The following is a 55463-nucleotide window of genomic DNA, read 5'->3' on the forward strand; positions in this document are numbered from 1 at the left end:
AAACGCCCGGTTACATTCCGAACCCGGAAGCTAAGCCTCACAGCGCCGATGGTACTGCAGGGGGGACCCTGTGGGAGAGTAGGACGCCGCCGAACTCCTTTTACAGCTCCGGCCCTTGGGCACTGCCCAGGGGCCGGAGCTTTTTTGCGTTGAGGTAGGGTCAGGGAGCATCGTTGGCTCGTTTCGCACAGGAGGCCCCCGGGTGGAGGTCCAGGAGACCCGTGTCCAGACGGACCGGGTCCTCACCATCCCCAACATCCTCAGCATGGCCCGGCTCGTCGGCGTCCCCGTCTTCCTGTGGTTGATCCTCAGGCCCGAGTTCGGGGGCCCCAAGAGCGACGGCTGGGCTCTCCTCGTGCTGGCTTTCAGCGGGGTCAGTGACTATCTGGACGGCAAGCTCGCCCGGCGCTGGAATCAGATCAGCAGCCTCGGCCGGCTTCTCGACCCCGCCGCCGACCGGCTGTACGTACTTTCCACGCTGGTCGGTCTCACCTGGCGGGAGATCCTCCCGATCTGGCTGACCGCCCTCCTGCTCGCGCGAGAGCTGATGCTCCTGGTGATGGTGGGAATCCTCCGGCGTCATGGCTATCCGCCGCCGCAGGTGAACTTCCTCGGGAAAGCCGCCACGTTCAACTTGATGTACGCCTTCCCGCTCCTGCTCCTCAGCGACGGGCACACCTGGATCGCGTCGCTTGCCGCTGTCTTCGGATGGGCGTTCGCCGGATGGGGTACAACCCTCTACTGGTGGGCAGGAGTGCTCTACGTGGTGCAAGTCCGCCGATTGGTTCGCGCGGACACCATGGCCGATTGAGCTCGGCGATTGTCCCGGACGTACGCCTCGATGGCCCGTGGTGGAAAAGTGCGGGACAATCTGGACGGGTGAAGTCGGCTAGACCGTCGTCTCTTGGAGGAGGACGCTTCCGACATGAAGGCCGTCGTGATGGCCGGGGGCGAAGGCACCCGCCTGCGCCCCATGACCTCTAGCATGCCCAAGCCGCTCCTGCCCGTGGCCAACCGCCCGATCATGGAGCATGTGCTACGGCTGCTCAAAAGGCACGGGCTCACCGAGACCGTGGTCACCGTCCAGTTCCTGGCATCGCTCGTCAAGAACTACTTCGGTGACGGCGAAGAGCTCGGAATGGAGCTCACCTATGCCAATGAGGAGAAGCCACTCGGTACCGCCGGAAGCGTCAAGAACGCCGAAGAGGCGTTGAAGGACGATGCCTTCCTCGTCATCTCCGGCGATGCCCTGACCGACTTCGATCTCACGGAGCTGATCAATTTCCACAAGGAGAAGGGCGCGCTGGTCACGGTCTGTCTGACCCGGGTGCCCAATCCGCTGGAGTTCGGCATCACCATCGTCGACGAGGAAGGCAAGGTCGAGCGCTTCCTGGAGAAGCCGACCTGGGGGCAGGTCTTCTCCGACACGGTCAACACGGGCATCTATGTCATGGAGCCCGAGGTGTTCAACTACGTCGAACCCGACGTACCGGTCGACTGGTCCGGTGATGTCTTCCCGCAGCTGATGAAGGAAGGCAAGCCGATCTACGGCTATGTCGCCGAGGGCTACTGGGAGGACGTCGGCACCCACGAGAGCTATGTGAAGGCTCAGGCCGATGTGCTTGAGGGCAAGGTCAACGTCGACATCGACGGCTTCGAGATCTCGCCGGGTGTGTGGGTGGCGGAGGGCGCCGAGGTGCATCCCGACGCCGAACTGCGCGGGCCGCTGTACATCGGCGACTATGCGAAGGTCGAGGCCGGCGCCGAGATCCGCGAGCACACGGTCGTCGGCTCGAACGTCGTCGTCAAGAGCGGCGCCTTCCTGCACAAGGCCGTCGTGCACGACAACGTGTACGTGGGACAGCACAGCAATCTGCGGGGCTGCGTCGTAGGAAAGAACACCGACATCATGCGGGCCGCGCGCATCGAGGACGGCGCGGTCATCGGTGACGAGTGTCTGATCGGTGAGGAATCGATCGTTCAGGGCAACGTCCGCGTCTATCCCTTCAAGACCATCGAGGCCGGCGCCTTCGTCAACACCTCCGTCATCTGGGAGTCCAGAGGACAGGCCCATCTGTTCGGGGCCCGTGGCGTGTCCGGCATCCTGAACGTGGAGATCACACCGGAACTGGCCGTCCGGCTGGCCGGCGCCTACGCCACGACCCTCAAGAAGGGCGCCACGGTCACCACGGCCCGCGACCACTCCCGAGGTGCCCGTGCGCTCAAGCGGGCGGTCATCTCCGCGCTGCAGGCCAGCGCCATCGACGTACGCGACCTGGAGAACGTGCCGCTGCCGGTGGCCCGGCAGCAGACCGCGCGGGGCAGTGCCGGCGGCATCATGATCCGCACTTCGCCGGGTGTGCCGGACTCCGTCGACATCATGTTCTTCGACGGCAACGGCGCCGACCTGTCGCAGGGCAGCCAGCGCAAGCTGGACCGGGTGTTCGCGCGGCAGGAGTACCGGCGGGCGTTCCCCGGTGAGATCGGTGACCTGTACTTCCCGGCCAGCGTCTTCGACTCGTACACCGGGTCGCTGCTGCGCAATGTCGACACGACAGGGATCGCCGAGTCGGGTCTGAAGGTCGTCGTCGACGCCTCGAACGGCAGTGCCGGGCTGGTGCTTCCCAGCCTGCTCGGCAAGCTGGGTGTGGACTCCCTGACCATCAACCCCGGTCTCGACGAGTCCCGTCCCACGGAGACGGCCGAGATGCGGCGCAACGGTCTGGTGCGGCTGGGCGAGATAGTGGCGTCCTCCGGTGCCGCGTTCGGTGTCCGGTTCGACCCCGTGGGCGAGCGGCTGTCGCTCGTGGACGAGAAGGGCCGGATCATCGAGGACGACCGTGCGCTCCTGGTGATGCTGGACCTCGTGGCCGCGGAGCGGCGCAGCGGCCGGGTGGCGCTGCCGGTGACCACGACGCGGATCGCGGAGCAGGTGGCCGCCTACCACGGCACCCAGGTCGAGTGGACGACCACCTCGCCCGACGACCTGACACGGGTCGGCGGCGAGGAGGGCACCATCTTCGGAGGTGACGGCAAGGGCGGGTTCATCGTCCCCGAGTTCAGCAGTGTCTACGACGGTACGGCGGCCTTCGTACGGCTGATCGGGCTGGTGGCGCGCACGCAGCTCACGCTGAGCCAGATCGACGCCCGGATCCCGCGGGCGCACGTCCTCAAGCGGGACCTGGCCACTCCGTGGGCCGTCAAGGGTCTGGTCATGCGGCGGGTGGTCGAGGCCGCCGGAGATCGCTTTGTCGACACGACCGACGGTGTGCGGGTCGTGGAGACGGACGGACGCTGGGTGATGGTGCTGCCCGACCCGGCCGAGGCCGTCACCCATCTGTGGGCCGAGGGGCCCGACGACGCCTCGGCGCAGGCCCTGCTCGACGAGTGGTCTGCCGTCGTGGACAGCGCCGGGCGATAGGGCCGGAGGGCGGGGGAGCCCAGGCCGCCGGACGGCACGAACCACGCACGCGCGCGTGCCGGACAAGTGTCCCCAAGGGGGCCTGTCCGGCACGCCGGTGGGGCCATTCGGAGGTACCGGTCGCGACGTGCGACTATGTGCGGCATGCCGCAGCAACCCCCCGTTCGGAGCAGCCCGGCGCGTCCGCAGCGCCCGGACGCCTCCATGTCGTTGATCACCAACGTCATGGACCACAGCCTGGACGACGGGTACGCCGAGGCCGCCGCCCGGAAGAAGTCCCAGGGCGAGGGCGGACTGCCCAGGACCCTCAGGGCGAAGCTGGGCCTCGCGGCCGGGCTGGTCCTCGCGGCGCTGGTCGTGACCGTGGGGGCGGCTCAGACGCGGGCGGCGGCGCCCGTGGTGGCGAAGGAGCACCAGGAGCTGATCGACCGCATCGACAGTGAGACCGCGGCCGCGGACAGGCTGGAGGGCAGCGTCGACAAGCTCCGGGACGAGGTCGGCGCACGCCAGCGGGCGGCGCTGAAGTCGAGCGGCGGGGGCGCGGAGGCGGGCCTGGTGGACGTTCTGTCGGGCGCCACCGCGGTCCACGGGCCGGGCGTCAAGCTCGTCGTGAACGACGCCAAGGAGGCCAGCTCCGGCGGTGACGGCACCAACCCACGGGAGACCTCGGGGTTCTCCGACACCGGCCGGGTGCGCGACCGGGACATGCAGCGCGTGGTCAACGGGCTGTGGGCGTCCGGCGCGGAGGCCGTCTCCATCAATGGGCAGCGGCTGACCGCCCTGTCCGCGATCAGGGCCGCGGGGGACGCGATACTGGTCGACAACAGGCCGCTGGTGCCGCCGTACACGGTGCTGGCGGTGGGAGGCGGGGACAGGTTGAGCAACGGGTTCCAGAACAGCGCCGACGGCCTGTATCTGCATGCCCTGGAGCAGAGCTTCGGTATCCGCGCCACCATCTCCACCGAGCGTGACGTACGGTTGCCCGCCGCACCCAGTGTGATCGTACGCACAGCACAGCCGAGCACCGAGAAGACTGAGAAGGGCACATCGTGATCGCCGTACTGGGCCTCGTCGTGGGAGTCGTGGCCGGCCTGTTGGTCCGGCCCGAGGTTCCGGCGGTCGTCGAGCCTTATCTGCCGATCGCCGTCGTGGCGGCACTGGACGCCGTGTTCGGCGGTCTGCGGGCCATGCTCGACGGCATCTTCGATGACAAGGTCTTCGTGGTGTCGTTCCTGTCGAACGTGGTCGTTGCCGCGCTGATCGTGTTCCTCGGCGACAAGTTGGGCGTGGGTGCCCAGCTGTCCACCGGTGTCGTGGTCGTCCTGGGGATCCGGATCTTCTCCAACGCCGCGGCGATCCGGCGGCACGTGTTCCGGGCGTGACACCGATGAGCGAACAGAACGAGCAGAACCAGCAGCCCGACAAGCCTAATAAGTCGGACAAGCAAGACAAGCCGGAGCGGGCGGAGAACAGGCTGCGCAAGGAGCTGCCCGAGGAGGCGCCCGCGCGGGCACCGGAGCCCGAGTCGGAGCCGGCGCCCGCGCAGCGGACGGACCAGCCGCTGACCGGTCGGCAGCGGCTGGTCAAGGGGCTGTGGCCGCCGCGGGTCACCCGGGCCCAACTCATCGTGGCGGTACTGCTGTTCGGTCTCGGCTTCGGCCTGGCGGTGCAGGTGGCGTCCAACAGCGACAGCGGCAGCGCGCTGCGCGGGGCACGTCAGGAAGATCTTGTTCGCATCCTCGATGAACTGGATTCGCGTACTCAGCGTCTTGAGGACGAGAAGCAGGGACTCGAAAAGCAGCGTCAGGAACTGCAGAGCAGCTCCGACCAGGCAGCGGAGGCCCGCAAGCAGACCGCCGAGAAGGAGAGGCAACTCGGCATTCTGGCGGGCACCGTGGCGGCGCAGGGTCCCGGCATCACGATGACGGTCGAGGACACGAAGGGGACGGTCAAGGCGGACATGCTGCTCGACGCGATCCAGGAGCTGCGCGCGGCCGGTGCGGAGGCGATCCAGGTGAACGGGGTCCGGGTGGTCGCGAACACCTACTTCACGGACTCGGGCAACGGAGTCGGCGTCGACGGGAACAAGATCAACGCCCCCTATCGTTTCAAGGTCATCGGCAAGCCGCAGGACCTGGAGCCGGCGCTGAACATCCCGGGAGGCGTGGTGCAGACACTTGAGAAGGAGCAGGCCACGGTGACGGTCCAGCAGTCGGGCAAGATCGTCGTGGACGCCTTGCGGCAGGCGAAGCGGCCTGACTACGCTCGGTCGTCCTCCCAGTGAACCGGCGGTGCATGGGGGACTTCCGGCAGGGGCATGAGGTTGCGGGGGGTCGGCGCACCGAAGAGGTGGTGCGTGATGGAAACTGTCTGGTGGATACGGACGTTGTGAGAATGTCCGGCTCGGCCGGTGTAGGCAATCAGGGTTCGTCCTGCCCCACGGGCGGGTCTGTTTCGGTCAAGGGGAATCGCCCGTGAAGTTGTTTGCGAAGTTGTTCGGCAAGAGCGCACGAGAGGGCAGCAGCGGCAGCAACGCGACCGCTCGGCATCGCGCACAGCCTGACGCGGAGGGCCAGCGCCCGCTGTTCCGGGACCAGGTCGCTGGTCCGGGCGGTGACATTTCCGGAGGTCAGGGCGGGGCGTCGGTTGACCCTGCCCAGTCCGGCGGCATAGGTTTCGGGCAACCGTCAACCTCAGGTGCGGGCGGAGGGGTCGCCCCCGGTCCGTACGCGTCCCATGCCCCGGCGGGGCAGCCGCAGCAGGAGGATCCGTCCATGTCGGCCCTGGTGTGTACGAGGTGCGGTAACCGCAATGCGGAGAACGCGCGCTTCTGTTCCAACTGTGGTGCGCCGCTGCGCCCGGGAGTGGCGCCGGAGCGTGCCTCCGAGACGACGTCCACGATCTCGATCTCCGGTCTGGAGGCCTACGACTCCGAGGTCACCGGCCAGACGCAGATGCCGATGCTGTCGCCGGAGGCGCAGGCCGCGGTGGACGCGCTGCCGCTGGGCTCGGCGCTGCTGGTGGTGCGCCGGGGACCGAACTCGGGCAGCCGCTTCCTGCTGGACAGCGACCTGACCACGGCGGGCCGTCATCCGCAGAGCGACATCTTCCTGGACGACGTCACGGTCTCGCGTCGGCACGTGGAGTTCCGGCGTTCGCCGGACGGCTCGTTCACCGTGGCCGACGTGGGCAGTCTGAACGGCACGTACGTCAACCGCGAGCGGATCGACCAGGTCGCGCTGTCGAACGGTGACGAGGTGCAGATCGGCAAGTACCGGCTGGTGTTCTACGCGAGCCGGCAGGGCATCTGACCCGCCCCCGGACCGGCGTCCGGGGGGACACCAGGGAAGGTCCATGCTTCAAACACCGAGCGGCGGTGCCGGAAGCGGTACCGCCGCCAGGGACAGTGGGCTGATGAGCATCGGCACGGTGCTGAACGTGCTGCGCGACGAGTTTCCCGAAGTCACCATCTCCAAGATCCGTTTTCTGGAGGCAGAGGGGCTCATCGAGCCGCAGCGGACCCCTTCGGGGTATCGCAAGTTCAGCGCCGGGGATGTCGAGCGGCTGGCTCATGTGCTGAGGATGCAGCGGGACCACTATCTGCCGCTCAAGGTGATCCGCGAGCGGCTGGACGCCATGGAGCGGGGCGAGCCCGTCCAGCTCCCCCTCGTGGGGCGTCAGCGCACCGCGGAGGACGTCCCGGAGCCGCCCGGGGCGCCCACGGTGGCCCGGGTGGGCAGGGCCGAGCTGCTGGCGGCCGCGGACATCGACGAGGGCGAGCTGAAGGAGTGGGAGTCGTACGGGCTCATCGCTCCCCTGGAGGACGGGGTGTACGACGCCGAAGCCGTCACCGTGGCCTCGCTCGTCGCCGAACTGGGCCGGTTCGGGATCGAGCCGCGCCACCTGCGGGTGATGAAGGCCGCCGCCGACCGCGAGGCCGGACTCGTCGACCAGGTGGTCGCCCCGCTCAGGCGCCACCGCAACCCGCAGACCAGGGCACACGCCGAGGCCCGTACGAAGGAGCTGGCGGCGCTCACCGTGAAGCTGCACGCGGCCCTCGTGCAGACCGCTCTCGGCGTGCGGCTGCCCTGAACCCCGGCGGCTCCCCGGCGGCCGGATCGGGCAGCTGTTCCCGGCCCGACTACCCAAACATCCCGGGCACGGCCTAGGGTTGCTGTGTGAACGAGCTCGATGTCGTAGGTGTCCGGGTCGAAATGCCCTCCAACCAACCGATCGTGCTCCTGCGCGAAGTGGGAGGCGACCGCTACCTCCCCATCTGGATCGGGCCGGGGGAGGCGACGGCGATCGCCTTCGCCCAGCAGGGCATGGCCCCCGCCAGGCCACTGACCCACGACCTGTTCAAGGACGTGCTGGAGGCCGTCGGCCAGGAGCTGACCGAAGTACGCATCACCGATCTGCGGGAAGGCGTCTTCTACGCGGAGCTGGTCTTCGCCAGCGGTGTCGAGGTCAGCGCCCGCCCCTCCGATGCCATAGCGCTGGCCCTGCGCACCGGAACGCCGATCTACGGCAGTGACACGGTGCTGGACGACGCCGGCATCGCCATTCCGGACGAGCAGGAGGACGAGGTGGAGAAGTTCCGCGAGTTCCTCGACCAGATCTCGCCCGAGGACTTCGGCACCAGCAGCCAGTGATCATGAGCGGTCGATGAGCGCCGCCCCGGTGAGACGGGCATGTGCCACCGGCCATGGAGAGCGTCCTACGGCTTCCCCCGAACGCATTCGGCTAGCCTTTCCCCGCGGCGGGACACGGGAAACCACTCCTAGGGTGATTATCACTCGGCGTGCCGAGTGTGGCGATCGTTGACGCACCCCTGGTGACTGCCTACCGTCGTGAGGGCAGGTCAAGGACGGAGGTCGGCGTGAGAACCAGCGGCGACGGTACGGCTGGGGGTGCTCCCGTGCGCGGTTTCGGGGAGAGCGGTCCGTACCCGGTTCACGGCAGCGCGGTGGATCACGCTCCGCAACGGCCGACGGCGGTGCCGAACGGCGGAGGGGCGGCGTCCATGACATCCGAGGAGATCGGCTATCGCGGGCCCACGGCCTGCGCGGCCGCCGGCATCACCTACCGGCAGCTCGACTACTGGGCCCGCACCGGCCTGGTCGAGCCGAGTGTGCGGCCCGCCTACGGGTCGGGCACCCAGCGGCTGTACAGCTTCCGGGACGTGGTCGTCCTGAAGATCGTGAAGCGGTTCCTGGACACCGGGGTCTCGCTGCAGAACATCCGCGCGGCCGTGCAGCACCTGCGAGAACGCGGTTTCCGTGACCTGGAGCGGATGACCCTGATGAGCGATGGCGCCACGGTCTACGAGTGCACCTCGCCGGACGAGGTGCACGCCCTGCTCCAGGGCGGCCAGGGGATCTTCGGGATCGCCGTCGGCGTGGTGTGGCGGGATGTGGAAAGCGCGCTCTCCCAGCTGCACGGCGAGCGCATCGACACGGGTGAGACCCTCGTCGGGCACAACCCGGCGGACGAGCTGGCGCGGCGCCGCAACCGGGCGGTCTGACGCCGCTCCCTGCCGGGCCGGGCATTGTCAGTGCCGTGGTGCAGCATCGGAGATGTGAGAAACGCGCCCACGATCCTGCATCTCGACATGGATGCCTTCTACGCCTCGGTGGAGCAGGCATCCAAGCCGAGCCTGCGCGGGAAGGCGGTCGTCGTGGGCGGCCTCGGACCACGCGGGGTGGTGGCCACCGCGTCGTACGAGGCTCGGGCCTTCGGGGTCCACTCGGCGATGCCCATGGCCCAGGCCCGCCGGCTGGCACCCAACGCCGCCTATCTGGTGCCGCGCTTCACCCTGTACCGGGCGATCAGCGAGCAGGTGATGGCGCTGCTGCGGGAGCTGTCACCGCTGGTGGAGCCGCTCAGTCTGGACGAGGCGTTCGTGGACCTGGAGGCCGGGGGGACGGCCTGGGACGAGGCGTCGGCGCGGCTGGCCGGGAGCAGACTCCGCGCCGACATCCGGGCGGTCACCGGGCTCACCGGGTCGGTCGGGCTCGCCGCCTCCAAGATGCTCGCCAAGATCGCCTCCGAGCAGGCCAAGCCGGACGGCCTGGTGGTCATCGAGCCGGGGTCGGAGCGGGCCCTGCTGGAGCCCATGCCGGTGCGGACCCTGCCCGGGGTCGGCCCGGCCACCGGCGACCACCTGCGCAGAGCCGGGATCACCACGGTCGGGGAACTGGCGGAGGCGGGCGAGGACGAACTGGTCCGGCTGCTCGGCAAGGCGCACGGGCACGCGCTGTACGCCATGGCCCTGGCCCATGACGAGCGGCCGGTGGTCGCCGAGCGCGAGGCGAAGTCGGTATCGGTGGAGGACACGTACGACGTGGACATCCATGACCGGCTGCGGATCGGCCTGGAGGTGCAGCGGCTCGCCGACCGGTGTGTGGGGCGGCTGCGCGAGGCAGGGCTGTCGGGGCGGACCATCGTGCTGAAGGTGCGGCGGTACGACTTCTCGACGCTGACCAGATCGGAGACGCTCAGGGGACCGACGGACGATCCGGCGGTCGTGCGGGAGGCGGCCGCGCGGTTGCTGGACTCGGTGGACACCACGGGCGGGGTACGGCTGCTCGGCGTGGGCGTTTCCGGGCTCGCCGACTACACCCAGGAGGACCTGTTCGCTCAGGCCATGCCGGTGCCTTTGGCGGAGGAGCCGGAGAAGGGTGCGGTTGAAGTCGTTGTGGAGCAGCCGGAGCCCGTCGAACGGCACTGGCGCGCGGGGCAGGACGTGCGGCATGCCGAGTACGGGCCCGGGTGGGTGCAGGGGAGTGGGCTGGGGCGGGTCACCGTGCGGTTTGAGACGCCGCAGTCCCCTCCGGGGCGGGTGCGGACGTTTCTGGTCGGGGATCCCGCCCTGGAGTCCGCGGATCCGTTGCCGTTGGTTGCTCCTTCCCACCCGCCCGCCCGTCTCGGTCAGCCGAGCAGTGGCGAGGATCAGAGGCCTCAGGTCTCCTCCGACCCCGCCAGCTTGCCGAAGTCGTGGTCCGGTACGGACGGAGGCGGGGTCACGTCCAGGCCGTAGTGGTGGTAGAGCTGGAGTTCCTGTTCGGGGGAGAGGTGGCGGCCCACGCCGAAGTCGGGGGCGTCCTTGATCAGGGCGCGGTCGAAGGGGACGTGGAGGGAGCCTTCGACCAGTTCGCTGGGCTCCAGGGGGACGAAGGCGTCCCGCGAGAACAGGCCGGTGCGTATGGCCGCCCACTCGGGCACGCCGGTCGCGTCGTCGAGGTAGACCTCGTCGATGGTGCCGATCTTGGTCCCATTGCGGTCGAACGCCTTGCGGCCGATCAGGTTGCGCGGATCGATCTCGGTCTGCACGGTCCCTCTCCCTCCTCTTGGTCGCAACACATCCGTAAGCACTACAAAAGAGCACATTCAGGGAGGCGGCCACTCGAAGGCTCGGGCGTTGACCTCGCTGGTAGGCTGACAGCGGCTGCTGACCCCGTGCGGGAGAGTCCTCCGACCACCTCGGAGGCGCCGAAGGAGCAAATCCTCCCCGGAATCTCTCAGGCTCACGTACCGCATGGACGAGGTCACTCTGGAAAGCAGGGCGGGTGTCGACGGCTCCCGCCCTCACCGACGGTGAAAGCCGGGGCCCTCGGGTACCCGGTGAAGCTCTCAGGTTGAGATGACAGAGGGGGAGGCCGTCGGGGTATCCGTACCGGGGTGCCCCTCGAAGGTCGCGTCAGACCAGGAGGCCTCCGCAATGACCGCCCATCGCATTCCGCTCTCGGAGCTCGAAGCGGGCATCCCGTTCGAGCAGCGTCACATCGGGCCGGACCAGGAGGCGCGGGCCAAGATGCTCGCGCACGTCGGTTACGGCTCCCTCGACGAGCTGACCGCCGCCGCGGTCCCGGATGTGATCAAGAACGCCGACGCCCTCGACCTGCCGGGCGCCCGCACCGAGGCCGAGGTGCTCGCCGAGCTGCGCTCGCTCGCCGACCGCAACCAGGTCCTCGACTCCATGATCGGCCTGGGCTACTACGGCACCTTCACCCCGCCGGTCATCCTGCGCAACGTCATGGAGAACCCGGCCTGGTACACCGCGTACACGCCCTACCAGCCGGAGATCTCCCAGGGGCGGCTGGAAGCCCTGCTGAACTTCCAGACCGTGGTCGCCGAGCTCACCGGCCTGCCCACCTCCGGTGCCTCCCTGCTCGACGAGGGAACGGCCGCCGCCGAGGCGATGGCCCTGTCGCGGCGCATGGGCAAGAACAAGAAGGGGCTGTTCCTGGTCGACGCGGACGTGCTGCCGCAGACCATCGCCGTCATCGAGACGCGTGCGGAGCCGACCGGTGTCGAGGTCGTCGTCGCCGACCTCAGCGAGGGCATTCCGGCCGCGGTGGCCGAGCGCGAGATCAACGGCGTGCTGATCCAGTACCCGGGCGCCTCCGGCGCCGTACGCGACATCAAGCCGGTCATCGACCAGGCGCACGAGCTGGGCGCCCTGGTCACCGTGGCCGCCGATCTGCTCGCACTGACCCTGCTGACCCCGCCGGGCGAGCTGGGCGCGGACATCGCCGTCGGCACCACCCAGCGCTTCGGTGTGCCGATGGGCTTCGGCGGTCCGCACGCGGGCTACATGGCGGTGCACGAGAAGTTCGCGCGCAGCCTGCCCGGCCGCCTCGTGGGCGTCTCCGTCGACGCCGACGGCAACAAGGCCTACCGGCTCGCGCTGCAGACCCGTGAGCAGCACATCCGCCGGGAGAAGGCCACCAGCAACATCTGCACCGCGCAGGTGCTGCTCGCCGTCATGGCCGGCATGTACGCCGTCTACCACGGGCCGGAGGGCCTGCGGACCATCGCCCGGCGCACGCACCGGTACGCCACGATCCTCGCCGCGGGTCTGAAGGCCGGCGGCGTCGAGATCGTGCACGGCGCCTTCTTCGACACCCTCACCGCGCGGGTGCCCGGCAAGGCCGCCGAGGTGGTCGCCGCCGCCCGGAAGAACGGGGTCAACCTCCACCTGGCCGACGCCGACCACGTCTCGATCGCCTGCGACGAGACCACCAAGCGGGCCCAGCTGGCCGCCGTGTGGTCCGCCTTCGGCGTCGAGGGCGACATCGAGGCGCTGGAGGCGACCGCCGAGGACACCCTGCCCGAGGCGCTCCTGCGCACCGACGCCTACCTCACCCACCCGGTCTTCCACCAGTACCGCTCCGAGACCGCGATGCTGCGCTACCTGCGCAAGCTGGCCGACCGCGACTACGCGCTCGACCGCGGCATGATCCCGCTGGGCTCCTGCACCATGAAGCTCAACGCGACCACGGAGATGGAGCCGGTCACCTGGCCCGAGTTCGGGCAGCTGCACCCCTTCGCCCCGGCCGAGCAGGCCGAGGGCTACCTCACGCTCATCCGTGAGCTTGAGGAACGTCTCGCCGAGGTCACCGGCTACGACAAGGTCTCCCTGCAGCCGAACGCCGGTTCGCAGGGCGAGCTGGCCGGTCTGCTGGCCGTACGCGGCTACCACCGCGCCAACGGCGACGAGCAGCGGACCGTGTGTCTGATCCCGTCCTCCGCGCACGGCACCAACGCCGCCAGCGCCGTGATGGCCGGCATGAAGGTCGTCGTCGTGAAGACCGCCGAGGACGGCGAGATCGACGTCGAGGACCTGCGGGCCAAGATCGGGCAGTACCGCGACGAGCTGGCGGTGCTGATGATCACCTACCCGTCGACGCACGGCGTGTTCGAGGAGCACGTCGCCGACATCTGCGCCCAGGTGCACGAGGCCGGCGGCCAGGTGTACGTCGACGGCGCCAACCTCAACGCGCTGGTCGGCCTCGCGAAGCCGGGCCACTTCGGCGGTGACGTCTCCCACCTGAACCTGCACAAGACGTTCTGCATCCCGCACGGCGGCGGTGGCCCCGGCGTCGGCCCGGTCGCGGTCCGCTCGCACCTGGCGCCGTACCTGCCGAACCACCCGCTGCAGCCGGCGGCCGGCCCCGAGACCGGCGTCGGCCCCATCTCGGCCGCGCCCTGGGGCTCCGCGGGGATCCTGCCGATCTCGTGGGCGTACGTGCGCCTCATGGGCGGCGAGGGCCTCAAGCGGGCCACGCAGGTGGCCGTGCTGTCGGCGAACTACATCGCCAAGCGCCTGGAGCCGCACTACCCGGTGCTCTACACCGGCCCCGGCAACCTGGTCGCGCACGAGTGCATCATCGACCTGCGCCCGCTGACCAAGGCGACCGGCGTGAGCGTGGACGACGTGGCCAAGCGCCTGATCGACTACGGCTTCCACGCACCGACCATGTCCTTCCCGGTGGCCGGCACGCTGATGATCGAGCCGACCGAGTCGGAGGACCTCACCGAGCTGGACCGGTTCTGCGACGCGATGATCGCCATCCGCGCGGAGATCGAGAAGGTCGGCTCCGGCGAGTGGCCGGCGGAGGACAACCCGCTGCGGGGCGCCCCGCACACGGCCGCCGCGCTCGGCGGTGAGTGGACGCACGCCTACAGCCGCGAGGAGGCCGTCTTCCCGGCCGGTGTCTCGGTCGCCGACAAGTACTGGCCGCCGGTGCGCCGTATCGACCAGGCCTTCGGCGACCGCAACCTGGTCTGCTCCTGCCCGCCGCTGGACGCTTACGAGGACTGAGCGAGCGGTGGTTCCCAGGGCCCCGTCCGGTTTCCGGGCGGGGCCTCGCCGTGTCAGGCCCTGGCGAGGGACACCTCGGTCGCCTTGATGAGAGCGACCACGTCGGAGCCCACGAAGAGGCCCAGGTCGGTGGCGGCGTCCTTGGTGATGGCCGCGGTCAGTTCGCCGCCGGGGACGGAGATCCTCACGGAGGCCATCGCGGCGCCGGCGGTGAGCCCGATGACCGCCCCGGGGAGCTGGTTGCGGATCGACAGGCCCTCGACGCGGTGCGTGGCGAGGGAGACCTCGGTCGACTTCACCAGGGCCCGCACGGGTGAGCCGGGGGCGAGGGCGAGGTCCTCGGCGGACTCCTTGGTGATGGCCGCGGTGAGGTCCTGCCCGCCGTCGAGGCGGAGCTTGACGGTGGCCATGGCCTCGCCCGGCTGGATCGCGGTGACCGTGCCGGGGAGTTGGTTGCGGATGCTGAGGGTCATGGGCACTCACGGTAGAGCGCCCGCCTGATCAAGCCGGGTATGCGTGTGTCTGCGTCGCTTTGACCGTCGCCCAGACGGCTGCGCCTGGGTGCAGGTCGAGGTCGGCGGCGGCGAGCGTGGTGAGGTCGGCGGCGAGGGGGAGTTCGCCGCTCAGGTCGGCGCGGATCTGGTCGCCGTGCGTCTCCAGGCCGGCCACCTCGCAGCGCCAGAGGTTACGGGCACTGGCCCCGGTGGGCCGGTCCCGGAACAGGGTGACGGCACTGGGCGGGAAGGCCACGAAGACCGGGCCGGACAGGTCCTCCGTGGTGGTGATCGAGGGCCCCGCGTCGAGCCGTACCGTGTGGCGGTCCGCCCGTCCCCGGTAGAGGTTGAGGCCGACGAGCCGGGCGATGTAGTCGGTGCGCGGATGGCGTGCGATGTCCGCCGGGGTGCCCTCCTGGACGACCCGGCCGTCCTCTATGACGACCAGCCGGTCCGCGAGCACCATGGCGTCCAGCGGGTCGTGGGTGACCAGGACGGCGACCGCTTCGAACTCGGCGAGGTGACGGCGCAGTTGGGCGCGGACCTCCAGGCGGGTGCGGGCGTCGAGGGCGGCGAGCGGTTCGTCCAGGAGCAGCAGCCGGGGGCTGACGGCCAGGGCACGCGCGAGGGCCACGCGCTGGGCCTGGCCGCCGGAGAGACGGCGGGGCTTGGCGCCCGCGTGGTCGGCGAGGCCCATGCGGTCCAGCCACGCCGCGGCCTGTGCGCGGGCCTCGGCCCTGGTCATGCCCTGGCAGCGCGGGCCGAAGGCGACGTTGTCGAGGGCGGACAGGTGGGGGAAGAGCAGGTAGTCCTGGAAGACCACGCCGACCGGGCGGGACTCCGGGGGAGTGCGGTCCAGGTCCGCGCCGTCCAGGCGGAGATGGCCGTCGGTGAGGGGGGTGAGGCCCGCGAGGGCGCGCAGGGCTGTGCTCTTGCCGGCGCCGTTGGGGCCGAGGAGGGCGACGACGTCTCCGGGAACGGCGGTGAGGGTGACGTCCAGGCGGAACGCGGCTCGGTCGACGACGAGGTGGGCGTCCAGTCCGGTGGGCCGGTGCGGGTGCGCGGTGGGGTGCCGGCCTTCGGCCGGCTTCCGGTTCCCGCCGGCACCACCCGTACGGCTCTCGTCGTCGGGTGCGGGTGGCCCCTGCGGGGGCTCGGCGCCGCCGGCGGACGCGGGTCGGATGTGTGTCATGAGGTGGTCGTCCAACGGTCTCTGAGACCGGCCAGCACCGCGATCGACACCGTCAGCAGGACCAGGCTGAGGGAGATGGCGGCGTCGGGGTCGTTCTGCAGGGCCAGGTAGACCGCGAGGGGCATGGTCTGGGTGCGGCCCGGGAAGTTGCCGGCGAAGGTGATCGTCGCCCCGAACTCGCCGAGCGCCCGCGCCCAGGCCAGGACCGCGCCCGCGGCGACCCCGGGAGCGATGAGCGGCAGGGTGACCCGGCGGAACGCGGTGAAGCGGGACGCGCCGAGCGTGGCCGCCGCCTCCTCGAAGCGCGGGTCGGCCGCCCGCAGGGTGCCCTCGACGCTGATGACCAGGAACGGCATCGCGACGAAGGCCTCCGCGATCACGACCCCGGTGGTGGTGAACGGCAGGGTGACCCCGAACCAGGCGTCCAGCCACCTGCCGATGACGCCGTTGCGGCCCAGGGCCAGCAGCAGGGCGACACCGCCGACCACCGGCGGCAGGACCAGGGGCAGGGTCACCAGGGCCCGTACCAGGCCCCGGCCGGGAAACTCCGTACGGGCCAGCAGCCAGGCCAGCGGCACGCCCAGCACGAGGCTCACGGCCGTCGCCGCGGTGGCGCTGACCAGGGACAGCTGGAGTGCCTGCCACACCTCCGTGCTGGTCAGCTGGTCCGGCAGGCTGCGCCAGGGCGCGCGGACCAGCAGCGCGAGCAGCGGCAGCAGCAGGAACGCCAGCGCCAGCACGCCCGGCAGCAGCAGCGGCAACGGCACCCCGCGCCGGCCCCCCGTGCCGACGCGGCGACGCCGCGGCCGGCCCGTGCGGGGGCCGGCCGCGACGCCGGGCTCGTGGAGCGAGGTCACGGCTTGAGGAACCCGGCCGCGCTCAGCACCTTCCGGCCCTCGGCGGACTGCACGAGGGCGATGAACGCCTTGGCTGCCTCGGCGTTCTGCCCGTTCTTCAGCCGGACGATCGGGTAGGCGTTGACGGCCTTGGCGGACTCGGGGAACTCCACGCCCTCCACCTTGCCACCCGCGGCCTTGACATCGGTCTTGTAGACGACCGCGGCGTCGGCCTCCTTCAGCTCCACCTTGTTCAGGGCGCTCTTGACGTCCTGCTCGTAGGAGACCGGGGTGAGCTTGAGCTCGGCGGCGTCCAGGGCCTTCTGCGCGGCGGCGCCGCACGGCACGGTCTTGTCGCACAGGACGACCTTCAGACCGGACCTGGTCAGGTCCTTCAAGGAGGACACCTTGTCCGGGTTGCCCGGCAGGGTGGCGATCTCCAGCTGGTTGCGCACGAAGGTGGCCGGGGTGCCGACCGCGTCCTTCTTGTCCGTCACGATCGCCATGGTCTTGGGGCTGGCGGCGGCGAAGACGTCCGCCGGGGCGCCGCCGGTGATGCTCGCGGCGAGGGTGTCGCTGCCGCCGAAGTTGAAGCTGACCCTGGTGCCCGGGTGCTGCTGCTCGAACTCCTTGCCCAGGGTGGTGAAGCTCTCCTTCAGGGAGGCGGCGGCGAACACGGTGACCGTGCCCGAGAGCTTGGGAGAGGCGGAGCCGGGCTTGGCCGGCTCGGTGGAGGAGTCACTGGAGGAGGAGCAGGCGCTGAGTGCCATCAGGGCGGCTCCCGCACCGGCCAGCTGCAGCACTCGCCGGGTCCGGCGCACGGAACGGGTCATCACGGATCTACTCCTCTGGTTCTGCGGAACAGCTGTCGCGCCCTGCCACGGCCGGTGCCCCCGGCCGTGCGGCGATGATACTGCCGCATCTGCCAGCCGTAAGTCTGCTGTCTCATCGCATGAGCTGCGCACCTGTGACTTGTAGCTTGCATGTGCGTTTGCGCGGTGCGCCGTGGCGGGTACGGTGCTGCGGGAGGTGGTCGCAGATGACGCTCGCGGAACTCGCCCTGAGCGGCGATCTGGCCCGGCCCGCCCGGCTGCGGGTGCCGGACCTGCTGCGCTGGCCGCAGCACCGGGTGGAGGTCAGCTTCGAGTGCGCGACCAGCGGCCTCCAGCACCACCGGTTCGCCGGCCCGCGCCTGTACGACGTCCTCGCCGACGCGGGGCCCGGCTTCGACCCGGCACGGCGCAAGGACCGGCTGCGCTTTCTCATCTCCGTCACCGGCACCGACGGCCACCACGCGGTGCTCTCCTGGGCCGAGATCGACCCGGACTTCGCGGACGCGCCCGTCCTGCTGGGCGTGCGCGTCGACGACACCCCGCTGGATACGGCCGGACCCCAGCTGGTGCTGCCGCAGGACCGGTGCGGGGCCCGGCACATCAGCGGGATCACGGCGATCCGGGTGGACGGCGGTTACCGCTGTGGCGCTCCGGTGCCGGCCGCACCCGGTCATGCGTCGGCGGCAGCTCCCTGAACCGGGACGGTGTCAGACGCGGTCGATGTGCACGTTGGTGGATTTCACGCGGGCGGTGGCCTCCATGCCGACCTCCAGGCCCAGTTCCTCGACGGCCTCCCGGGTCAGCAGGGACACCAGCCGATGCGGACCGGCCTGGATCTCCACCTGGGCGGCGACGTCACCGAGCTTGATCGCCGTGACGATACCGGGGAAGGCGTTGCGCACGGAGGTGGAGGAGGTGCCCTCCTCGCCGCCGCCCGCCTTGGCCAGTTCAACCGAGAACGCGGCCAGGTCCCTGCCGTCGATGAGCCGCCGCCCGGCCTCGTCACGATGGGTTGCCACCCGGCCCGCGTCGGCCCAGCGGCGGGCGGTGTCCGGGCTCACGCCGAGCAACCGTGCCGCCTGGCCGATCGTGTAGGACTGCATGCCGGTCACGATAGGGCCACCGGCTGGGAACCGTGGACGCGGGTCGGCCGTTGGATACAACGCGATACGGCCCTGTCGGTATGCGCCCGGTCTCACCCGGTGTGTACCCGCGGCCGGCGTACGCGGTCCGGTTCCGCCTCGCGCAGCACCTCGCGGGTGACCGGGGCGACCTCGCCCTGGCCGAAGAGGAAGAAGCGCAGGAAGTTGGCGAACGGGTTGCCCTCGGTCCACTCGAAGTAGATGTGCGGGGTGCAGCCCGTGCTGTCCCGGACGTGGAGCAGCAGCGCGGCCAGGGCGTTGGGAATGGACGCGGACTCCAGCGTGAGGACGCGGTAGCGGCCGTGCAGCACCTCGCCGCGCACGGTCAGGCCCGCCTCGAATTCGGAGGGGTCGGTGACCGTGACCTCCACGAAGACGAAGTCCTCCTGCTCGGGCATGTCGTTGTCGGCGCGGATCTGCTCGATCTTGTCGCGGTACTCGGCCTTGTCCCGGTGGCCGGGCTCGTTGGCGATGAACCGCATCTTGCGGCTGGCCATGTCCCGGATGAATCGTTCCGCCAGCGGGTCGAGCGTCACGCTGGTCACGCGGAGCTCGAAGGCGCGGGCGAGCCGGGACGCCAGCGAGACCAGGATGATGGCGGCGATGAAGCAGGCACCGATCTTCACACCGTCAGGGCGCTCGATGACGTTCACCACGGTCGTGTAGAGGAACACCGCCGCGATCACGCCGAACCCGATGGTCCAGTTGCGCTGTGCCGCCTTGTGCGCGGCGATGGTCACCGCGATCGCGGCCGAGCTGATCAGCACCAGCACACCGGTGGCGTAGGCGCCGCCCTGCTTGTCGACGTTGGCGTCGAAGATCCAGGTCACCAGGAACGCGACCAGGGTGAAGACGATCACCATCGGACGTACCGCGCGCGCCCAGTGCGGGGCCATGCCGTAGCGGGGCAGATAGCGCGGCATGAGGTTGAGCAGGCCTGCCATGGCGGAGGCGCCGGCGAACCACAGGATGGCGATGGTCGAGACGTCGTAGACCGTGCCGAAGGCGCCGCCGAGGTACTCGTGCGCGAGGTAGGCGAGGGCGCGGCCGTTGGCCGGGCCGCCCGTCTTGAAGTCCTTCTCCGGGATCAGCAGCGTGGTGATGAAGCTGGTGGCGATCAGGAAGCAGCTCATGATGAGCGCCGCGGTCGTGAGCAGCTTCTTGGTGTCCCGGATCCGGCCGGTCGGCTTGGCCTCGGTGTCGCCGGCGTCGCCCTGGACGTGCGGCATGACGGCGACACCGGTCTCGAAGCCGGACAGGCCGAGGGCGAGTTTCGGGAACACGATCAGTGCCACGCCGACCATGACGAACACATTGCCGTGCTCCGCCGTCAGGGCGGTGGCCCAGTCGGTGACCACGTGCCCGGCGGTGAGGACGTGCCACAGGCCCACGATCACGACGACCACGTTCAGCGCGAGGTAGACGCCGACCAGGGCGACCGCCACACCGATCGCCTCCAGGAAGCCCTTCAGGAACACCGCGCCGAGCAGCGCCACCAGGAACAGGGTGATCACCATCTGGTGGCCGTGCAGGGCGCTGGTCAGATGAGGGTTCTCCACCAGGTGGGTGGAGGCGTCGGCGGCCGACAGGGTGATGGTGATGAGGAAGTCCGTGGCCGCGAAGCCCAGCAGGGTGAGCACGAACAGCTTGCCCTGCCAGAACGACAGCAGCCGCTCCAGCATCGCGATGGAGCCCTCGCCGTGCGGGCTCTCCTCGGCCACCCGGCGGTAGACCGGCAGGGCGCCGGCCAGGGTGACGATGACCAGCACGATGGTCGCGACCGGCGACAGCAGCCCGGCCGCGAGGGCCGCGATGCCCGGCTGGTAGCCGAGGGTCGAGAAGTAGTCGACACCGGTCAGGCACATCACACGCCACCAGCGCTGCCCCTTGTGCGGAGGCTCCGGTTCGGCGTGGGGCCCGGTGTGGCCGCCGTGCTTGCCCATGTCGGACAGCCCCTCCAGCATCCAGTTGCGCAAGCGACTGGGAGCGGGGTGTTCGGTCGTGGCCATCGGCGTGCTCCTGTGTGCGGCTCAGCTCTTTCCGGCCATCACGCGGACGGCGGCACCAGCGTAAGCAGAGAGTGACGCCTGGGCCCATGGATCAAGGGCCCATGAGGCGTCAATCTTGCGTTAAGAATGGCGTGAGAGCAGCAGAGCCGCATCAAGAAGGCGAGGCCGGAAGCGGTCGCGGGGAGCACGGCCAACCGGGGTAGCGGACCGTACCGCGGAGCTGGGACGGCCACCGAGTGTCATGGCCCGGGCCGGCGCACCACCTCACTCCAGGCCGGAGGCGCGGAACACGCCGAGGGCCGTCTCGCGGTCGATGCGGCGGGCGAGGCGGTGCAGGGCGGTCGTGCCGCACAGCAGGGTGCCCGCCGCCTCGGACACCCGGGCGCCCTCGTCGAGCAGGTACCACAGACCGGGATTGCGGATCAGCACCTCGGGGTCGATCTCGACCCGGTTGCCGAGGGCGTCGCGCAGGACCAGCCGCTGGGACACGCCGTCCAGCGGGCGCACCGCGATCAGCAGATCCGTGCGGACCCGGCGGGTGCGCAGCAGACGGCGGGTGGCCAGCCAGCCCGTACCGGCCGAGACCCGTACCGGGAACAGGACGAGGAGCAACAGCAGCGCGACGGCCAGCCACAGGGCACCGCGCCACCAGGTGAGGGAGCCGGCCGCCCAGTCGACGAACAGCAGCAGGCCGAGCAGGACACCGGCGCAGTGGAGCGACGCCCGCACGTCCCCCTCCCAGTCACGGTCGTCCACCACGCCGCCGGTGCCGGTCCGGTACCGGCCCGTGAGCCGGGGATGCGTGCCGTTGCGGTGCCTCATGTCTGAGACGGTAGACAGGGCCGGCCCCGGTGGAGCGGGGCCGTGGCGCACCTTGACGGTGTCCTGATGGCCGTCGGGTCCTTTTTGACGCGACGCAGGCGCGCGCCGTCCCGCGCGTCCACGGCGGCGCCGTCACAGGCCCCGGATGTCCATGCGCAGATGCCAGGTGTTGCGCCGGTGGACGGCGAGCAACTCCGATTCCAGCGGGGACGGGGGCACCGCCAGCACCGGGCAGACGGCGTGCGCCAGGCAGTGCCGGGAGACCCGGCCCGAGAAGGCGCGCTGCAGGCCGCGTCGACCGGCGCCCACGACCAGGACGTCGTCCTCCCGGTTCGCGGTCGCCACCAGTGCCGGTCCCGGGGCGCCACGGACGATGACGGCGTGCATCGGCACACCCGGTGACTCCCCGCCGAAGATCTCTTCGAGTACGGAGACCAGCCGCTGCCTGGCCAGCCGCTGCCAGTCCTCGACCAGCAGACCGGCGGCGGGGGAGCGGCGCGCGGCGGGGTCACCGCCCGGCGGTTCCCAGGCCAGTACCGGCCACAGTTCGGCTCCCAGACGGCGGGCCAGCGCGGTGGCCCGCCGCAGGGCCGTGACGCTGCCCAGGGACCCGCTCACACCGACCACCACCCGAGCGGTCGCCGAGGTGTCGTAACCGGACATCACCTCACCGTTCCTCGCGGGCGACGCCGGGGTCTCTCGCGCGGACGTGCCCGCCCTGCAAGGCCGTTGCTTCCTTCCATCCCACTCCCGTACCGGCGGTTCGACCAGCCGGGCCGACGGTGTTGTCCCGGGCGGCGCCATCTTCGAAACGTTCGGTGACCGCCTTGCCGTCCGCCGAGGGCCGGACCGCGTGACGCATCAGAGACCTCCTGCGCGACACCTTGACGCTCCCCACGCGCCTTCCTAGAGTCGCCGTTCGGAACGTTCGAGATTTTTCTCGAATGTTTCGGACCACCGGCACCGCGGTGCTCGTTCCGCGGGCGTTCGGTGGCCCTGCTTCTCTCAGTCGGGACCCTCTCCACGGGCCATTCCGAAAGTTTCGAAGGAGCGCAAGATGGGCGACCCTGCACTGTCCCGCCGCGGCTTCCTGGCGGCCTCCGTCGCCGCCGGGCTCGGTGTGACCGCACTCAGCGGCTGCGGCGGCGACTCGGACGGGGGGTCGTCCTCGGGGACGACCACGGTCGAATGGTGGAACATCTCGACCACGGAGCCCACCAAGACCGTGTGGGCGGCCCTGGCCAAGAAGTTCGAGGCCCAGAACCCGAAGGTCAAGATCAAGATCGTCCAGCTGGAGAACGACGCCTACAAGTCGAAGATGACCGCCCTGACCGCCTCCGGGAAGCTGCCGGACATCTTCCACACCTGGGGCGGCGGTGTCCTCAAGCAACAGGTGGACGCCGGGCTGGTCGAGGATCTCACCGACCGCACCAAGCCCTGGTCCGACGGGCTGCTGTCGGTGGCCAAGCAGCCGTTCCTGCTCGACCGGAAGCTCTACGGCGTCCCCTTCGACATCGGCATGGTCGGCTTCTGGTACAACAAGGCGCTCTTCACGAGGGCCGGCATCAGCGCGCCCCCGACGACCTGGGGCGCCTTCCTGGACGCCGTGAAGAAACTCAGGTCCGCCGGGATCACCCCGCTCGCGCTGGCCGGCAAGGAGAGCTGGACCGGCATGTACTACTGGGCGTACCTCGCGATGCGCGTCGCGGGCGCCGACGCCCTCCAGAAGGCCAACGAGAAGAAGGACTTCAGCGACCCCGGATTCGTCCAGGCCGGACAGCACCTGAAGGACCTTGTCGCCCTCCAGCCCTTCCAGAGAGGCTTCCTCGGCGCCGCGTACTCCTCGCCCACCGGGCAGGCCGCGGCCGTCGGCAACGGCAAGGCCGCCATGGAACTCATGGGCCAGTGGGCGCCGGTCGTGGAGGCGGACGCCGGCAAGGGACTCGGCGCGCATCTGGGCTTCTTCCCGTTCCCCGAGGTCGAGGGCGGCGCCGGGAAGATCACCGAGGTGTTCGGCGGAGGCGGCGCCCACGCCCTGCGCAAGGGCGCTCCACAGGCGGCCGTGGACTTCCTGGAGTTCTTCGCCTCCGAGACCACCGACAAGGAGCTGGTGAAGCGGACCGGTGTGCTGCCCGTCGTGCCGGCGGCCGAGAGCGTCCTCACCGACCCCAACATCAAGGCCGTCCAAGCCCAGTTGAAGGGCGCCACCGGCTTCCAGCTCTACCTCGACCAGGCCTACGCCCCCGCCCTCGGCCAGCAGGTCAACGACAGCGTGGCCGGGCTGATCGCCGGATCCAAGTCCCCGCAGCAGGTCGCGGAGTCGATCAGCAAGACCGCGAAGGAAGAGCAGTAGGCCCGCGATGACCTCCACCTTCCTCCCGGACAAGCAGCCCGGCACCCTCCTGCATGTCCCCGCGGCCGGCGCGGCCCGGCAGCGCTCGCGCAGGCGCGCGCTGCACTGGCTCACCGCCGTCGGCCTCCAGCTGCCCGCCCTCGCGCTCTTCGGCGTCCTGGTCCTGCTGCCGATCCTGTTCGCGCTGTACGCCTCCTTCTTCCGCTGGGGCGGCTTCGGGATGCCGTCCGACTACACCGGGACCGACAACTTCAGCCGCCTGCTGCAGGATCCCGTGTTCCTCGGCGACCTGTGGCGCATGCTGCTGCTGGTCGTGCTGTCGCTGGTGCTGCAGCTGCCGTTCGCGCTCGCCATGGCCGTCCTGCTCAACCAGAAGGTGCGCGGCCGGGCGGTGTACCGGATGCTGTTCTTCGCGCCGTACGTGCTCTCCGAGGCCATCACCGGCGTCCTGTTCAGCATGATCTTCGCCCCGGACGCCGGCCTCGCCGACCACGTCCTCGGCGCCGTCGGGCTCGACGGGCTCGGCGGCCAGTGGTTCTCCGGCACCTCGACCGTGCTGGCCACGCTCTTCCTCGTCATGATGTGGAAGTACTTCGGCTTCCACATGATGCTCTACCTGGCCGGACTCCAGGCCCTCCCGGCCGAGTTGACCGAGGCGGCGATCGTCGACGGCGCGAACCCCTGGCAGCGCTTCCGGCACGTCACGCTGCCGCTGCTCGCGCCCACGCTGCGGATCAGCGTCTTCCTGTCGGTGATCGGGTCGATCCAGCTGTTCGACCTGGTGTGGGTGGTCACCGCGGGCGGGCCCGACCACCACTCCGAGACGATGGCCGTGACCATGTTCCAGTACGGCTTCAAGCGCTACCAGGTCGGTTACGCCAGCGCGATCAGCGTGGTCATGTTCGCCATCAGCCTCGTCTTCGCCCTCGCCTACCAGCGGTTCGTCCTGCGCCGCGACCTGGAAGGGGCCGCCACGACCATGAGGGGAGCCGGAGCATGAGGGTCCGCCGCAGGGGCCGCACCCTGCCGCTGCACGTCGTCCTGGTGGCGGTCGGCGCCGTCATGGCCGTACCGCTGCTGTACGCGCTGCTCTCCGGCTTCAAGTCCACCGACCAGCTCTCCCGCAACCCGGTCGGGCTGCCCAGGCCGTGGGTCTTCTCCAACTACGGCGGCATCCTCGGCTCCGGATCCTTCTGGCGGCTGGTCGGCAACAGCACGCTGATCGCGGTCGGTACGACGGTGATCGTCGTCGCGGTCTCGGCGCTCGCGGCGTTCTCCTTCGCGCGGTTCGCCTTCCGGGGCCGTGAAGTGCTGTTCACCCTGTTCACGATGGGGCTGATGTTCCCCTTCGCGGTCGCGGCGCTCCCGCTGTTCCTGCTGCTGCGTTCGATGGGCCTGCTGGACAACCCGCTCGGTGTGATCCTTCCGCAGTCCGCGTTCGGTCTGCCGATGACGATCATCATCCTGCGCGGCTTCTTCCGGCAGATCCCGGGCGAACTGGAGGAGGCGGCCACGCTCGACGGCTGCGGACCACTGGGCTTCTTCTGGCGGGTGCTGCTGCCGATGGCCCGGCCGGCGCTCGGCACGGTCTCCGTCCTCGCCGTCGTCACCAGCTGGAACAACTTCTTCCTGCCGCTGCTGGTGTTCACCGACAGCACCTGGTGGACCATCCCGATCGGGGTGCAGCAGTTCCAGGGCCAGTACTCCGCCGACACGGCACGGGTCTTCGCCTACCTCGTCCTCGCCATGGTCCCCGCCCTCGCCTTCTACTCGGTCGCCGAACGCCAGCTCGTCGGCGGCCTCACCGCGGGCGCCACCAAGGGCTGAACCCCCCTTTCAGAGACAGGAGTCGCACCATGCCCAGCAAGAGCACGCGCCTCAGACTCGCCGGCGCCCTCACGGCCGCCCTGGTGGCCGCCGGACTCGCCGCCCCCGCCGCCCAGGCCGCCCCCGCTCACGCACGGCAGCCCACCCTCGCGGACCTGGCCCAACGCCACGGCCGCTACTTCGGCAGCGCCACCGACAACCCCGAACTCACCGACACCGCCTACACGAAGATCCTCGGCAGCGAGTTCGACATGATCACGCCCGGCAACGGCATGAAGTGGTACGCCACCGAGCCGCAGCAGGGCGTCTTCGACTGGACCAACGGCGACCAGATCGTGAACCTGGCCCGGAAGAACCACCAGAAGGTCCGCGCCCACACCCTGGTCTGGCACAGCCAGCTGCCCGGCTGGCTCACCTCCAGGCAGTGGACCGCGAGCGAGCTGCGGGCCGTGCTGAAGAAGCACATCACCACGGAGGTACGGCACTACCGGGGCAAGGTGTACTCCTGGGACGTCGTCAACGAGGCCTTCAACGAGGACGGCAGCTACCGCGAGAGCCTCTGGTACAAGACCCTCGGCCCCGGCTACATCGCCGACGCGCTGCGCTGGGCCCACCAGGCCGACCCGCACGCGAAGCTCTACCTGAACGACTACAACATCGAGGCGGTCGGCCCGAAGAGCGACGCCTACTACGCGCTCGTCCAGGACCTCAGGGCCCAGGGCGTCCCGCTCGACGGCATCGGATTCCAGACCCATCTGGCCCTTCAGTACGGCTATCCCACCACCCTGGAGGACAACCTCCGCCGCTTCTCCCGGCTGGGACTGGACACCGCCCTCACCGAGGTCGACGTACGGATGCAGCTGCCCGCGACCGAGGAGAAGCTGGCCGAGCAGGCCAACTGGTACCGGGACCTGACCAAGGCCTGCCTGGCCGTTCGCCGCTGCGTGGGTGAGACCATCTGGGACTACACGGACAAGTACTCGTGGATCCCGGCCGTCTTCCCCGGGGAGGGCGCGGCCCTGCCGTGGGACGAGCGACTCGGCCCCAAACCGGCGTACCAGGCGCTGCGGGAGGCGCTGCGGTAGCGCCCGGTCACGGCCTGTGGCCACCTCCGGACACACGTCGGGGCCGGTGCGCACGGGATGTGTGCGGCCGGCCCCTCAGGTGGCTCTCGCTCCCGCTCCGCTCAGGCAGCGGTCATCACCTGCTCCGCACCGAGCGGACGGTGCGGAGCGATGATCCTGCCGTCGGGCAGCAGCTCGCCGGTGTCCTCGAAGAGCAGGACGCCGTTGCACAGCAGACTCCATCCCTGCTCCGGGTGGTGCGCCAGGAGACGGGCGGACTCCCGGTCGGCGGACTCGGCTGGTGGACACGGCGGCTGGTGCTGGCACATGGGTGGGATCTCTCGCTCTGTCGTGGTCATGGCCGTCCCCCCGTGGTGATTGGTCGGTCGGAACCCAGTGTTGCCCTCTGGGCGGCATTCCGCAGGGATTTCGCAGCACCGCTTCTCACAGGTTCATGACGCGTCACCCGGCCGGACGGTTCAGTCGAAGTGCACTGTCACTTCGGGTGGTTCGCAGTGGCCGGATAGGGCTAGTCCATGCAGACCAGACCCGCTGACATGGCCGTACCCCGCTTCCCTTCCGGGCTGCGGGGTACACGGGCGGGCGTCAGGCGGCGGGCGAGTCGAGCACGGGCGGCCCGAGCAGGGGAAGGGGAGTCGCGCGATGAGTCAGCACCGGCAGCAACTCGGTGACGCGGAACAGCCGGTGCGCCGGTATGCCGGGCGGGGCCGGCGCCAGCGGGACGAGCAGATCGGTGCCCACCGGGTGCCCCTCGGCTCCGTCGGCGGTGACGTCGCCGTGCAGCCACAGGGTGAGCATGTACAGGCCCGGAACGGACAACAGCCGTGCCTGGTACGACTGTTGCAGCGCCTCGGCCTGGTGCAGGGCGAGCTCGGTGGAGGCGACGTACGGGCCTTCGAAGAAGTGCGAGAAGGCCCAGCCGTCGGGGGTGAGCATGGTCTCCGCCGCGGCCACCGCCCGGTCGCCGCAGCGGATCAGGAAGCGCCAGCCGGCCAGCCGGGTCGCGGACAGACCCTGGGCGGTGATCCGGTCCAGCACATGCACCGGCAGCGGGAGTTCGGGTGTCGTCGGGCCCTGCGCGGCGCGCAGGGAGGGAGTGCGGGCCTCACGGACCGCGGTGGGAGAACTCAGGGCGGTCAGGACGGAACGCAGGGCAGGCGCGGGGGCGGGGGACACGTGCAGCGGCATGTGGGTCGCCTCTCTCGTACGACAGGCGCGACGGCGCGAGGAGGAGGGTGGGGCGGGTGGGGCGGGTGGGGCGGACGGCGCTGTCTGCTCACGCAAGGCGGGGAAGGGATGAGGCCCGGGTCGGTGAACAAGGGTGCGGCTCGGCCTGCCGCCCGTCGGGGGACGGCCTGAAACACGGCAGGAACCAGGACCGAGGGCGTCACCCTTCTGCCTTGTGGGCGAAGTTTATACGACGCGTGTTCGGCCGTTGTTTCATCTATCCCGCTTCGGGAAGCCCCGCAAGGCGGTAATGCGCCGCGGATTTGCGGAACTCCTCCCGATTTCCCGCGCACCGCCCGTCGCTGACCTCGTCATACGCGGCGGTAACGGTCGGCCGAATGTCATCGGCGTTTTTCACGAGGCGTTGCGGGCACCCGAGAGTGGACGCTGCAGCATGCCGCGTGAATGTGCCGCGGGGAACATTCCGAAAGCGTAGCGGGCGATGGGCCCGCGCGGGACGTTATCGATCGCTTCCGCTGGGCATCATCCCCCCTGACCCGGGAGCCCGGCGGCCGGATCGCCGGCCCGCCCATCCGAGGAGGGACACTTCGATGGGGGAGAAGGTCGTGGCAGGGCAGTTCGACCTGTCCGATCGCCAGCGCTACCGCGAAAAGCTCCAGAAGTGCCTGACGGGACTGGAGCGACTGCTGCGCGAGAAGCGATTCGACCGTCCCAAGAACCTCATGGGAGTGGAGATCGAATTGAATCTCGCCGGGCCCGACGGTATGCCGAAAATGCTGAACGGGCAGGTGCTTGAGCGTATCGCGAGCCGCGATTTCCAAACAGAACTCGCCATGTTCAACCTGGAAGTCAACATCGCCCCACACCGCTTGGGCGGCCGGGTATTCGACCGGCTCGCCGAGGAACTGCGCACCTCGCTCGCCTACGCCGACCGCAAGGCCGGCGAGGTGGACGCCGGCATCGTCATGATCGGCATCCTGCCCACCCTCGACCGCGACGACCTGGTCTCCTCCAACCTCTCCGAGGTCGACCGCTACACCCTGCTCAACGAGCAGATCGTGGCGGCGCGCGGCGAGGACTTCCGGCTCGACATCGAGGGCGTGGAACACCTCGTCTGCACGTCCAGGTCGATCGTCCCCGAGGCCGCCTGCACCTCCCTGCAGCTGCACCTGCAGGTCACCCCCGCCCGGTTCGCGGACGTGTGGAACGCGGCGCAGGCGGCGAGCGCCGCCCAGATCGCCGTCGGCGCCAACTCACCGTTCCTGTTCGGTCACGAGCTGTGGCGCGAGTCCCGCCCCCCGCTGTTCCTGCAGTCCACCGACACCCGCCCGCCCGAACTCCAGGCGCAGGGCGTACGGCCGCGCACCTGGTTCGGTGAGCGCTGGATCAGCTCCGCGTACGACCTCTTCGAGGAGAACCTGCGCTTCTTCCCCGCCCTGCTGCCGATCTGCGACGACGAGGAGCCGCTGGAGGTCGTCGAGGCGGGCGGCACACCGCGACTCGCCGAACTCGTCCTGCACAACGGCACGATCTACCGCTGGAACCGGCCGGTGTACGGCATCGCCGACGGCGTCCCGCACCTCCGCGTGGAGAACCGGGTGCTGCCGGCCGGGCCGACGATCACCGACGTGATCGCCAACGCGGCCTTCTACTACGGTCTGGTACGCGCCCTGGCCGAGGACTCCCGCCCGGTGTGGACCCGGTTGCCCTTCGCGGCGGCCGAAGCCAACTTCGACGCGGCGTGCCGGTACGGCATCGACGCGCGGTTCGTATGGCCCAGGCGGGGACGCTACGGCGGCACGGGCGAGGTCGACGCGGTCACCCTGGTCCGCGACGAGCTGCTGCCGCTGGCCTCGGCCGGGCTGGACGCGTGGGGCGTGGAAGCGGCCGACCGCGATCTCTACCTGGGCGTCATCGAGGAGCGCTGCCGGCGCCGGGTGAACGGGGCGTCCTGGCAGGCCGCCACGTTCCACCGGGCACTGGAGCAGGGACTGACCCGCGAGGCGGCGCTGGCCGCTACGACGCGGAGGTACGCCGAGCTGATGCATGTGGGGGAGCCGGTGCATACATGGCCGGTGGGGTTGCGGGAGGCGGTGGCCTTGGGGTGACGGCTGCTGATGGGTGGTGAGTGGCTGAGCGCCGTCGCCGAGAGCGGTCCTCGCGGGTGCCGCCCGTGTGCGGCCCGTACTCTCTCCTCACATCTCCTTCTGCGATCCTTGCCGGGCAGAGGTGGGCCACGCGGCCCATGAGCCGGCTTGGAGGCAGGGGTGCAGGTGGAGGCTGACTCGGTGGCTGTCCCGGGGGAGCGGGAGCGCGACCCGCGGCGGGTCCTGCGGGACGAGACGCTGCTCGTCCTCGGGCTCTCGCTGGGAGCGAGCGGGGTCTCCGCGCTGATCAGCTTCATCGGCTCGGTCACCAAGCCGGGCGGCCTGAAGGACCAGGCGGCCACCCTCAACGCCTCGGCCGCGCCCGGCCGCCCGTGGCTCGACCTCGCCTGGCAGCTGTTCGGCATCGCCACCGCGCTGGTCCCCGTCGCCCTGGTCGCCCACCTGCTGATGCGCGAGGGCGGCAGCCTGCGCACCCTCGGCTTCGACCGCACCCGCCGCTGGCCCGACCTGGCACGCGGCGCGGGCATCGCGGCCGTGATCGGCAGCACCGGCATCGCCTTCTACCTGGCCGCCCGCGGCCTCGGTTTCAACCTCACGGTCGTCCCCGAGGCGCTGCCGGACGTGTGGTGGAAGTACCCGGTGCTGATCCTGTCCGCCCTGCAGAACGCGATCCTCGAAGAGGTGATCGTCGTCGGCTATCTGCTGCGCAGGCTGGGCCAGTTGGGCTGGACCCCCGGGACCGCGCTGGTCGCCAGCGCGGTGCTGCGCGGCTCGTACCACCTCTACCAGGGCATCGGCGGCTTCCTCGGCAACATGGTCATGGGCGTGGTGTTCGTGTACCTGTACCGCCGCTGGGGGAGGGTCGGCCCGCTGGTCGTCGCGCACTCCCTGCTCGACATCGGCGCGTTCGTCGGCTACGCCCTCCTCGCGGGCAAGGTCGGCTGGCTGCCGACGGCCTGAGGACCGAGCGAGCCGGTGGCGCGGGCAGGCTTCTCTCCCGGTCTGCGGTGCGGGCGGCCCGGGCAACGTCTACCGCCCCGCGGCGCCGGCGGCCTCCCTCCCGCGAACTCCGCCGGCCGGCGGCGCCGCGTGCGCTCAGGCGTGCAGCTCGCCCTCGATGACCGTGACCGCGCGGCCGGTGAGCAGGGTGCGGTCGCCGCGCAGGCCGGTGCGGACCAGGCCGGTACGGCGCGAGGCCTGCAGCCCGGTGAGGTCCTCCCGGCCGAGGCGCGCCGACCAGTGCGGGGCGAGCGCGGTGTGGGCGCTGCCGGTGATCGGGTCCTCGTCGATGCCGACGTTCGGGAAGAAGCAGCGGGAGACGAAGTCGTAGCCGCGGGAGGCGTCGTCGGCCCGGGCGGTCGCGATGATGCCGCGCGAGGAGTACGCGCCGAGGGCCTTGTGGTCCGGTGCGAGGCCGAGGACCGTCTTCTCGTCGGCCAGCTCCACCAGCAGGTCGCCGACGTTCGGACCGGTGTCGAAGGCCGCGACCGGCTGCGCGCCGAGCGCCTCGGCGGCCCCGGCCGGGACCTCGGCCGGGGTGAGCGGGGCCGTCGGGAAATCGAGTGTGATCGAGCCGTCCCCGGTGGGCGTGGCGCTGAGCACGCCGCTGCGGGTGGCGAACCGCACCGGGCCCGGGTGGGCGCCGGTGGCGTGCAGGACATGGGCCGTGGCGAGCGTGGCGTGCCCGCACATCGCCACCTCGGCGACGGGCGTGAACCAGCGCAGTGCCCAGTCCGCCTCGCCGCCCCCGGGCAGCCGGTGGGCGAACGCCGTCTCGGCGTGGTTGACCTCCATGGCGACGTTCTGGAGCCAGTCGTCGTCCGGGAAGACGTCGTCCAGGAGCAGAACTCCGGCCGGGTTGCCGGCGAAGGGGCGGTCGGTGAAGGCGTCCACGATTCGAATGCGCATGGCGCCGACGCTAGCGACTGCGCCGGGCGCCGGCCCAAGGCCAATTCACGAGTCCTGGCACGTTTCCTTCCCGCACACCGGCGGCACCCACCCGCGCCACGGGGCGAGTCGGGCGAGGAAACCGGCGGGCTCTCTCGCGGGCGACCGCTCCGGCCACGGCGTGTCAGCGACGGCGGCGGGCGTTGAGCCGGGCGGCCTGGCGTGTCAGGTGGTCGCGCTCGGCGAGGTTGGGTGCCTGGAGAGCGGCCTCGGCGTACAGCCGTGCCGCCGTCGCCAGGTCGCCGTCGCGCTCGTGGAGGTACGCCGCCACCGCGGCGTGGCGGGGCAGGGAGTCGTCCAGCGCCGCGAGTGCCGCCAGGCCGGCGCGGGGTCCGTCGGCCTCGCCGACCGCCACCGCGCGGTTGAGCCGGACGACGGGGTTGTCGGTCAGGCGCGTGAGCTCGTCGTACCACTCGACGATCTGCACCCAGTCGGTCTCCTCGGCGGTGGGCGCGTCGGCGTGGAGGGCCGCGATGGCGGCCTGGGCCTGGAACTCGCCCAGCCGGTCGTGCGCGAGGGCCGCCTGGAGGATCGCGACGCCCTCGGCGATCGAGCCGGTGTCCCACCGGCCGCGGTCCTGCTCGGCGAGCGGTACCAGGCTGCCGTCGGGCGCCGTCCGGGCGGTGCGCCGGGCGTGGTGGAGCAGCATGAGGGCGAGCAGCCCCGCCGCCTCGGGGTGGTCGACCCGGGCCGCGAGCTGCCGGGTGAGCCGGATGGCCTCGGTGGCGAGGTCGACGTCGCCGGAGTAGCCCTCGTTGAAGACCAGGTAGAGGACACGCAGCACGGTGGCGACGTCGCCGGGCTGGTCGAACCGCACGCCGGAGACCGTGCGCTTGGCCCGGCTGATGCGCTGCGCCATGGTTGCCTCGGGTACGAGGTAGGCCTGGGCGATCTGGCGGGTGGTCAGCCCGCCGACGGCGCGCAGCGTGAGCGCGACCGCGGACGACGGCGTGAGCGACGGGTGGGCGCACAGGAAGTAGAGCTGGAGCGTGTCGTCCACCGCGGGCGTGGGCCCGTGCGTCGGCTCCTCGTCGACGAGGTCCTCACGCCGACGGCGGGCGGCATCCGCCCGCCTCGCGTCGAGGAACCGGCGCCAGGCCACGGTGACCAGCCAGCCCTTCGGGTCCCGCGGCGGGTCGTCCGGCCAGACGCGGATCGCCTCGACCAGCGCGTCCTGCAGGGCGTCCTCGGCCGCCGCGAAGTCGGCTCCGCGGCGGACGAGGATGGCGAGCACGCTCGGCGTGAGGCTCCTGAGCAGGACCTCGTTCACAGATGAGGGCACTCCGTGACGGTGGGCGGCGCGGCCAGGAACGGGCGCACCTCCAGCCACTCGTGGATCGGCTTCCCGCCCGCTCCAGGGGCGGCCGACAGTTCCCCGGCCAGTTCGACGGCGCGCTCGTAGCTGTCGACGTCGATCACCATCCAGCCGGCGATGAGGTCCTTGGTCTCGGCGAACGGGCCGTCGGTGACCGGTGGACGCCCCTCACCGTCGTACCGGACCCACGCCCCCTCGGGGGCGAGCGCCTGACCGCCGACGAACTCGCCGGTCTTTTCGAGCCGGGCCGCGAAGTCGTCCATGTACTGCACGTGCGCCGAGATCTCCTCCGGCGTCCACTGGTCCATCGGCACGTCGTTGACCGGAGCCGGGGCGCCGCGGTAGTGCTTGAGCAGCAGGTACTTGGCCATCGTTGTTCTCCTCGCTGGTGCAACCATTGTGGTCGCGTTCACTGCGGGGACGGAGCCAGTCACAGGTTCTCGACATCGCCATCCGACTTTTTTTGCCGTGCCGGCGGTCAGGCCGGGTATCTGCTCGACCAAGGTTCGCCGTGCGCACCCCGCCGAGCCGGGTGGCCCTCCGTCACATGGGGAGCGAGAGCAGCCGTATCGGCCCCGAGGGCCAGCGGGCGTCGTCACGCAGAGGGGTCACCATGGTCCGCAGCGGCATGGTCACCAGGCGGCCTTCGGGTTGTTCGACGCATACGTCCTGGTCGAGCGGGTGCCATCCGAGGCGCTGGTAGAGCGGAACGAGGGGAGGCCGGCAGAACAGGAGTGCGTGCTCGGGCCCCATCGTGCGGGCGTGCTCCAGGGCGGCTGTGACGACGAGCCGGGCCAGGCCCTGGCCTTGCATGCCGGGTGCGACGGCCACCCCGCCGACGCCGACCACCTCTGTCTCGGTGTCGCCGATCGCGACAGGCAGTCGCAGCAGGCCGGCGTGTGCCACGAGCCGGTCTTCGTGTCTGATGCCGAAGTGTTCTTCCTTCGGCAGCCAGGTCAGACCGGTCGAGGCGACACCGAAGGGATCGTCGCCCTTCCCGAGGATCTCTTCCTGGTCCGCCTTCGTGTACTGGGGGAGCCGCACCACAGCCGGTGCCGCAGAGGATCGCTTCTCAGACATTCCCCCATGATCGCCTGCCGCACCGCCTCGACCGCCGCCGGGCCACCCGGCCGAAGGGCGGCGTCGGCGTGTGCCCGGTCGCCGCCAGCTCGGCACCGTCCCCGGGCCAACCCCTGTCCCGTCTCATCGGAGTTGGTCGTTTTCAGGTCAGCAGCTTGCTTCGATGGGCAGGATCGACGCCATGTCGATGGATGTGCTGGTGGTCCGAGCCCGTGGGCTCTGGGCGGACCTGGCCCAGGTGCCGGTGTCGTTCGCCCCGCCGGGCGGTGTGAACGTGGTGGTCTCCCCGCGGTCCGGGCTGTGCCCGGTGGGCTGGGTCGGAGTGGTGGCGCTGGGCGGATCGGCGATCGTGACCGCGCCGAGTGACAGTGCCGCCGTGATCGTTCGTGACGCACTCGGGAGACTGCCGGTCGAGGCCGTCGTGGACAGCGCTTTGGTCCGGGAAGCCCTTCCGGTGGCCCGGGTGCTCGGGCCGGCGGCGCTGTCCTATGTGTCTCCAGCCGGTTTCCGGCCGGTGGAGGCCGGCGCGCTGACGGTGGAGCGACTGTCAGCCGCTCACCCGGATGTGCGGATCCTGGAGCGGGTGGCTGGTCATGAGGACGCCGGTGAGGCTGCCCTGGACGAGATCACGTCGCCCGCGTTCGTGGTGCGCGAGCATGGCCAGGTGATCGCTGCTGCCGGATATCGGACCTGGCCGAGGCGGACGGCCCATGTCGGCGTCCTCACCGCGCCGGAAGCGCGAGGGCGAGGGCTGGCACGAGTGACGGGCTCGGCTGCGGTCGCTCATGCCCTTGCGGCCGGCCTGCTGCCGCAGTGGCGCGCGCGCCCTCCCGCCTCCCGGCGCGTTGCGGCCGCGTTGGGCTTCCAGGAACTGGGCTCCCAACTCAGCATCGAGATCGCTTGAGAGGGGCGGTGCCGTGGGGCTGTCCAGCACCCCCAGCACCCCAGCTGTGCGACCAGGTTCGCCGATGATCTGTCTCAGCGGACTTTGACGAGTCCCAGGACGAGCGGTCAGGTCCGGCCGGCACCGAACAGTGGGTCGAGCGGCTCACCCTCGTATCCGAGGACGCGGCAGGCCTTCGCGACCGGCCCCCGGGAAAGCTCGGCGAGCCGGGCGAGGGCCGCCGTCCCGGACGGTAGCGCGCCCGGATCGAGGCCGAGGGCCCGGGCCGCGCGGTCGCGCCGCTCGTCGAGGTCGGGTAGGTCCTCCCGGTATTCGTCGGCGACGGCCCGCAGTTGCCCGGCTGTCCGTCCGGGAGCCTCCCGCCACCACGGTGCCACAAGGCACAGCCGCACCAGCTCGGGCAGTCCGAGGGCGAGCAGCCCGGCCTCGCCGTCGAGGCTCACGTACACCACCGGGCGTTCCTCACCGCCCTCGCCGACGAAGCAGAAGGCGTCTCCTGTACTCGCCCGCGCGAACTGCTCCAGCTTGGCCCCGGAGGCGAGACGGACGCCGTGCTCCAGCTCGTGATCGGCCGGGCTCGTCGCGTCGAGGTCCGCGGCCCGGGCGAAGAACGAGACGACCTCCTCATGGCCGGCCAGGAGGGGCAGCAACGCGCCGGGACGATCCGGGTCGCCGATACCGTCGGCATTCGCAGTCGATCTGCTCACCCCGCAACCGTAAACCAGGGCCCCGGCACCGGCCACCATCCCGGAAGGGCCTTGGCATGCGATCTGTTCCGATATATCGTTGAGTCATCGCGAACGATACGCGATGCAGACGTGACAGATCATCGATGGAATGGAGTGATCGTGATGCGCAGCCACGGATTCGAGCGTGGACATCGGCACGAGGGGCACGGCCCGCGCGACATGGCCGGCATGGGTGGATTCGACGGGCGGAGGGCCGCCTTCGGGCCCTTCGGGCCGGGTGGTCCGGGGTTCGGTCCCGGCGGGCCCGGTTTCGGACCCGGCCCCTGGGGCCCCCGGGGACGCGGCGGCCCGAGGGGGCGGGCGCGGCGCGGTGACGTGCGGGCCTCGATCCTGGCCCTGCTCAGGGACCGCCCCATGCACGGCTACGAAATGATCCAGGAGATCGCCGAACGCAGCGGCGGCGCCTGGAAGCCCAGCCCCGGCTCGGTCTACCCCACGCTCCAGCTGCTGGAGGACGAGGGCCTGATCGCCAGCGAGAGCGAGGGCGGCAAGAAGCTGTTCGCCCTCACCGAGGACGGGCGTGTCGTGGCCGAGGGGGGCCCGGACGCCCCCTGGGAGGAGGCCTCCCGAGGGGTCGACTGGGAGGCGCTCGGCGAGATCCGCCAGGCCGGCTTCGGTCTGATGGAGGCTTTCGGGCAGGTCTGGAAGACCGGTAGCCAGGAGCAGCGGGAGAAGGCGCTGGCCGTCATCAACGACGCCCGGAAGAAGCTGTATCTGATCCTCGCCGACGAGCACTGAAGGTCGTGTGCCCGCACGCCGGGGCTCAGGCGACGAGGCCGGCCAGCTTGCGCAGCGACTCGTTCAGCGCGGCCGTCGCCGAGTCCTTCAGCCTGCCCGCCATCAGCGACACCGCGGCGCCGGTGAACTCGCCGTCGATACGGACGCTCGTGGCGTCGCCGTCGGGGGTGAGGGTGTAGCGGGTGGCGACCGTCACCGCCATCGGGCCCTTGCCCCGGATGGCGAACACCCGCGCCGGCTCCAGCTCCTCGATGGTCCAGTCGACCTCGGCGGGGAACCCCATCAGCTTCATGTTCTCCTGGAACGTCCCGCCCACGGCCAGTACCTCCGGGCCGCCCTGAGGGAAGCCGGTGTGGGTGGCGTTCCACGCGCCGTACGACGACCAGTCGGTGAGCCGGGCCCACACCTTCTCGGCCGGTGCCTCGATGCGTGCCTCCGCGCTGACTTCGGCCATGCGACCACCCCTTCGGATCGGGCGTAGCGGGCTACGGTGTCGCGGAACGTAGCCGCAAGGGCGCGAACATTCAATACTGATGAACCGTCAGAGAATGTCGCCGCCGACCGCGGATCGGCCGGATCTCCTCCCTGAGGAGGAGATCCCGACCGGCGATGTCCACTCTGTGTGGGACGCAGAAATGGTTCCGTTCGTGGATGACTCGGCCCGTTGAGGCTGATGGGGTGGAGGATGTGCACCCCCGTACAGCCCGCCGGACCGCCCATGACGAGGCGGCTGCGCCCATGGACGACGATGCCGTGCTCGGCGCCGAGCTGGCAGTGGTGGTCGACGGCGCCCGCCGGAGGGCCGTCCGGGACGGCGACCGGCAGATCGACACCGCCCATCTGCTGCACTCCCTGCTGGAACACGACCCCGAGGTGCGTGCCGCCGTCGGCGGCCCGCCGCAGCTCGCCCGGCTGCTGGGCTACCTCGTGCAGCGCAGCATCGGCTACGGACTGCGCTGGCAGGGCAGCGTGGAGGACTCCGGTGCGCTCGCCGTCGTCCCCGCCGAGGCCGTCCGCGGCGCCCGGGACCCCAGGGACACCGCCGGCTGGTCGCCCGCCGCGGCCGCCGCACTGGCCGGCGCCCGCGACCGCGCCCGGCTGCGCGGCGAGCCCCGCGCCCACGGCATCGACCTCCTCGCCACCCTCACCGCGGACCCCGACTCCCGGGCCGTCGAGGTACTGGAGCGCGCCGGCATCCGCGACCTGAACACCCGGCTCGAAGCCGGCGCAGGGGGGTACGGCGGCGGAGGCCCTGCCCGCTGAGGCCCCCGCGCGTCCATCCCCTGAGACAGGTGTCAACGGGGGTGACGCTCATGTCGCCGCCTGTCATCATGTGCCGGTGCACACGTCAGACAGCAGTCAGGGCAGCCGCGGCAAGGGCGTCGGGCTCGGTCTCGCACTCGCCTCGGCGCTCGCCTTCGGCGGGTCCGGAGTGGCCGCGAAGCCGCTGATCGAGGCGGGACTCGACCCGCTCGACGTGGTCTGGCTGCGGGTGGCCGGCGCCGCCCTCGTCATGCTGCCGCTCGCGGTGCGCCACCGCGCGCTGCTGCGCCGCCGTCCCGCGTTGCTCGCCGGGTTCGGACTGCTCGCCGTCGCCGGGGTCCAGGCCTGCTACTTCGCCGCGCTCTCCCGGATCCCGGTGGGTGTGGCGCTGCTCGTCGAGTACCTGGCTCCCGCGCTGGTGCTGGGCTGGGTGCGGTTCGTGCAGCGGCGGCCCGTGACGCGCGCCGCCGCGCTCGGTGTCGTCCTCGCCGCCGGCGGTCTCGCCTGTGTGGTGGAGGTCTGGTCGGGGCTGAGCTTCGACGCTCTCGGACTGCTGCTCGCCCTGGGCGCCGCCTGCTGCCAGGTCGGCTACTTCGTCCTGGCCGACCAGGGCGGCGACGCGGGCGACGAGGCACCGGACCCGCTCGGTGTCATCGCCTACGGCCTGCTCGTCGGCGCCCTCGTCCTGACGGTCGTCGCCCGCCCCTGGAACATGCGCTGGTCGGTGCTCACCGGCTCCGCGCACATGAACGGCACCGCCGTACCGGCCCTCGCCCTGCTCGGCTGGATCGTGCTGATCGCCACCGTCGTCGCGTACGTCACCGGTGTGCTGTCGGTACGGCGGCTGTCCCCGCAGGTCGCCGGTGTCGTCGCCTGCCTGGAAGCGGTCATCGCGACGGTGCTGGCCTGGGTGCTGCTCGGCGAGCACCTGTCGGCGCCGCAGGTCGCCGGCGGTGCGGTCGTCCTGCTCGGCGCGTTCATCGCCCAGTCGTCCGCCCCGGCCGCGGGCTCCGCCGAGCCGGTGGCCGGGGGCGGGGCCGAACGCGAGTTGTCGGCCCGTGGCACGGCCGCATAGAGTGCCGGTCATGCCGTCCTCGCTCGTCCTTCCGCCCCCGGCCGCCTGAGGCGGGCCTCCGGGACACCAGCCCCGCGCGCATGCGCCGGGCCGGACGGTGCTGCCCGCAGATGAAGTCCGCGCGTCCCGCTCCAGCGGGCCGCCCCCGAACTTCCGCACCCCCTGGTGCGTTTCTGCGGAGAGATCCCTTGACGACGTCGAACCCTGCCACTGGCCTGTCCGTCGGGCGTGGCCTGCTCTACCTGATCATCACCGGTGCCGCCTGGGGCACGGCCGGTGCCGCCGCCTCCCTGGTCTACCGGACCAGCGACATGGGCGCCTGGGGACTGTCCTTCTGGCGCTGCGCGCTCGGCCTGGTCCTGCTGCTCGCCGGACGCGGACTGCGCCCGCGGGTCCGTCCGGTCACCACGGAACCCCTGCTCCGCAGGGCCGGCAGGGTCCTCGCCACGGGCGTCGGTCTGGCCGTGTTCCAGACCGCCTACTTCGCCGCCGTGGAGTCGACCGGGCTGGCCGTGGCCACCGTCGTCACCCTCGGCGCGGGGCCCGTGCTCATCGCACTCGGCGCCCGGCTGCTGCTCGGGGAACGGCTCGGTGCCGGCGGGGTGCTGGCCGTCGCCGGGGCGCTCGCCGGGCTCGCTGTCCTGGCCTTCGGCGGCCCGGCCGCGGCCGTGCGGCCCGTGGGTGTGCTCCTCGCGCTCGTGTCGGCCGCGGGCTACGGCGCCATGACCCTGCTGACGCGCTGGTGGGGGAGGGGCGGCGGCGCCGACGCCTCCGGCACCACCGTGGGGGCCTTCGCGGTGACCGGTCTGTGCCTGCTGCCGTTCGCGCTGCACGAGGGCCTGCTCCCGCACACCGCCCACCCGGCCCGGCTGCTGTGGCTGGTGGTGTACATCGCCGCCGTGCCCACGGCTCTCGCCTACGCGCTCTACTTCGCCGGGGCGGCCGTCGTACGGTCCGCCACGGTCTCCGTGATCATGCTGCTGGAACCGGTGACCGCGGCCGTGCTCGCCGTCGTCCTGCTCGGCGAGCGGCTCACGGCGGCCACCGCGGCCGGCACCCTGCTCCTGCTCGGCGCGGTCGCGGGCCTCGCGGTGGGCGAGGCCCGCGGGGGCGGCGGACCAGAGTCGGTCCCGGCGTAGGTCCCGTCCGGGCTACCGCGCCTTCAGATAGTCCGGCAGCTCGACGCCGGCCGCCAGGTCGGCGTTGCGCACCGGCGCGTCGTAACCCTTGCGGAGCGGGACGACGCCGGCCCAGTACGGCAGGGCCAGGTCCTCCGGGTCGTCGTTCGCGCCGCCGGTGCGGACCTTGGCCGAGACCTCGTCCAGGTCCAGGCGGATCACCGCGGTGGCGGCCAGTTCCTTCTTGTTCGCGGGCCGGGAGTCGGCGGCGCGGCCCGGTACGACGTGGTCCACCAGCGCGTCCAGTGCCACCCGCCGCTCCTCGGGGTCGGTGACCTGGCGGGCGACGCCGTGCACCACCACGGAGCGGTAGTTGATGGAGTGATGGAAGGCGGAGCGTGCCAGCACCAGCCCGTCCACGTGGGTGACGGTCAGGCACACCGGCAGACCCGGGTCGGTCTCGCCGGTCATCCGCAGCGGGCGGGAGCCGGTGGACCCGTGCACATAGAGCCGTTCGCCGACCCGCCCGTACAGCGTCGGCAGCACCACCGGTGCCCCGTCGCGGACGAAGCCCAGGTGGCACACGTACCCCTCGTCGAGTATCGCGTGCACCAGCTCCTTGTCGTAGGACGCCCGGTCCGCGGAGCGGGTGGGCACGGTGCGGTCGGTCGCGGTGTAGGCGGCGGCCTGGGTTTCCTCGGTCGTCCCCTGCATGGCGGTCCCTCCAAGACGGGCAATGGGCGTGTGGCGAAGTGTATTGCACTAGTGCATAATGTTCTTTGTGCTAGGAGAGTATCCCATCGAAGGGCGCGGCGCAGCGGAGATCGCGGCCAGCGTCGAGCGCGCGGTCGGCGCCGGCGAGCTGCAGCCGGGCCAAACCCTGCCGCCCATGCGGGAGTTGGCGGCTCGGCTCGGTGTGAACGCCAACACCGTCGCGGCGGCCTACCGCACCCTGCGCGAACGCGGAGTGATCGAGACCGCCGGCCGCCGGGGCAGCCGAATCCGGCCCAAGCCCGCCACCACCGGCCGCGAGGAACTGCGCGTGGAGGTCCCCGCCGGAGGCCGCGACCTGGCCACCGGCAACCCCGACCCGGCCCTGCTGCCGCGCCTCGCCCCGGCCCTGGCCGCGGCGGCCGAGGACGGCGACCGGCGGCCCGTTCTCTACGGCGACGACCCGGTCGACCCGCACCTCGTCCGCGTCGCCCGGGCCGAACTCGACGCCGACGGCGTCCCCGACGGCCCGCTGACGGTGACCTCCGGCTCCCTGGACGCCATCGAGCGCGTCCTCGCCGCGCACCTCAAACCGGGCGACGCGGTCGCCGTCGAGGACCCCGGCTGGGGCAGCGTCCTCGACCTGGTCCCCGCCCTGGGGCTGCGCACGGTCCCCGTGGGCGTGGACGACGACGGACCGCGCCCCGACGACCTGCGCCAGGCCCTGGCGTCCGGGGCCCGCGCCCTGATCGTCACCGATCGCGCCCAGAACCCGACCGGCGCCTCGGTGACCGCCACACGCGCGCGTGCCCTGCGCGCGGTCCTGCGCGAGCACCCGCAGACCCTGTTGATCGAGGACGACCACGGCCACGGCATCGTCGACCTCCCGCTGCACCCCCTCGCGGGCACCACCCGCCACTGGGCCGTCGTCCGCTCCGCCTCCAAGGCCTACGGTCCCGACCTGCGGGTGGCCGTCCTCGCCGGCGACCCGGTCACCGTCGACCGCGTACGGGGCCGCCAGCGCCTGGGCCCCGGCTGGGTGAGCCTGCTGCTGCAGCGGACCGTGGCCCGGCTGTGGACCGAGGGCCGGGTGGACCGGACGGCGGTGGCGAAGGCGTACGGGGCCCGGCGGGACGCGCTCGTCGAGGCACTGGCGGAGCGCGGGGTTGCCTCACACGGGCGGAGCGGCATGAACGTGTGGGTTCCGGTCCCCGACGAGACGGGCGCGGTGGCCCGTCTCCTCCAGCGGGGCTGGGGGGTCGCCCCGGGTGCCCGATTCCGCCTGAACAGCGGCCCGGCGATCCGGATCACGATCTCGACGCTCACCGAGAACGACATCGGCCCCTTGGCGGAGGCGGTGGCAGCGGCGGTGCGCCCCTCTCCGGCCCGTGTGTACGGCTAGGGGAACCGTGCACGGCCGCCGGCGGTCTCTGTCGGGGGAGGGGTTGCCACATGGATGCCAACACTGTCACCGCCGTCTGCGCGACTGTCATCGCCACCGCCTCGTTCGGTGTGTCGATCCAGCAGGGCCGTGTCACCCGGCAGCACAACCGTCACTCCGTCGCCCCCGTCCTGGAGATCTGGACACAGCGGCGTCTGGGCGGCCAGACCGGCATCAGCCTGGCCAACCACGGTCTGGGGCCCGCGTTCGTCACCCGCTCGGACGTATGGCTCGACGGCGTCCACCTCGGAAGCTGGGGCGGAGAGGCGCTGGAGACCATCCGCAGTGCCGTCCGCGAGCGTCCGTCGGGTATGGGCATGACGCGACGCCCCTGGGCGGTGCCGGCGGGTACCTCACGCTTCCTGCTGCACGTCGAGAGGTACGACTCCCAGCGACACGAAGACCTGTGGCACCTGGTCAGACACCGGCTCGCTCTTGAGATCACCTACGAGTCGATCTACGGCGACAGCTACCGGATCTCGCGCCTGCCCGACGGCGATTCCCCGCCCTCGTGAAGCAGCGGGGCGTCAGGCGCCCTTCTTGGCCCGCACCTGGGTGAGCGCGGCCCCCGCGAGAACGATGACCGCTCCCGCCGGCGTCGTCCACCGCAGCGACTCCCCGAGAAGGACGACGCCCGCACCCGTCGCGATGACCGGAATGAAGTACGTGACCATCTGCGCGGTCGTCGGCCCGACCTCGGCGACCAGCCCGTACTGGATGAGAACCGCCAGCCCGGTGCCCAGCGCACCCAGCGCGGCGATGGCCAGCAGCGGAACGAGCGAGAAGTGCGCGGGGAAGCCGGTGAACAGCGGTGTCACAACGGCCAGTTGGAGCGTTGCGAGCATCAGCTGCGCCCCCGTCATCGACAGATGGGAGTTACCCGTCCCCGCCAGCGTCCGCCGGACGTAGATCCAGCCCACCGGGTAGCTCAGCGACGCCAGCAGGGCCATGGCCGTACCCGTGGCGTCCAGCCCGTGGAAGCCCTGCCACACCCCCAGCACCGTCAGAACGCCCAGGAACCCCAGTCCGAGTCCGGCCACGCGGACCCGGGTCGGCCGGTCCTCGGAGAGGGCGACCAGCGACAGGGCCATCCCCCACAGGGGCGACGTCGCGTTGCAGATACCGGCCAGCGTGGACGGAATCGTCAGCTCCGAGTAGGCGAAGAGGGAGAACGGCAGGGCGTTCAGCAAGAACGCGGCGACCGCCAGGTGACCCCACAGCCGGGCCCCGCGCGGCAGCCGCTCCCGCTTGGCCGCCATCGCCGCCGCCAGTACCGCCGTCCCGAACACGAGACGCCCGAGGGTGACCTGGAAGGGCGCGTACCCCTCCGTGCCCACCTTGATCAACAGAAAGCTGAAGCCCCAGATCAGGGACAGTGCGCCGAAGCGCAGCCGCCAGTCGAGGCGGGCGCGGGGGCGGGCGGGGGCCGGGGACTGGGTGCGGGTGGTGGTGACCGTGCTCATGACCTCAACGATGCTGTAGGCAACCTCGTAGCACAATCGAGTTTTCTCACCGGGTATCTCTTAGAATCACTTACATGTTGAATCTGGAGCGCCTGCGCACCCTCGACGCCCTCGCCCGGCACGGCTCGGTCAGCGCGGCGGCGGACGCGCTGCACGTCACGACGTCCGCCGTCTCCCAGCAGCTGGGCAAGCTGGAGCGGGAGATCGGCCAGCAGCTCCTCGCCAAGAACGGCAGGGGCGTGCGGCTCACGGACGCCGGCCGGCTGCTGTCGGAACACGCGGCGCGCATCCTGTCGCAGGTCGAACTGGCCGAGTCCGACCTGGAGGCGCACCGCGGGCAGGTCGTCGGCGAGCTACGGCTGTCGGCGTTCCCGACCGCCGCCCGCGGGCTCTTCCCGGCCGCGCTCGGCGCGCTGCGGGCCGAGCATCCCGGGCTGCGCGTGCGCTCCAGCGAGCTGGAACCGGAGCCGGGCATCGCGGGCGTCGTCCGTGGCGATCTGGACCTCGCGGTGGTCCTGGACTGGTACAACAAGCCGATGCCGGTGCCCGACGGCCTGGTCAAGGCGCCCCTGCTGGACGACCCTGCGGATGTCGCCATGCCGCTCGGGCACCGGCTCGCCGACCGGGACGAGGTGGACCTCGCCGAGTTCGCCGAGGACGAGTGGATCACCTGGGGCGAGGGCCAGTTCTGCCACGAGTGGCTGATGTTCACGCTGCGGTCCAAGGGCATCGAACCGATCGTCGGCCACCGCGCCGGCGAGACCCACACCCAACTCAGCCTGGTCGCTTCCGGGTTGGGTGTGTGCATCGCGCCGCTGCTGGGCCGTCACCCGGTCCCGGAGGGCGTGGTCCTGGTGCCGCTCAGGCAGCGGGTGCGACGGCATGTGTACGTGGTCTGGCGGGCGGACGCCGACCGCCGCCCCTCGATCCGGGCGGCGGTCGGTGCCCTGCGCACCGCAGCGCGGAGTCTGGGCTGAGTCCCGGGTCCAGCGGAAGGACCCTACGCGCCGCCCAGCTTCCGGAAGTCCCAGGAGACGATCTTCTCCGGGGTCAGCCGGGCCCAGGCGTGCCGGCCGTCGTGCGGCATCTCGTCCAGGCCGAAGTTCTTCCGCGCGAACAGCGTCTCGGCCGTGTCGAGTTCGGCGCACAGCTCCCCGGTGCGCGGCACCTCGCCCACGAACTCCACCCGGCCGGACAGCTCGACGCCGCGCAACTGGTCGTACTCCTCGCCCGAGTCGATCACGACGGCCACCCGCGGATCGCGGCGCAGCTGTGCCCAGCGCCGGCTGCGCACCACCGAGTACAGCCACAGCGAGGTGCCGTCCCAGGCGAACCAGAGCGCGCTGACATGCGGTGTGCCGTCCGCCGAGACGGTCGCGACCCGGCAGGTGCGCTGACTGGTCAGGAACGCGTCCAGCTCGCCGGGCGTCATCATGATCTTCCGGCCCCGGCGCTGCTGAATGACGGTCATGCGGCCCCCTCTTCTCCCACGTCGTGCCAGAGAACTATCGTGTCCTGGAGATCCTCTGACAACACGTCAGAAAAGAGAACGGGTCGTCTGCAAAAGGGGCGTGCCATGCCGGCGCACGAACAGCTCAGCGAACTCCTCGACCCCGTGCACACCGTCCTGCTCACCGTGGAGTGCCAGCAGGGCGTCGTCGGACCGGACAGCGCGCTGCCGGAACTGGCCCGCGAGGCCCGCTCCTCAGGCGCGCTGCACCGGGTGGCCCGGCTCGTCGCCGCCGCCCACGAGACCGGCGTCCAGGTCGTCCACGCAGTCGCCGAGCGCCGCCCGGACGGCCGGGGCGCGAGCCGCAACGCCCGGCTGTTCCGGGCCGCCGAACGGCTTCCCGTGCAGCAGCTCAGCGGCAGCACGGCGGTGCGCGTCGCGCCGCCCATCGAGGTCGCCGAGGAGGACCTCGTCGTACGCCGGCTGCACGGCCTGTCCCCGATCCACGGCACCGACGTCGACGCCCTGCTGCGCAACCTCGGCTGCCGCACACTGATCGTCACCGGCGTCTCCGCCAACGTGGCGATCCCCAACGCGGTGTTCGACGCGGTCAACCTCGGCTACACCGCCGTCGTCCCGGCCGACGCCATCGCGGGGGTGCCCGCCGACTACACGCACGCGATGATCCGGCACACGCTCGCGCTGGTCGCCACGGTCTCGACCACCGACGAGGTGCTCGGCCACCTCAAGCGGTCACGGAGGTGAGACGCTCAGGCCAGCTTGATCTCGTCGCCGGAGACGGTGATCTTCGCGGCGGGCAGCGGCTGGGTCGCGGGACCCTTCTTCACACTGCCGTCCTCGGCGGAGAAGTGGCTGTTGTGGCACGGGCACACGATCACGCCGTTCGCCACGCTGCCCACGGCACACCCCTGGTGGGTGCACTTGGACGAGAAGGCCTTGAACTGGCCTGCCGCCGGCTGGGTGACCACGACACCCCGGTCCTTGAAGATCTTGCCGCCGCCCTCGGGGATGTCGGAGGTCTTGGCGAGCGCGGTGCCGCCGGCGGAGCCGCCGCCGTTCTGCGCGGCCCCCGTGGAGCCGGTGCCGCCCGTGGTCCCGGTGGAGCCGGTGGTGCCCGTCGTGCCGGCGGAACCGGAGCCGGCCGTGTCCGCCGAGTTGTCGCCCGAACCGCAGGCGGTCAGCGCGGCGGCGAGCCCCGCCGCTCCGGCCGCCGCCACGACGGTACGGCGGGCGGGTCCGGTGGCCGGCTGGGACGATGCGCTGGTCATGTGGCGTTCCTTCCGCGGAGCTTCTCGTGATCCGCCCAGGGGTACGGCGGCGGGGCGCCACCCGTTCAGACGGGCGCCCAGATCCTCGCCGTCCGGGCCTGGGACGGCCGTGAGCCGCGGCTGCCGATCTGCTGCCGGCCCCATCCCGGCACCCACTGCGATCCCAGTAACCTGGGTCGATGCTCAAGGAAGTCACCGCGACCCGCTACATCACGCCGCTGCGTGAGGGGGGCTCGCTGCCGGGGCTCGTCGAGGCAGACGACTTCGGGACCTACGTCATGAAGTTCACCGGCGCCGGACAGGGCCGCAAGACGCTGGTCGCCGAGGTGGTGTGCGGCGAACTCGCCCGCCGCCTCGGATTCCGGATGCCGCGACTGGTCACCGTCCAGCTGGACCCGGTCCTCGGACTCGGCGAACCCGAACCGCAGGTGCAGGACCTGCTCAGGTCCAGCGGCGGCACCAACCTCGGCATGGACTTCCTCTCCGGCGCCCTCGGCTACGACCCGCTCGCCTTCCCGGTGAGCCCCGAGGAGGCCGGCCGGATCGTCTGGTTCGACGCGCTGATCAACAACGTGGACCGCTCCTGGCGCAACCCCAACCTCCTCGTGCACGGCGGAGAGCTGTGGCTCATCGACCACGGCGCGACGATGATCTGGCACCACAACTGGCCCGCCGCCGAGGCCTCCGCGGCCCGCCCCTACGACGCCGGTGACCACGCCCTCGCCCGCTTCGCCCCGGACGTCACCGCCGCCGCGGCTCAGCTGGCGCCCCGGGTCACCGAGGACCTCCTGGCCGAGGTCACCGCCGAGATCCCCGACGCCTGGCTCGCCGGCGAACCGGGCTTCGACACCCCGGACGAGCTGCGGCGGGCCTACGCGCGACCCCTGCTCGCGCGGGCCGAAGCCGTCCACGAACGCATCACCGGCATCGAGGGGACCAAGTGAGCGAGACCCACATCCACATGGCCGGCCATGTCACCGAGCGGCACATCACCCGGGCGGGCCAGGGCGGCGACCGGGACGTGTTCGAGTACGCGCTGCTGCGGGTCGTACCGCGCGTGGAGCGCGGCGAGTGCATCAACGCGGGTGTGGTCGTCTACAGCCGTGCGCGGGGCTACGTCGGCGCCCGTACCCATCTCGACGAGGCCCGGCTGCTCGCCCTCGACCCGCGGGCCGACGTGGCCGGGATCCGGGCCGCGCTCGACGCGGTCGAGCGGCACTGCGCGGGCGGCGAGGAGGCGGGGCAGGCGGCCCGGGACGACGCCGGGCGGCGCTTCCGCTGGCTGATCGCGCCCCGTTCCACCGTCGTCCAGCCCGGCCCCGTGCACACGGGGCTCACCACCGACCCGGCCGCCGAGTCGGAGCGCTTGCTGGACCTCCTGGTGAGGTAATGGATCACAACGGCCGGGTGGGCCGTTGACACCGGGTGCCAGGGCTTCTAGCGTCACCTGTACTGAAGGTACTAAGCGGTCGCTCACCGCACCATGAGGTCCCCCGAAGGGCCTGACAGGTTCTCTCAAGGGCGAGGAGAAGCAGCAATGTCCACCACTGAACAGCGGGTCGCGGTAGTCACCGGCGCGGCGCGCGGCATCGGCGCCGCCACCGCCGTACGACTGGCCGCCGAGGGCCGCGCCGTCGCCGTGATCGACCTCGACGAAGCCGCCTGCAAGGACACCGTCGAGAAGATCACCGCGGCCGGTGGCAAGGCCATCGCGGTCGGCGCCGACGTCTCCGACGAGGCACAGGTCGAGGCGGCCGTGGCCCGGATCGTCGAGGAGCTCGGCGCGCCGACGATCCTGGTCAACAACGCGGGCGTACTCCGCGACAACCTGCTGTTCAAGATGAGCGTCTCCGACTGGGACACCGTCATGAACGTCCACCTGCGCGGCTCCTTCCTGATGACCAAGGCCGTGCAGAAGCACATGGTCGACGCGGGCTTCGGCCGGATCGTCAACCTCTCCTCCTCCTCGGCGCTCGGCAACCGCGGCCAGGTCAACTACTCCGCCGCCAAGGCGGGCCTGCAGGGCTTCACCAAGACCCTCGCCATCGAGCTGGGCAAGTTCGGCATCACCGCCAACGCCGTCGCCCCGGGCTTCATCGCCACCGAGATGACCAAGGCCACCGCCGACCGCGTCAAGATGGACTTCGAGGACTTCAAGAAGGCCGCCGCCACGCAGATCCCGGTGCAGCGCGTCGGTGAGCCCGAGGACATCGCCAACGCCATCGCCTTCTTCACCGGCGAGGCCGCCGGCTTCGTCTCCGGCCAGGTGCTGTACGTCGCCGGCGGACCGCTCAACTAAGGGACACGGGTACATGACTTCCGCTGAACCGCCCGCGCTGTCGGGCAAGGTCGCCCTGGTCACGGGCGCCAGCCGCGGCATCGGCTACGGCGTCGCCGAGGCCCTCGTCGCCCGCGGCGACCGCGTGTGCATCACCGGCCGGGGCGAGGACGCCCTGAAGGAGGCCGCCGAGAGGCTCGGCTCGGACCGGGTCATCGCCGTCGCGGGCAAGGCACACGACCTCGACCACCAGGCCGAGGCCGTCGAGCGCACCATGGAGGCCTTCGGCCGCCTGGACTTCCTGGTCAACAACGCGGGCACCAACCCGGTCTTCGGCCCCCTCGCGGACCTCGACCTGGACGTGGCCCGCAAGGTCTTCGAGACCAACGTGATCTCCGCGCTCGGCTTCGCCCAGAAGACCTGGCACGCCTGGCAGAAGGACAACGGCGGCGCGATCGTCAACATCGCGTCGATCGCGGGCCTCGCGCCCTCGCCGTTCATCGGCGCCTACGGTGTCAGCAAGGCCGCGATGATCAACCTGACCCAGCAGCTGGCGCACGAGTTCGCGCCCAGGGTGCGGGTCAACGCGATCGCCCCGGCCGTGGTCAAGACCAAGTTCGCGCAGGCCCTGTACGAGAACCGCGAGGAGGAGGCGGCCGCCGCCTACCCGCTCGGCCGGCTCGGCGTGCCCTCCGACATCGGCGGCGCCGCGGCCTTCCTCACTTCCGGGCAGTCCGACTGGATCACCGGTCAGACGCTCGTCGTGGACGGCGGCATCTTCCTGAACGCCGGAGTGTGAGCGACCTCCCGGGCGTCGATTTTCGGACAGATCGGCGCCCGGGAGGGCCCAGGGAGTCCGCACAGCGGACTGACAACGTCGTCATGACGAAGTCGATCAAGAAGCCCCGTTTCAGGGGCGGTTCAGAGGACCGAACGCTGCGGTATGGTCTGCCGACCCTTGGTATGGCAGATCGAGGAGCGTGCGCGTGTTCAACCGGAACCGATTCCTGCGGAGAGTCGCGGCGATCGCGTCCATATCCCTGGTGGCCGGCTGCAGCCTGCTGTCCGGCGGTGACGGCGGCGGCAAGGGGCCGATCGTCGTGGGCACCACCAGCGCCCCCAGCACGCTGGACCCCGCCGGTGCCTATGACGGCTCCTGGGAGCTGTACCGGAACATCTTCCAGACACTGCTCGCCTACCCCAACGGTGCCACGACCCCCCAGCCCGACGCCGCCCAGCGCTGCTCCTTCACGGACTCCTCCAGCCGCACCTACAGCTGCACGCTGCGCGCGGGCATGAAGTTCGCCGACGGCGACCCGCTGAACGCCCGGGCCGTCAAGTACTCCATCGACCGCATCCGCACCATCGCCGCTCCCAGCGGCCCCTCCGGACTGCTCGGCAGCCTGGACCGGGTGGAGGCGCTCGGCGACCGCGAGATCGTCTTCCACCTCAACCAGCCCGACGCCACCTTCCCCTTCGTGCTGGCCACCCCCGCCATGTCGATCGTCGACCCGGACGACTACCCGGCGCGCTCCCTGCGCAAGGACGACAAGGTGTACGGCTCCGGACCGTACGAGCTCCAGTCGTACGAGGACGACCAGCAGGCCGTCCTGGTCCGCAACGGCAACTACCAGGGCTTCGCCAAGCGGCAGAACGACGCGGTGACCATCCGCTACTTCCAGGACTCGGCCGGCATGGTCAAGGCGCTGCGCGACAAGCAGATCGACGTGACCTACCGCGGTCTCGCCGCCGACGACATCCTCGCCCTCCAGCAGCACGCCGACACCGACCTCCAGCTGGTCGACGGCGCCGGCACCGACATCAGCTACCTGGTGTTCAACCCCAGGGACCCCTGGGCCAAGGAGCCCGCCGTACGCAAGGCCGTCGCCCAGATCGTCGACCGGGGCGCCATCGCGCACAAGGTCTACAAGGACACGGTCGACCCGCTGTACTCGATGGTCCCCAAGGGCCTGACCGGACACGCCACCGGCTTCTTCGACGACTACGGCGACCCGAGCGTCCCCAAGGCCCGCAAGATCCTCTCCGACGCGGGCATCCACCAGCGCGTCCCGCTCACCCTCTGGTACACCACCGACCGCTACGGCTCCGAGACGGCACTGATGTTCCAGGAGCTGAAGCGGCAGCTGGAGGCTTCCGGGCTGTTCACCATCACGCTCAAGAGCCGCCCCTGGAAGACCTACGTGGTCGGCTACCAGAAGGGCGACTACCCCGTGTTCGGCCGCGGCTGGTTCCCGGACTTCCCCGACGCGGACGACTTCATCGCCCCGTTCGTCGGCGAGCACAACGCGCTCGGTACGCCCTACCCGTCCAAGGAGATCACCGGCCGGTTGCTGCCCCACTCGCGTGCGGAGAGCGACCGTGCCCAGACGGTCAAGGACATGGAGCAGGCCCAGCAGCTCCTGGTGAACGACGCCCGGCTGATCCCGCTGTGGCAGGGGAGGCAGTTCGTCGCCGCGAGCGACGACATCTCCGGTGGCGAGCAGGCCCTCGACCCGTCGACGATCATGATGATGTGGACACTGCACCGCAAGACCAGCTGGTGAGCACGGGGCACGGCCCTCGCGGCACCGATTGTCGGTGGTCGCCTGTAGGTTCTGAGAACGGAAGTGACCGCACGCCGTAATTGATCGACATCGTGAGGACGTTGACGTGACCGATATCGCCATGCTGCCCGAGTCCTGGCGCGGGGTTCTGGGCGACGAGCTGCAGCAGCCCTACTTCAAGGAGCTGACCGAGTTCGTCGAGGAGGAGCGGGCGAAGGGCCCCGTGTATCCGCCGCGCGAGGAGGTCTTCGCCGCGCTGGACGCGACGCCGTACGAGCAGGTCAAGGTCCTCGTCCTCGGTCAGGACCCTTATCACGGCGAGGGCCAGGGCCACGGCCTGTGCTTCTCGGTCCGCCCCGGGGTGAAGACCCCGCCCTCGCTCCGCAACATCTACAAGGAGATGCAGGAGGAGCTGGGCCTGCCGGTCCCGGACAACGGCTATCTGATGCCGTGGGCCCGACAGGGCGTCCTGCTGCTCAACGCGGTCCTCACGGTCCGGGGCGGGGAGGCGAACTCGCACAAGGGCAAGGGCTGGGAGAAGTTCACCGACGCCGTCATCCGCGCGGTGGCCTCCCGCCCCGACCCGGCGGTCTTCGTCCTGTGGGGGAACTACGCGCAGAAGAAGCTGCCGCTGATCGACGAGACCCGGCATGTGGTGGTCAAGGGCGCGCACCCCTCACCGCTGTCCGCGAAGAAGTTCTTCGGCTCCCGCCCGTTCACCCAGATCAACGAGGCGATCGCCGCGCAGGGGCATGAGCCGATCGACTGGCGCATCCCGAACCTGGCGTGAGGCCCGGGCGCGACCAGCCGTACGGGCCCGCAGGCCACCGGCGACCCCCGGCGCAACGGCGCCGCCTGACCCGCAAAACCCGCGGAGCCGGTTAGCGTCGGAGCCGACAACCGACGACGGCCCGGAGGACGCGGTGACGGAGCGGCAGGAGCAGGCGGCACTGGATCCCATGCTGACGCGGATCGGGCAGGTCGTGATGCTCCACCACGGCGGCGACCGCGAGGAGGCCCGCAGCCGTTTCCTGGACCTGTGGGCGGAGATCGGCGAGTCCGGCGAGCCGCTGCACCGCTGCACCCTCGCCCACTACCTCGCGGACACCCAGGACGACCCCGAGGACGAACTCGCCTGGGATCTCAGGGCGTTGTCGGCGGCGGAGGAACTGGACTCCGGCACCGGCGGCGGCCCGGCGAGCGTCCGGGGTTTCTTTCCCTCCCTGCACCTCAATCTGGCCGCCGACTACGTCAAGCTGGGTCGCGCGGAGGCCGCCCGCAGCCATCTGTGCCGCGCCCGTGAGGCTGCGGACACGCTGGCCGACGACGGCTACGGCGAGGGGGTGCGGGCCGCGATCGACCGCCTGGGGCTGCGGCTGGGCTACTAGGGCCGGCCCCGGCCGTACCCCCGCGCCCCTTGAGCGGTCCTGCCCGACCGGCTGTCAGTGGCCGTACGTCTGGTCGCAGATCAGCGACTCCGGGCTGTCGGCGCGCCAGCCGCCGTACCTCCTGCCGAGGGCGCACACGTCCGGGGTCTCGGGGACGGAGGTCGGCAGGTTGGGGCCGGCCCTGTGCGAGCGCCGGTGATGCTCGGGGCGGGGGCGCCGGTGCGGGGGAGGAGGAGAGACGACCGCGGGCCGGTGCGGCGCGGGGGGTCCCTCGGCCCGGTGCTGCGGCGTCGCCGGTCCCGGGCGCTTGGGATGGTGGGACGGGCCGGTCATCTCCAGTGCCTCCCGGGCCGGTGCCTGCACCACACGGGGCTCCGCGCTGCCGGCCGGCCGGGGCGCCGTCGGCAGCGAGAGCGCCGTGTCGCGGGGCGGCGCGGGTGTCGCCGGGCCCTGTACCGTCACACAGCCGGAGAGGGCCGAGACGGCCACGGTGGCCAGGAGCACTGCGGTGGTCGTCGTTCGATGCACCCGCGCAACTCTGCTGGTTCGGCCCCCGGCTTGGCAGCAGGGAGCCGATGCCGATGCCCCCGCACGGGTGATCTCGTGCCCCCTGCGGGGGATTCCGGTGTACCGAAGGTGACGTTCAGTCGCCGGTGGCGCCGTCGATCCGCTCACGGACCAGATCGGCGTGGCCGTTGTGCCGGGCGTACTCCTCGATCATGTGCGTGTAGATCCAGCGCAGGCTGAACGGGTCCTCGGTGAACCTGCTCTTTCCCTTGGACAGGTCGTCGAGCCCGAAACCGGCCGCGTTCCGCCGGGCGATGTCGATCTCCGCCTGCCATGTCGTGTACGCCTCCTGCCAGGTGTCGGTCTCGGTGAGATGGAACTCGCCGTCCCGGTCTTCGTCGCTGTAGTAGATCGGGCCGGGGTCGTCGCCCACCAGCACCTTGCGGAACCAGCCCCGTTCCACCTCCGCCATGTGCCGCACCAGCCCCATGAGGGACAGCCCGGAGGGCGGCACGGACGCCGTCCGCAACTGTTCGTCGCTCAGTCCCTCGCACTTCCAGGCCAGGGTCCGGCGGTGGTAGTCCAGCCAGCCCTCCAGCATCTCGCGTTCACCGGCGTTCAGGGCGGGCTCTCGGCGTTCGGTCGTCATGCCCGCATCTTCACGCAAGATCATCCGGCTTCACCAGGCATTTACCGGCCCAGCAGCCCCCCGAGCAGTTCCCGCAGGCCGCTGCGGATCTCCTCCAGGCCCGGCACCTGTGCGCTGAACGAACCCGCCACGCACGAGAACATCAGTCCGTCCGCCCAGGCGACCAGGGACAGCACGTGCCGGGACGGGTCGGGCGAGCCCGCGGCGGTGAGCAGCCCGGCCAGCTGTTCCTTGAAGACGGCACCGGTCCGGTCGTAGAAGGCACGCAGTTCGGGGCGGCGGGTGGCCTCCAGGGCGAGTTCGTAGCGGGCGATCAGCAGCTCGCGCCCCTGGGTCAGGGAACGGTGCACGGCGAGGGCCAGTCCGTCGGCCAGCGCGTCGACCCCGCCGCTCGGATCCGGCAGCTCCGCCACGTCCAGCACCCGGGCCTCCCGCTCGGCGTGCCGGCGTACCGCCAGTTCCAGCAGCGCCTGCCGGGTGCGCGCCACATTCGAGGTCGAGCCCGGCGGCAGCCCCGCCGTCTCGTCCACCGCCCGGTGTGTCAGCCCGCGCATCCCGCGTTCGGCGAGCAGGGCGAGGGCGGCGTCGGCGACGAGATCGGCACGGGAGGCGCTGGTGGAGCGTACGGACATGAGGCGACCCTATCGGTTCCACTACGGCTGTAGTAGAGTCGAGATCACTACAGGTGTAGTGCACGGGGAGCGGGAGGAAACATGGCTCAGTCGGGGCGCGCGATCGTCATCGGTGGCGGCATCGGAGGTCTGGCCGCGGCGGCGGCCCTGCACCACAGGGGCTGGGACGTGACCGTGCTGGAGCGGGCCGGATCCCTGGAACCGGTCGGCGCGGCCATCTCGCTCGCCCCCAACGCCCTGCGCGCCCTGGACGTGCTCGGCATCGGCGAGGAGATCCGCGACCTCGCCGCCTGGCAGGGGGACGGCGGCCTGCGCACCCCGGGCGGGCGCTGGCTGTCCCGCTCCAGCGCCGAGGCGGCCGCCGCCCGCTTCGGCGGGCCCCTCGTACTGCTGCCCCGCGCCACCCTGGTCGAGCGTCTCGCCGCCCTGCTCCCGCCCGGTGCCGTGCGCACCGGGGCCGTCGCGGCCCTCGCCGACCCCGGCGACGGCCGACGCCCCGCCCGGGTCACCACGGGCCACGACGAGTCCGAGGCCGAGCTGGTGGTCGGCGCGGACGGCATCAACTCCCGGGTGCGCGGCGCCCTGTTCCCGGCGCATCCCGGTCCGGTGTACGCCGGGTTCACCACCTGGCGGGTGCTGATCCCCGTGCCCGGCGTCGCGTTCGCCTCGCACGAGACCTGGGGCCGGGGCCGCATCTGGGGCACCCACCCGGTCAAGGACGGCCGGGTCTACGCCTACGCGGCGGCCAGGACCCCGGCCGGCGGGCGGGCCCCGGACGACGAGAAGGCCGAACTGCTGCGCCGGTTCGGCGACTGGCACGAGCCCGTCCCCGCCGTCCTCGCCGCGGCCCGCCCCGAGGACGTGCTCCGGCGCGACGTCCACCACCTCGCCACGCCCCTGCCCGCCCACCACCTGGGCCGGGTCGCCCTGCTGGGCGACGCCGCCCACGCCATGCCGCCGACCCTCGGCCAGGGCGGCAACCAGGC

The 55463-nt window shown here is 71.2% G+C and carries 59 protein-coding genes, 1 rRNA gene and 1 riboswitch (1 of these 61 running past the window's edge); of the genes, 36 read left to right on the forward strand and 24 right to left on the reverse strand.

Features of this window, described 5'->3' with window-relative positions; all coding sequences use genetic code 11:
• The 11 genes from rrf to ABT171_RS13280 all read left to right on the forward strand — a co-directional run.
• Positions 1–95, forward strand: a 5S ribosomal RNA gene (gene rrf / locus ABT171_RS13230); the annotation flags it as partial.
• Positions 96–202: 107 nt separating this feature from the next.
• Complete coding sequence (clsA, locus tag ABT171_RS13235) at positions 203–811, forward strand: cardiolipin synthase ClsA (protein WP_351242970.1); 609 nt, start codon at positions 203–205, stop codon at positions 809–811.
• Positions 812–925: 114 nt separating this feature from the next.
• Positions 926–3421 (forward strand): sugar phosphate nucleotidyltransferase, encoded by a 2496-nt coding sequence (locus tag ABT171_RS13240; protein WP_351242972.1) that lies wholly within the window; start codon positions 926–928, stop codon positions 3419–3421.
• A 135-nt stretch (positions 3422–3556) separates the two neighbouring features.
• Positions 3557–4474, forward strand: coding sequence for a DUF881 domain-containing protein (locus ABT171_RS13245; RefSeq protein ID WP_351242974.1), 918 nt, complete (start codon positions 3557–3559; stop codon positions 4472–4474).
• Positions 4471–4803, forward strand: coding sequence for a small basic family protein (locus tag ABT171_RS13250; protein WP_003988855.1), 333 nt, complete (start codon positions 4471–4473; stop codon positions 4801–4803). Before ABT171_RS13245 ends, ABT171_RS13250 begins: the two co-directional genes overlap by 4 nt.
• Positions 4804–4808: 5 nt before the next feature.
• Positions 4809–5705: a DUF881 domain-containing protein gene (locus tag ABT171_RS13255; RefSeq protein ID WP_351242976.1), complete on the forward strand. Its 897-nt coding sequence runs from the start codon at positions 4809–4811 to the stop codon at positions 5703–5705.
• Between the two features lie 190 nt (positions 5706–5895).
• Positions 5896–6732: a zinc-ribbon and FHA domain-containing protein gene (locus ABT171_RS13260; RefSeq protein ID WP_351242978.1), complete on the forward strand. Its 837-nt coding sequence runs from the start codon at positions 5896–5898 to the stop codon at positions 6730–6732.
• Between the two features lie 43 nt (positions 6733–6775).
• Positions 6776–7513, forward strand: coding sequence for a transcriptional regulator FtsR (gene ftsR, locus ABT171_RS13265; RefSeq protein WP_351242980.1), 738 nt, complete (start codon positions 6776–6778; stop codon positions 7511–7513).
• Positions 7514–7599: 86 nt separating this feature from the next.
• Positions 7600–8073, forward strand: coding sequence for a bifunctional nuclease family protein (locus ABT171_RS13270; RefSeq protein ID WP_026253112.1), 474 nt, complete (start codon positions 7600–7602; stop codon positions 8071–8073).
• Between the two features lie 227 nt (positions 8074–8300).
• A complete protein-coding gene (locus ABT171_RS13275; RefSeq protein WP_351242982.1) occupies positions 8301–8945 on the forward strand; it encodes a MerR family transcriptional regulator in 645 nt (214 codons plus the stop codon).
• Between the two features lie 54 nt (positions 8946–8999).
• Positions 9000–10460 carry a DNA polymerase IV gene (locus tag ABT171_RS13280; protein WP_351242984.1) on the forward strand — a complete coding sequence of 487 codons (1461 nt, stop codon included), beginning with the start codon at positions 9000–9002 and terminating at the stop codon, positions 10458–10460.
• Here ABT171_RS13280 and ABT171_RS13285 read toward each other — a convergent pair.
• Positions 10382–10753, reverse strand: a complete 372-nt coding sequence (locus tag ABT171_RS13285) for a PRC-barrel domain-containing protein (RefSeq protein ID WP_351242986.1) — start codon at positions 10751–10753, stop codon at positions 10382–10384. The genes ABT171_RS13280 and ABT171_RS13285 overlap by 79 nt on opposite strands.
• Positions 10754–10872: 119 nt before the next feature.
• A riboswitch (glycine riboswitch) is annotated at positions 10873–10967 on the forward strand.
• 174 nt (positions 10968–11141) lie between these two features.
• Between ABT171_RS13285 and gcvP the strand changes: the two genes are divergently transcribed.
• A complete protein-coding gene (gene gcvP / locus ABT171_RS13290) occupies positions 11142–14027 on the forward strand; it encodes an aminomethyl-transferring glycine dehydrogenase (RefSeq protein WP_351242988.1) in 2886 nt (961 codons plus the stop codon).
• Positions 14028–14080: 53 nt separating this feature from the next.
• Here the strand turns inward: gcvP and ABT171_RS13295 are convergent, their stop codons facing one another.
• Genes ABT171_RS13295 through modA form a run of 4 tightly spaced genes read right to left on the reverse strand, consistent with a single transcriptional unit; the run spans position 14081 to position 17382 of the window.
• Positions 14081–14500: a TOBE domain-containing protein gene (locus ABT171_RS13295; RefSeq protein WP_351242990.1), complete on the reverse strand. Its 420-nt coding sequence runs from the start codon at positions 14498–14500 to the stop codon at positions 14081–14083.
• A gap of 28 nt (positions 14501–14528) precedes the next feature.
• Positions 14529–15713: an ABC transporter ATP-binding protein gene (locus ABT171_RS13300; RefSeq protein ID WP_351242992.1), complete on the reverse strand. Its 1185-nt coding sequence runs from the start codon at positions 15711–15713 to the stop codon at positions 14529–14531.
• Positions 15710–16570, reverse strand: a complete 861-nt coding sequence (gene modB, locus ABT171_RS13305; RefSeq protein ID WP_351242994.1) for a molybdate ABC transporter permease subunit — start codon at positions 16568–16570, stop codon at positions 15710–15712. The genes ABT171_RS13300 and modB overlap by 4 nt, the downstream gene beginning before the upstream one ends.
• Positions 16567–17382, reverse strand: coding sequence for a molybdate ABC transporter substrate-binding protein (modA, locus tag ABT171_RS13310; RefSeq protein WP_351242996.1), 816 nt, complete (start codon positions 17380–17382; stop codon positions 16567–16569). Before modA ends, modB begins: the two co-directional genes overlap by 4 nt.
• A 206-nt stretch (positions 17383–17588) precedes the next feature.
• Between modA and ABT171_RS13315 the strand changes: the two genes are divergently transcribed.
• Positions 17589–18077, forward strand: a complete 489-nt coding sequence (locus ABT171_RS13315) for a molybdopterin-dependent oxidoreductase (protein ID WP_351242998.1) — start codon at positions 17589–17591, stop codon at positions 18075–18077.
• A gap of 12 nt (positions 18078–18089) precedes the next feature.
• On the opposite strand, the gene ABT171_RS13320 is transcribed toward ABT171_RS13315, so the two are convergent.
• The 4 genes from ABT171_RS13320 to ABT171_RS13335 all read right to left on the reverse strand — a co-directional run bounded on the left by ABT171_RS13320 (position 18090) and on the right by ABT171_RS13335 (position 22018).
• Positions 18090–18485, reverse strand: coding sequence for a TOBE domain-containing protein (locus tag ABT171_RS13320; protein ID WP_351243000.1), 396 nt, complete (start codon positions 18483–18485; stop codon positions 18090–18092).
• Positions 18486–18577: 92 nt separating this feature from the next.
• A complete protein-coding gene (locus ABT171_RS13325; protein ID WP_351243002.1) occupies positions 18578–20533 on the reverse strand; it encodes an APC family permease in 1956 nt (651 codons plus the stop codon).
• A 264-nt stretch (positions 20534–20797) separates the two neighbouring features.
• The gene (locus tag ABT171_RS13330; protein ID WP_351243004.1) at positions 20798–21355 is read right to left on the reverse strand and encodes a hypothetical protein; all 558 of its coding nucleotides are present in this window, start codon (positions 21353–21355) and stop codon (positions 20798–20800) included.
• Between the two features lie 132 nt (positions 21356–21487).
• Positions 21488–22018 (reverse strand): universal stress protein, encoded by a 531-nt coding sequence (locus ABT171_RS13335; protein ID WP_351243006.1) that lies wholly within the window; start codon positions 22016–22018, stop codon positions 21488–21490.
• Between the two features lie 394 nt (positions 22019–22412).
• Between ABT171_RS13335 and ABT171_RS13340 the strand changes: the two genes are divergently transcribed.
• The 4 genes from ABT171_RS13340 to ABT171_RS13355 are packed head-to-tail and all read left to right on the forward strand — an operon-like array spanning position 22413 to position 26620.
• Positions 22413–23708 carry an extracellular solute-binding protein gene (locus ABT171_RS13340; RefSeq protein ID WP_351243008.1) on the forward strand — a complete coding sequence of 432 codons (1296 nt, stop codon included), beginning with the start codon at positions 22413–22415 and terminating at the stop codon, positions 23706–23708.
• 7 nt (positions 23709–23715) lie between these two features.
• Entirely contained in the window at positions 23716–24708 is a 993-nt protein-coding gene (locus tag ABT171_RS13345; RefSeq protein ID WP_351243010.1) for a carbohydrate ABC transporter permease, read from the forward strand.
• On the forward strand, positions 24705–25535 hold the full coding sequence (locus ABT171_RS13350; protein WP_351243012.1) for a carbohydrate ABC transporter permease: 831 nt from the start codon (positions 24705–24707) through the stop codon (positions 25533–25535). The genes ABT171_RS13345 and ABT171_RS13350 overlap by 4 nt, the downstream gene beginning before the upstream one ends.
• A 29-nt stretch (positions 25536–25564) precedes the next feature.
• Positions 25565–26620 carry an endo-1,4-beta-xylanase gene (locus ABT171_RS13355; protein WP_351243014.1) on the forward strand — a complete coding sequence of 352 codons (1056 nt, stop codon included), beginning with the start codon at positions 25565–25567 and terminating at the stop codon, positions 26618–26620.
• A gap of 101 nt (positions 26621–26721) precedes the next feature.
• Here ABT171_RS13355 and ABT171_RS13360 read toward each other — a convergent pair whose 3' ends face one another.
• Complete coding sequence (locus ABT171_RS13360; protein WP_351243552.1) at positions 26722–26928, reverse strand: DUF5999 family protein; 207 nt, start codon at positions 26926–26928, stop codon at positions 26722–26724.
• A 277-nt stretch (positions 26929–27205) separates the two neighbouring features.
• Positions 27206–27808 (reverse strand): hypothetical protein, encoded by a 603-nt coding sequence (locus ABT171_RS13365; RefSeq protein ID WP_351243016.1) that lies wholly within the window; start codon positions 27806–27808, stop codon positions 27206–27208.
• A 590-nt stretch (positions 27809–28398) separates the two neighbouring features.
• Here ABT171_RS13365 and ABT171_RS13370 point away from each other — a divergent pair.
• Both ABT171_RS13370 and ABT171_RS13375 read left to right on the forward strand, forming a co-directional pair.
• Positions 28399–29916: a glutamate-cysteine ligase family protein gene (locus ABT171_RS13370; protein ID WP_351243018.1), complete on the forward strand. Its 1518-nt coding sequence runs from the start codon at positions 28399–28401 to the stop codon at positions 29914–29916.
• Between the two features lie 159 nt (positions 29917–30075).
• The gene (locus ABT171_RS13375) at positions 30076–30876 is read left to right on the forward strand and encodes a CPBP family intramembrane glutamic endopeptidase (protein WP_503075146.1); all 801 of its coding nucleotides are present in this window, start codon (positions 30076–30078) and stop codon (positions 30874–30876) included.
• Between the two features lie 135 nt (positions 30877–31011).
• Here ABT171_RS13375 and ABT171_RS13380 read toward each other — a convergent pair whose 3' ends face one another.
• From ABT171_RS13380 to ABT171_RS13395, 4 genes are all read right to left on the reverse strand, one after another.
• Entirely contained in the window at positions 31012–31824 is an 813-nt protein-coding gene (locus ABT171_RS13380; protein ID WP_351243022.1) for a PhzF family phenazine biosynthesis protein, read from the reverse strand.
• A gap of 163 nt (positions 31825–31987) precedes the next feature.
• On the reverse strand, positions 31988–33133 hold the full coding sequence (locus tag ABT171_RS13385; protein ID WP_351243554.1) for an RNA polymerase sigma factor: 1146 nt from the start codon (positions 33131–33133) through the stop codon (positions 31988–31990).
• Positions 33130–33549: a YciI family protein gene (locus ABT171_RS13390; protein ID WP_351243024.1), complete on the reverse strand. Its 420-nt coding sequence runs from the start codon at positions 33547–33549 to the stop codon at positions 33130–33132. Before ABT171_RS13390 ends, ABT171_RS13385 begins: the two co-directional genes overlap by 4 nt.
• Before the next feature lie 172 nt (positions 33550–33721).
• Complete coding sequence (locus tag ABT171_RS13395) at positions 33722–34258, reverse strand: GNAT family N-acetyltransferase (protein ID WP_351243026.1); 537 nt, start codon at positions 34256–34258, stop codon at positions 33722–33724.
• A 181-nt stretch (positions 34259–34439) separates the two neighbouring features.
• Here ABT171_RS13395 and ABT171_RS13400 point away from each other — a divergent pair, with 181 nt between their 5' ends.
• Positions 34440–35162 carry a GNAT family N-acetyltransferase gene (locus ABT171_RS13400; RefSeq protein ID WP_351243556.1) on the forward strand — a complete coding sequence of 241 codons (723 nt, stop codon included), beginning with the start codon at positions 34440–34442 and terminating at the stop codon, positions 35160–35162.
• Between the two features lie 107 nt (positions 35163–35269).
• Here ABT171_RS13400 and ABT171_RS13405 read toward each other — a convergent pair whose 3' ends face one another.
• Positions 35270–35869: a hypothetical protein gene (locus ABT171_RS13405; protein WP_351243028.1), complete on the reverse strand. Its 600-nt coding sequence runs from the start codon at positions 35867–35869 to the stop codon at positions 35270–35272.
• Between the two features lie 144 nt (positions 35870–36013).
• Between ABT171_RS13405 and ABT171_RS13410 the strand changes: the two genes are divergently transcribed.
• A complete protein-coding gene (locus tag ABT171_RS13410; protein WP_351243030.1) occupies positions 36014–36649 on the forward strand; it encodes a PadR family transcriptional regulator in 636 nt (211 codons plus the stop codon).
• A gap of 25 nt (positions 36650–36674) precedes the next feature.
• Here the strand turns inward: ABT171_RS13410 and ABT171_RS13415 are convergent, their stop codons facing one another.
• Positions 36675–37103: a type II toxin-antitoxin system Rv0910 family toxin gene (locus ABT171_RS13415; RefSeq protein ID WP_351243032.1), complete on the reverse strand. Its 429-nt coding sequence runs from the start codon at positions 37101–37103 to the stop codon at positions 36675–36677.
• Between the two features lie 284 nt (positions 37104–37387).
• Here ABT171_RS13415 and ABT171_RS13420 point away from each other — a divergent pair, with 284 nt between their 5' ends.
• From ABT171_RS13420 to ABT171_RS13430, 3 genes are all read left to right on the forward strand, one after another.
• Positions 37388–37912, forward strand: coding sequence for a Clp protease N-terminal domain-containing protein (locus ABT171_RS13420; protein ID WP_351243034.1), 525 nt, complete (start codon positions 37388–37390; stop codon positions 37910–37912).
• Positions 37913–37982: 70 nt separating this feature from the next.
• Positions 37983–38987, forward strand: a complete 1005-nt coding sequence (locus ABT171_RS13425; RefSeq protein ID WP_351243036.1) for an EamA family transporter — start codon at positions 37983–37985, stop codon at positions 38985–38987.
• Between the two features lie 188 nt (positions 38988–39175).
• Positions 39176–40126, forward strand: coding sequence for a DMT family transporter (locus ABT171_RS13430; RefSeq protein ID WP_351243038.1), 951 nt, complete (start codon positions 39176–39178; stop codon positions 40124–40126).
• A gap of 12 nt (positions 40127–40138) precedes the next feature.
• Here the strand turns inward: ABT171_RS13430 and ABT171_RS13435 are convergent, their stop codons facing one another.
• Entirely contained in the window at positions 40139–40819 is a 681-nt protein-coding gene (locus tag ABT171_RS13435; protein ID WP_351243040.1) for a pyridoxamine 5'-phosphate oxidase family protein, read from the reverse strand.
• 67 nt (positions 40820–40886) lie between these two features.
• Here ABT171_RS13435 and ABT171_RS13440 point away from each other — a divergent pair, with 67 nt between their 5' ends.
• Both ABT171_RS13440 and ABT171_RS13445 read left to right on the forward strand, forming a co-directional pair.
• Positions 40887–42218: an aminotransferase class I/II-fold pyridoxal phosphate-dependent enzyme gene (locus ABT171_RS13440; RefSeq protein ID WP_351243042.1), complete on the forward strand. Its 1332-nt coding sequence runs from the start codon at positions 40887–40889 to the stop codon at positions 42216–42218.
• Positions 42219–42268: 50 nt separating this feature from the next.
• Positions 42269–42772, forward strand: coding sequence for a hypothetical protein (locus ABT171_RS13445; protein ID WP_351243044.1), 504 nt, complete (start codon positions 42269–42271; stop codon positions 42770–42772).
• 12 nt (positions 42773–42784) lie between these two features.
• Here the strand turns inward: ABT171_RS13445 and ABT171_RS13450 are convergent, their stop codons facing one another.
• Positions 42785–43720 carry a DMT family transporter gene (locus tag ABT171_RS13450; RefSeq protein ID WP_351243046.1) on the reverse strand — a complete coding sequence of 312 codons (936 nt, stop codon included), beginning with the start codon at positions 43718–43720 and terminating at the stop codon, positions 42785–42787.
• 74 nt (positions 43721–43794) lie between these two features.
• Here ABT171_RS13450 and ABT171_RS13455 point away from each other — a divergent pair, with 74 nt between their 5' ends.
• The gene (locus ABT171_RS13455) at positions 43795–44697 is read left to right on the forward strand and encodes a LysR family transcriptional regulator (RefSeq protein WP_351243048.1); all 903 of its coding nucleotides are present in this window, start codon (positions 43795–43797) and stop codon (positions 44695–44697) included.
• A 23-nt stretch (positions 44698–44720) separates the two neighbouring features.
• Here ABT171_RS13455 and ABT171_RS13460 read toward each other — a convergent pair whose 3' ends face one another.
• Positions 44721–45191 (reverse strand): pyridoxamine 5'-phosphate oxidase family protein, encoded by a 471-nt coding sequence (locus ABT171_RS13460; RefSeq protein ID WP_351243050.1) that lies wholly within the window; start codon positions 45189–45191, stop codon positions 44721–44723.
• Positions 45192–45296: 105 nt separating this feature from the next.
• Between ABT171_RS13460 and ABT171_RS13465 the strand changes: the two genes are divergently transcribed.
• Positions 45297–45935: a cysteine hydrolase family protein gene (locus ABT171_RS13465; RefSeq protein ID WP_351243052.1), complete on the forward strand. Its 639-nt coding sequence runs from the start codon at positions 45297–45299 to the stop codon at positions 45933–45935.
• A 5-nt stretch (positions 45936–45940) separates the two neighbouring features.
• Here the strand turns inward: ABT171_RS13465 and ABT171_RS13470 are convergent, their stop codons facing one another.
• The gene (locus ABT171_RS13470; RefSeq protein ID WP_351243054.1) at positions 45941–46459 is read right to left on the reverse strand and encodes a Rieske (2Fe-2S) protein; all 519 of its coding nucleotides are present in this window, start codon (positions 46457–46459) and stop codon (positions 45941–45943) included.
• A 179-nt stretch (positions 46460–46638) separates the two neighbouring features.
• Between ABT171_RS13470 and ABT171_RS13475 the strand changes: the two genes are divergently transcribed.
• The 7 genes from ABT171_RS13475 (at position 46639) to ABT171_RS13505 (ending at position 52689) form a co-directional block, all read left to right on the forward strand.
• The gene (locus ABT171_RS13475; protein WP_351243056.1) at positions 46639–47403 is read left to right on the forward strand and encodes a HipA family kinase; all 765 of its coding nucleotides are present in this window, start codon (positions 46639–46641) and stop codon (positions 47401–47403) included.
• Positions 47400–47849 carry a DUF3037 domain-containing protein gene (locus tag ABT171_RS13480; RefSeq protein WP_351243058.1) on the forward strand — a complete coding sequence of 150 codons (450 nt, stop codon included), beginning with the start codon at positions 47400–47402 and terminating at the stop codon, positions 47847–47849. The genes ABT171_RS13475 and ABT171_RS13480 overlap by 4 nt, the downstream gene beginning before the upstream one ends.
• Before the next feature lie 147 nt (positions 47850–47996).
• Complete coding sequence (fabG, locus tag ABT171_RS13485) at positions 47997–48758, forward strand: 3-oxoacyl-ACP reductase FabG (RefSeq protein ID WP_351243060.1); 762 nt, start codon at positions 47997–47999, stop codon at positions 48756–48758.
• Positions 48759–48771: 13 nt separating this feature from the next.
• Positions 48772–49536, forward strand: coding sequence for an SDR family oxidoreductase (locus tag ABT171_RS13490; RefSeq protein WP_351243062.1), 765 nt, complete (start codon positions 48772–48774; stop codon positions 49534–49536).
• Between the two features lie 187 nt (positions 49537–49723).
• Positions 49724–51301: an ABC transporter substrate-binding protein gene (locus tag ABT171_RS13495; RefSeq protein WP_351243064.1), complete on the forward strand. Its 1578-nt coding sequence runs from the start codon at positions 49724–49726 to the stop codon at positions 51299–51301.
• A gap of 106 nt (positions 51302–51407) precedes the next feature.
• Entirely contained in the window at positions 51408–52091 is a 684-nt protein-coding gene (locus ABT171_RS13500; RefSeq protein ID WP_351243066.1) for a uracil-DNA glycosylase, read from the forward strand.
• 133 nt (positions 52092–52224) lie between these two features.
• Positions 52225–52689 (forward strand): hypothetical protein, encoded by a 465-nt coding sequence (locus ABT171_RS13505; RefSeq protein WP_351243068.1) that lies wholly within the window; start codon positions 52225–52227, stop codon positions 52687–52689.
• Positions 52690–52743: 54 nt separating this feature from the next.
• Here ABT171_RS13505 and ABT171_RS13510 read toward each other — a convergent pair whose 3' ends face one another.
• From ABT171_RS13510 to ABT171_RS13520, 3 genes are all read right to left on the reverse strand, one after another.
• Positions 52744–53217, reverse strand: a complete 474-nt coding sequence (locus ABT171_RS13510) for a hypothetical protein (RefSeq protein WP_351243070.1) — start codon at positions 53215–53217, stop codon at positions 52744–52746.
• 115 nt (positions 53218–53332) lie between these two features.
• On the reverse strand, positions 53333–53845 hold the full coding sequence (locus ABT171_RS13515) for a DinB family protein (RefSeq protein ID WP_351243072.1): 513 nt from the start codon (positions 53843–53845) through the stop codon (positions 53333–53335).
• A gap of 41 nt (positions 53846–53886) precedes the next feature.
• Positions 53887–54477, reverse strand: coding sequence for a TetR/AcrR family transcriptional regulator (locus tag ABT171_RS13520; protein WP_351243074.1), 591 nt, complete (start codon positions 54475–54477; stop codon positions 53887–53889).
• 81 nt (positions 54478–54558) lie between these two features.
• Here ABT171_RS13520 and ABT171_RS13525 point away from each other — a divergent pair, with 81 nt between their 5' ends.
• Positions 54559–55463, forward strand: partial view of an FAD-dependent monooxygenase gene (locus ABT171_RS13525; RefSeq protein ID WP_351243076.1) — the 5' portion only. It continues 265 nt past the right edge of the window; only the first 905 of its 1170 coding nucleotides appear in the window; it begins with the start codon at positions 54559–54561; its stop codon lies beyond the right edge, outside the window.

This window comes from Streptomyces sp. NPDC001851 (assembly GCF_040297165.1).
GTDB lineage: Bacteria > Actinomycetota > Actinomycetes > Streptomycetales > Streptomycetaceae > Streptomyces.

Coding starts and splice junctions, on each gene's coding strand:
- ABT171_RS13240 (WP_351242972.1), top strand. CDS start 926: ATGAAGGCCGTCGTGATGGCCGGGGGCGAAGGCACCCGCCTGCGCCCC.
- ABT171_RS13245 (WP_351242974.1), top strand. CDS start 3,557: ATGTGCGGCATGCCGCAGCAACCCCCCGTTCGGAGCAGCCCGGCGCGT.
- ABT171_RS13255 (WP_351242976.1), top strand. CDS start 4,809: ATGAGCGAACAGAACGAGCAGAACCAGCAGCCCGACAAGCCTAATAAG.
- ftsR (WP_351242980.1), top strand. CDS start 6,776: ATGCTTCAAACACCGAGCGGCGGTGCCGGAAGCGGTACCGCCGCCAGG.
- gcvP (WP_351242988.1), top strand. CDS start 11,142: ATGACCGCCCATCGCATTCCGCTCTCGGAGCTCGAAGCGGGCATCCCG.
- ABT171_RS13295 (WP_351242990.1), bottom strand. CDS start 14,500: ATGACCCTCAGCATCCGCAACCAACTCCCCGGCACGGTCACCGCGATC.
- ABT171_RS13300 (WP_351242992.1), bottom strand. CDS start 15,713: ATGACACACATCCGACCCGCGTCCGCCGGCGGCGCCGAGCCCCCGCAG.
- modA (WP_351242996.1), bottom strand. CDS start 17,382: ATGACCCGTTCCGTGCGCCGGACCCGGCGAGTGCTGCAGCTGGCCGGT.
- ABT171_RS13315 (WP_351242998.1), top strand. CDS start 17,589: ATGACGCTCGCGGAACTCGCCCTGAGCGGCGATCTGGCCCGGCCCGCC.
- ABT171_RS13320 (WP_351243000.1), bottom strand. CDS start 18,485: ATGCAGTCCTACACGATCGGCCAGGCGGCACGGTTGCTCGGCGTGAGC.
- ABT171_RS13325 (WP_351243002.1), bottom strand. CDS start 20,533: ATGGCCACGACCGAACACCCCGCTCCCAGTCGCTTGCGCAACTGGATG.
- ABT171_RS13330 (WP_351243004.1), bottom strand. CDS start 21,355: ATGAGGCACCGCAACGGCACGCATCCCCGGCTCACGGGCCGGTACCGG.
- ABT171_RS13335 (WP_351243006.1), bottom strand. CDS start 22,018: ATGTCCGGTTACGACACCTCGGCGACCGCTCGGGTGGTGGTCGGTGTG.
- ABT171_RS13340 (WP_351243008.1), top strand. CDS start 22,413: ATGGGCGACCCTGCACTGTCCCGCCGCGGCTTCCTGGCGGCCTCCGTC.
- ABT171_RS13345 (WP_351243010.1), top strand. CDS start 23,716: ATGACCTCCACCTTCCTCCCGGACAAGCAGCCCGGCACCCTCCTGCAT.
- ABT171_RS13350 (WP_351243012.1), top strand. CDS start 24,705: ATGAGGGTCCGCCGCAGGGGCCGCACCCTGCCGCTGCACGTCGTCCTG.
- ABT171_RS13355 (WP_351243014.1), top strand. CDS start 25,565: ATGCCCAGCAAGAGCACGCGCCTCAGACTCGCCGGCGCCCTCACGGCC.
- ABT171_RS13360 (WP_351243552.1), bottom strand. CDS start 26,928: ATGTGCCAGCACCAGCCGCCGTGTCCACCAGCCGAGTCCGCCGACCGG.
- ABT171_RS13365 (WP_351243016.1), bottom strand. CDS start 27,808: ATGCCGCTGCACGTGTCCCCCGCCCCCGCGCCTGCCCTGCGTTCCGTC.
- ABT171_RS13370 (WP_351243018.1), top strand. CDS start 28,399: ATGGGGGAGAAGGTCGTGGCAGGGCAGTTCGACCTGTCCGATCGCCAG.
- ABT171_RS13380 (WP_351243022.1), bottom strand. CDS start 31,824: ATGCGCATTCGAATCGTGGACGCCTTCACCGACCGCCCCTTCGCCGGC.
- ABT171_RS13390 (WP_351243024.1), bottom strand. CDS start 33,549: ATGGCCAAGTACCTGCTGCTCAAGCACTACCGCGGCGCCCCGGCTCCG.
- ABT171_RS13395 (WP_351243026.1), bottom strand. CDS start 34,258: ATGTCTGAGAAGCGATCCTCTGCGGCACCGGCTGTGGTGCGGCTCCCC.
- ABT171_RS13400 (WP_351243556.1), top strand. CDS start 34,440: ATGTCGATGGATGTGCTGGTGGTCCGAGCCCGTGGGCTCTGGGCGGAC.
- ABT171_RS13410 (WP_351243030.1), top strand. CDS start 36,014: ATGCGCAGCCACGGATTCGAGCGTGGACATCGGCACGAGGGGCACGGC.
- ABT171_RS13415 (WP_351243032.1), bottom strand. CDS start 37,103: ATGGCCGAAGTCAGCGCGGAGGCACGCATCGAGGCACCGGCCGAGAAG.
- ABT171_RS13420 (WP_351243034.1), top strand. CDS start 37,388: ATGGACGACGATGCCGTGCTCGGCGCCGAGCTGGCAGTGGTGGTCGAC.
- ABT171_RS13435 (WP_351243040.1), bottom strand. CDS start 40,819: ATGCAGGGGACGACCGAGGAAACCCAGGCCGCCGCCTACACCGCGACC.
- ABT171_RS13445 (WP_351243044.1), top strand. CDS start 42,269: ATGGATGCCAACACTGTCACCGCCGTCTGCGCGACTGTCATCGCCACC.
- ABT171_RS13450 (WP_351243046.1), bottom strand. CDS start 43,720: ATGAGCACGGTCACCACCACCCGCACCCAGTCCCCGGCCCCCGCCCGC.
- ABT171_RS13455 (WP_351243048.1), top strand. CDS start 43,795: ATGTTGAATCTGGAGCGCCTGCGCACCCTCGACGCCCTCGCCCGGCAC.
- ABT171_RS13460 (WP_351243050.1), bottom strand. CDS start 45,191: ATGACCGTCATTCAGCAGCGCCGGGGCCGGAAGATCATGATGACGCCC.
- ABT171_RS13465 (WP_351243052.1), top strand. CDS start 45,297: ATGCCGGCGCACGAACAGCTCAGCGAACTCCTCGACCCCGTGCACACC.
- ABT171_RS13470 (WP_351243054.1), bottom strand. CDS start 46,459: ATGACCAGCGCATCGTCCCAGCCGGCCACCGGACCCGCCCGCCGTACC.
- ABT171_RS13475 (WP_351243056.1), top strand. CDS start 46,639: ATGCTCAAGGAAGTCACCGCGACCCGCTACATCACGCCGCTGCGTGAG.
- fabG (WP_351243060.1), top strand. CDS start 47,997: ATGTCCACCACTGAACAGCGGGTCGCGGTAGTCACCGGCGCGGCGCGC.
- ABT171_RS13490 (WP_351243062.1), top strand. CDS start 48,772: ATGACTTCCGCTGAACCGCCCGCGCTGTCGGGCAAGGTCGCCCTGGTC.
- ABT171_RS13515 (WP_351243072.1), bottom strand. CDS start 53,845: ATGACGACCGAACGCCGAGAGCCCGCCCTGAACGCCGGTGAACGCGAG.
- ABT171_RS13520 (WP_351243074.1), bottom strand. CDS start 54,477: ATGTCCGTACGCTCCACCAGCGCCTCCCGTGCCGATCTCGTCGCCGAC.